The organism is Streptomyces sp. HPF1205 (genome assembly GCF_020400825.1).
Classification (GTDB): Bacteria; Actinomycetota; Actinomycetes; order Streptomycetales; family Streptomycetaceae; genus Actinacidiphila.
The window spans coordinates 1-57,671 of record NZ_JAINVH010000043.1 but is presented as its reverse complement, the minus strand read 5'-3'; the positions used below and the strand labels follow the sequence as shown (position 1 = coordinate 57,671).

38 protein-coding genes and 8 pseudogenes are annotated in these 57,671 nt (G+C 68.9%); 16 read left to right on the top strand and 30 right to left on the bottom strand.

Annotated features, from left to right (window positions below; genetic code table 11):
• Positions 1-144: 144 nt before the first annotated feature.
• The 5 genes from K7G61_RS32270 to K7G61_RS32250 all read right to left on the bottom strand — a co-directional run bounded on the left by K7G61_RS32270 (position 145) and on the right by K7G61_RS32250 (position 7,542).
• Entirely contained in the window at positions 145-1,890 is a 1,746-nt protein-coding gene (locus K7G61_RS32270; RefSeq protein WP_225850663.1) for a relaxase/mobilization nuclease domain-containing protein, read from the bottom strand.
• A complete protein-coding gene (locus K7G61_RS32265; RefSeq protein WP_225850662.1) occupies positions 1,890-2,249 on the bottom strand; it encodes a MobC family plasmid mobilization relaxosome protein in 360 nt (119 codons plus the stop codon). The genes K7G61_RS32270 and K7G61_RS32265 overlap by 1 nt, the downstream gene beginning before the upstream one ends.
• A 77-nt stretch (positions 2,250-2,326) precedes the next feature.
• Positions 2,327-6,349 (bottom strand): hypothetical protein, encoded by a 4,023-nt coding sequence (locus tag K7G61_RS37145; protein WP_225850661.1) that lies wholly within the window; start codon positions 6,347-6,349, stop codon positions 2,327-2,329.
• A complete protein-coding gene (locus tag K7G61_RS32255) occupies positions 6,346-6,765 on the bottom strand; it encodes a hypothetical protein (protein WP_225850659.1) in 420 nt (139 codons plus the stop codon). The genes K7G61_RS37145 and K7G61_RS32255 overlap by 4 nt, the downstream gene beginning before the upstream one ends.
• Positions 6,766-7,233: 468 nt before the next feature.
• Positions 7,234-7,542: a helix-turn-helix domain-containing protein gene (locus K7G61_RS32250; RefSeq protein ID WP_225850658.1), complete on the bottom strand. Its 309-nt coding sequence runs from the start codon at positions 7,540-7,542 to the stop codon at positions 7,234-7,236.
• A 199-nt stretch (positions 7,543-7,741) separates the two neighbouring features.
• Between K7G61_RS32250 and K7G61_RS32245 the strand changes: the two genes are divergently transcribed.
• Positions 7,742-8,512 carry a hypothetical protein gene (locus tag K7G61_RS32245; RefSeq protein ID WP_225850656.1) on the top strand — a complete coding sequence of 257 codons (771 nt, stop codon included), beginning with the start codon at positions 7,742-7,744 and terminating at the stop codon, positions 8,510-8,512.
• Positions 8,513-8,571: 59 nt separating this feature from the next.
• Here K7G61_RS32245 and K7G61_RS37420 read toward each other — a convergent pair.
• The 4 genes and pseudogenes from K7G61_RS37420 to K7G61_RS32225 form a co-directional block, all read right to left on the bottom strand.
• A pseudogene (locus K7G61_RS37420) lies at positions 8,572-9,796 on the bottom strand (cytochrome P450).
• Positions 9,762-10,664 carry an MAB_1171c family putative transporter gene (locus tag K7G61_RS32235; protein ID WP_225850655.1) on the bottom strand — a complete coding sequence of 301 codons (903 nt, stop codon included), beginning with the start codon at positions 10,662-10,664 and terminating at the stop codon, positions 9,762-9,764. The pseudogene K7G61_RS37420 and the gene K7G61_RS32235 overlap by 35 nt, the downstream one beginning before the upstream one ends.
• A gap of 1,562 nt (positions 10,665-12,226) precedes the next feature.
• The gene (locus K7G61_RS32230; RefSeq protein ID WP_225850653.1) at positions 12,227-12,736 is read right to left on the bottom strand and encodes an ISAs1 family transposase; all 510 of its coding nucleotides are present in this window, start codon (positions 12,734-12,736) and stop codon (positions 12,227-12,229) included.
• A gap of 22 nt (positions 12,737-12,758) precedes the next feature.
• Positions 12,759-12,935: pseudogene (locus K7G61_RS32225) on the bottom strand (ISAs1 family transposase); the annotation flags it as partial.
• 864 nt (positions 12,936-13,799) lie between these two features.
• On the opposite strand from K7G61_RS32225, the gene K7G61_RS32220 reads away from it, so the two are divergent.
• The gene (locus K7G61_RS32220; RefSeq protein ID WP_225850651.1) at positions 13,800-14,639 is read left to right on the top strand and encodes an MBL fold metallo-hydrolase; all 840 of its coding nucleotides are present in this window, start codon (positions 13,800-13,802) and stop codon (positions 14,637-14,639) included.
• On the opposite strand, the gene K7G61_RS32215 is transcribed toward K7G61_RS32220, so the two are convergent.
• From K7G61_RS32215 to K7G61_RS32200, 4 genes are all read right to left on the bottom strand, one after another.
• Positions 14,632-15,066 (bottom strand): hypothetical protein, encoded by a 435-nt coding sequence (locus K7G61_RS32215; protein WP_225850649.1) that lies wholly within the window; start codon positions 15,064-15,066, stop codon positions 14,632-14,634. The genes K7G61_RS32220 and K7G61_RS32215 overlap by 8 nt on opposite strands.
• A 455-nt stretch (positions 15,067-15,521) precedes the next feature.
• Complete coding sequence (locus K7G61_RS32210; protein WP_225850647.1) at positions 15,522-16,286, bottom strand: hypothetical protein; 765 nt, start codon at positions 16,284-16,286, stop codon at positions 15,522-15,524.
• A gap of 226 nt (positions 16,287-16,512) precedes the next feature.
• Positions 16,513-16,662 (bottom strand): hypothetical protein, encoded by a 150-nt coding sequence (locus K7G61_RS32205; protein ID WP_308190771.1) that lies wholly within the window; start codon positions 16,660-16,662, stop codon positions 16,513-16,515.
• Between the two features lie 132 nt (positions 16,663-16,794).
• Positions 16,795-17,646, bottom strand: a complete 852-nt coding sequence (locus tag K7G61_RS32200) for a LysR family transcriptional regulator (protein WP_225850646.1) — start codon at positions 17,644-17,646, stop codon at positions 16,795-16,797.
• Between the two features lie 199 nt (positions 17,647-17,845).
• Here K7G61_RS32200 and K7G61_RS32195 point away from each other — a divergent pair, with 199 nt between their 5' ends.
• Both K7G61_RS32195 and K7G61_RS32190 read left to right on the top strand, forming a co-directional pair.
• Positions 17,846-18,034: a hypothetical protein gene (locus K7G61_RS32195; RefSeq protein ID WP_225850645.1), complete on the top strand. Its 189-nt coding sequence runs from the start codon at positions 17,846-17,848 to the stop codon at positions 18,032-18,034.
• Between the two features lie 86 nt (positions 18,035-18,120).
• On the top strand, positions 18,121-18,267 hold the full coding sequence (locus K7G61_RS32190) for a hypothetical protein (RefSeq protein WP_225850644.1): 147 nt from the start codon (positions 18,121-18,123) through the stop codon (positions 18,265-18,267).
• A gap of 103 nt (positions 18,268-18,370) precedes the next feature.
• Here the strand turns inward: K7G61_RS32190 and K7G61_RS32185 are convergent, their stop codons facing one another.
• On the bottom strand, positions 18,371-18,991 hold the full coding sequence (locus tag K7G61_RS32185; RefSeq protein WP_225850643.1) for a 2'-5' RNA ligase family protein: 621 nt from the start codon (positions 18,989-18,991) through the stop codon (positions 18,371-18,373).
• A 13-nt stretch (positions 18,992-19,004) separates the two neighbouring features.
• Complete coding sequence (locus tag K7G61_RS32180; RefSeq protein WP_225850641.1) at positions 19,005-19,970, bottom strand: XRE family transcriptional regulator; 966 nt, start codon at positions 19,968-19,970, stop codon at positions 19,005-19,007.
• A 987-nt stretch (positions 19,971-20,957) separates the two neighbouring features.
• On the opposite strand from K7G61_RS32180, the gene K7G61_RS32175 reads away from it, so the two are divergent.
• Positions 20,958-21,377 (top strand): ATP-binding protein, encoded by a 420-nt coding sequence (locus K7G61_RS32175; RefSeq protein WP_225850640.1) that lies wholly within the window; start codon positions 20,958-20,960, stop codon positions 21,375-21,377.
• Positions 21,378-21,490: 113 nt separating this feature from the next.
• Positions 21,491-21,961, top strand: a complete 471-nt coding sequence (locus tag K7G61_RS32170) for a hypothetical protein (protein ID WP_225850639.1) — start codon at positions 21,491-21,493, stop codon at positions 21,959-21,961.
• A 502-nt stretch (positions 21,962-22,463) separates the two neighbouring features.
• On the opposite strand, the gene K7G61_RS32160 is transcribed toward K7G61_RS32170, so the two are convergent.
• Positions 22,464-22,679 (bottom strand): hypothetical protein, encoded by a 216-nt coding sequence (locus K7G61_RS32160; protein ID WP_225850637.1) that lies wholly within the window; start codon positions 22,677-22,679, stop codon positions 22,464-22,466.
• Complete coding sequence (locus K7G61_RS32155) at positions 22,676-23,860, bottom strand: ISAs1 family transposase (protein WP_225850635.1); 1,185 nt, start codon at positions 23,858-23,860, stop codon at positions 22,676-22,678. The genes K7G61_RS32160 and K7G61_RS32155 overlap by 4 nt, the downstream gene beginning before the upstream one ends.
• An 83-nt stretch (positions 23,861-23,943) precedes the next feature.
• Between K7G61_RS32155 and K7G61_RS32150 the strand changes: the two genes are divergently transcribed.
• On the top strand, positions 23,944-24,429 hold the full coding sequence (locus K7G61_RS32150; protein ID WP_225850634.1) for a VCBS repeat-containing protein: 486 nt from the start codon (positions 23,944-23,946) through the stop codon (positions 24,427-24,429).
• Between the two features lie 64 nt (positions 24,430-24,493).
• On the opposite strand, the pseudogene K7G61_RS32145 reads toward K7G61_RS32150, so the two are convergent.
• Positions 24,494-25,632 (bottom strand): annotated as a pseudogene (locus tag K7G61_RS32145) (IS30 family transposase).
• A 369-nt stretch (positions 25,633-26,001) separates the two neighbouring features.
• Here K7G61_RS32145 and K7G61_RS32140 point away from each other — a divergent pair.
• On the top strand, positions 26,002-27,627 hold the full coding sequence (locus K7G61_RS32140; protein WP_225850633.1) for an FG-GAP-like repeat-containing protein: 1,626 nt from the start codon (positions 26,002-26,004) through the stop codon (positions 27,625-27,627).
• Positions 27,628-28,027: 400 nt separating this feature from the next.
• On the opposite strand, the gene K7G61_RS32135 is transcribed toward K7G61_RS32140, so the two are convergent.
• From K7G61_RS32135 to K7G61_RS32120, 4 genes and pseudogenes are all read right to left on the bottom strand, one after another.
• Positions 28,028-28,954 carry a hypothetical protein gene (locus K7G61_RS32135; RefSeq protein WP_225850630.1) on the bottom strand — a complete coding sequence of 309 codons (927 nt, stop codon included), beginning with the start codon at positions 28,952-28,954 and terminating at the stop codon, positions 28,028-28,030.
• A gap of 244 nt (positions 28,955-29,198) precedes the next feature.
• A pseudogene (locus tag K7G61_RS32130) lies at positions 29,199-30,789 on the bottom strand (serine/threonine-protein kinase).
• Between the two features lie 301 nt (positions 30,790-31,090).
• Positions 31,091-32,350, bottom strand: coding sequence for a hypothetical protein (locus tag K7G61_RS32125; RefSeq protein ID WP_225850629.1), 1,260 nt, complete (start codon positions 32,348-32,350; stop codon positions 31,091-31,093).
• 145 nt (positions 32,351-32,495) lie between these two features.
• A pseudogene (locus K7G61_RS32120) lies at positions 32,496-33,182 on the bottom strand (type I restriction endonuclease subunit R); the annotation flags it as partial.
• Between the two features lie 89 nt (positions 33,183-33,271).
• On the opposite strand from K7G61_RS32120, the gene K7G61_RS32115 reads away from it, so the two are divergent.
• Positions 33,272-33,577, top strand: a complete 306-nt coding sequence (locus K7G61_RS32115; protein WP_225850628.1) for a hypothetical protein — start codon at positions 33,272-33,274, stop codon at positions 33,575-33,577.
• A 257-nt stretch (positions 33,578-33,834) separates the two neighbouring features.
• On the opposite strand, the pseudogene K7G61_RS36695 reads toward K7G61_RS32115, so the two are convergent.
• Positions 33,835-34,380, bottom strand: a pseudogene (locus tag K7G61_RS36695) (class I SAM-dependent DNA methyltransferase); the annotation flags it as partial.
• 879 nt (positions 34,381-35,259) lie between these two features.
• Between K7G61_RS36695 and K7G61_RS32105 the strand changes: the two are divergent.
• From K7G61_RS32105 to K7G61_RS32090, 4 genes are all read left to right on the top strand, one after another.
• On the top strand, positions 35,260-35,844 hold the full coding sequence (locus K7G61_RS32105) for a hypothetical protein (protein ID WP_225850626.1): 585 nt from the start codon (positions 35,260-35,262) through the stop codon (positions 35,842-35,844).
• A gap of 119 nt (positions 35,845-35,963) precedes the next feature.
• On the top strand, positions 35,964-37,514 hold the full coding sequence (locus tag K7G61_RS32100) for a DUF6119 family protein (protein ID WP_225850625.1): 1,551 nt from the start codon (positions 35,964-35,966) through the stop codon (positions 37,512-37,514).
• Positions 37,484-37,654: a DUF6119 family protein gene (locus K7G61_RS32095; RefSeq protein WP_225850624.1), complete on the top strand. Its 171-nt coding sequence runs from the start codon at positions 37,484-37,486 to the stop codon at positions 37,652-37,654. Before K7G61_RS32100 ends, K7G61_RS32095 begins: the two co-directional genes overlap by 31 nt.
• Positions 37,655-37,860: 206 nt before the next feature.
• Positions 37,861-40,512, top strand: coding sequence for a UvrD-helicase domain-containing protein (locus K7G61_RS32090; RefSeq protein ID WP_225850623.1), 2,652 nt, complete (start codon positions 37,861-37,863; stop codon positions 40,510-40,512).
• Positions 40,513-40,645: 133 nt separating this feature from the next.
• Here K7G61_RS32090 and K7G61_RS32085 read toward each other — a convergent pair whose 3' ends face one another.
• Complete coding sequence (locus K7G61_RS32085) at positions 40,646-40,873, bottom strand: hypothetical protein (protein ID WP_225850622.1); 228 nt, start codon at positions 40,871-40,873, stop codon at positions 40,646-40,648.
• A gap of 279 nt (positions 40,874-41,152) precedes the next feature.
• Between K7G61_RS32085 and K7G61_RS32080 the strand changes: the two genes are divergently transcribed.
• From K7G61_RS32080 to K7G61_RS32070, 3 genes are all read left to right on the top strand, one after another.
• Positions 41,153-42,445 (top strand): hypothetical protein, encoded by a 1,293-nt coding sequence (locus K7G61_RS32080; protein ID WP_225850620.1) that lies wholly within the window; start codon positions 41,153-41,155, stop codon positions 42,443-42,445.
• A gap of 141 nt (positions 42,446-42,586) precedes the next feature.
• On the top strand, positions 42,587-44,689 hold the full coding sequence (locus K7G61_RS32075) for an McrB family protein (protein ID WP_225850618.1): 2,103 nt from the start codon (positions 42,587-42,589) through the stop codon (positions 44,687-44,689).
• Positions 44,682-45,935 (top strand): McrC family protein, encoded by a 1,254-nt coding sequence (locus K7G61_RS32070; protein WP_225850617.1) that lies wholly within the window; start codon positions 44,682-44,684, stop codon positions 45,933-45,935. Before K7G61_RS32075 ends, K7G61_RS32070 begins: the two co-directional genes overlap by 8 nt.
• A gap of 276 nt (positions 45,936-46,211) precedes the next feature.
• On the opposite strand, the gene K7G61_RS32065 is transcribed toward K7G61_RS32070, so the two are convergent.
• The 6 genes and pseudogenes from K7G61_RS32065 to K7G61_RS32040 all read right to left on the bottom strand — a co-directional run bounded on the left by K7G61_RS32065 (position 46,212) and on the right by K7G61_RS32040 (position 57,548).
• The gene (locus tag K7G61_RS32065; RefSeq protein ID WP_225850615.1) at positions 46,212-52,949 is read right to left on the bottom strand and encodes a DUF3320 domain-containing protein; all 6,738 of its coding nucleotides are present in this window, start codon (positions 52,947-52,949) and stop codon (positions 46,212-46,214) included.
• 486 nt (positions 52,950-53,435) lie between these two features.
• A pseudogene (locus K7G61_RS32060) lies at positions 53,436-53,862 on the bottom strand (transposase family protein); the annotation flags it as partial.
• 127 nt (positions 53,863-53,989) lie between these two features.
• The gene (locus tag K7G61_RS32055) at positions 53,990-54,358 is read right to left on the bottom strand and encodes a DUF6086 family protein (RefSeq protein ID WP_225850614.1); all 369 of its coding nucleotides are present in this window, start codon (positions 54,356-54,358) and stop codon (positions 53,990-53,992) included.
• The gene (locus K7G61_RS32050) at positions 54,355-55,878 is read right to left on the bottom strand and encodes a hypothetical protein (protein ID WP_225850613.1); all 1,524 of its coding nucleotides are present in this window, start codon (positions 55,876-55,878) and stop codon (positions 54,355-54,357) included. Before K7G61_RS32050 ends, K7G61_RS32055 begins: the two co-directional genes overlap by 4 nt.
• Positions 55,875-56,171: a WXG100 family type VII secretion target gene (locus tag K7G61_RS32045; protein ID WP_225850671.1), complete on the bottom strand. Its 297-nt coding sequence runs from the start codon at positions 56,169-56,171 to the stop codon at positions 55,875-55,877. The genes K7G61_RS32050 and K7G61_RS32045 overlap by 4 nt, the downstream gene beginning before the upstream one ends.
• Before the next feature lie 131 nt (positions 56,172-56,302).
• Positions 56,303-57,548 (bottom strand): annotated as a pseudogene (locus K7G61_RS32040) (IS3 family transposase).
• Positions 57,549-57,671: the final 123 nt, after the last annotated feature.

Below are 57,671 nucleotides of genomic sequence, written 5' to 3'. Positions count from 1 at the left end.
GTGGGATCGAGGACGGCGCTCTGCGCGTGGTCGTCTCGGACACGAGTACGTCTCCCCTCTACCTGGCCTGCCCGCCTGCGAGACGGACTGTGACGGTTTGTCCAGCGTACGTGGGGTCGCCGACACACCGCGTCGGGCTACGGTTCAACGGCCTCGCGGGCGTGGGCGCGGGCGCGGTTGGCCGGATGCGGTGGGTGGAGGATTGCTTCGGGCGTCACTTCTGTGAGTCGGCGCCATGGGTGGGCTGGTCTTCATGTGGTGGTCGGCGCTGGGGTGCGCGGGCAGGTCGGCGAGTCGACGCAGGCGCCAGACCAGGACGCCGGTCACGTCGAGGGCGGTGTCGAGTTCGCGCATCCCAATGGCCTCGCGCAGGAGCGCTCCGGGGTTGTGGCCTGTCTGTTCGGCCTGGACGAGGGTCGGGACGAGAGCAGCCTCGTCGGTCTCCCAGCCGGAACGGATGCCGGCTTCGGAGAAGGCTGAGCGGATGGTGGCCTCATGGCGCGCGCGTACTGGGGTCGGCAGCGTGTGTGCCTGCTCCCGCATTCCCCGCATGGGTGTGGTGGCCGCCTGGTGGTAGGCGGCGCGTAGGTGGGCAGCGGCCTGGTCGGCGGCTTCGGCTTGCTGGGCGTGGCCTCGGGCGGAGTGCCAGCGCGCAGCGGCTGCGACGGCTAGGACGAGGGCCGACAGCAGCATCGCCGTGGCGGCGCCGTCCTCTCCCCTACCCAGGGCGCCACCGGCTCGGACGATGCCGCGGGCCGCTGCGCGCAGGGCCCGGCTGTCGGCGTGCTGAGCGCGGATGTGGCTGCGGCTGGCGCGTTCGAAGAGGCGGGCGGCCCTGCGCAGGTCGGCGCGTGTGGGAGCCGGGGAGGTCTGGACGGTCGCGTCGAGGAGTTCGCCGAGCCCGGGAAGGTGGGCGGCGGCATCGTCACTGCCGTGGGCCAGCTCGTCGCCTACCCGGTCGACGATGCCGGTGGCTCGGCGGCGCTGCGAGGCGGCTGCCGATTCGCGCGGACGGGACGTCGCGGTTCGGTCCGAGGCCGTGGCGGCGGACGGGTCGGCGGCAAGGCGGTGGCGGATCTTGGGCAGGGACAGGTCCGGCGCCAGGGTGGAGCCGGCGAACCATACGGGGGCGCCTTCGCGGTTACGGTCGCCGGGCAGGGCGACGGCGTACCCGAGGACATCGCCGGACGGACCCTGCCGCAACTTGATGCGCATGCCGGCTTCATGCAGTCGGGTGAAGAACTCCTGCTCGTCGGCGGCTCCGGCCAGGCCTTGGCGAACTGCTTCGCGAAGGGTCTCGCGAGGGGTTTCGGGGCGACCGGCGCGTTCGGCCTTGAAGCGTTCCGCGCTGGTGGGGTTCTTCGCGGCCGTGCCGTCGCCCGGCTTGAGCTGACGCAGGCCGAGTTCCTTCTCGATACTGCGGCACTCGGCCTGGGCCTTCTTGAAGTCGTAGTTCATCCGGGGCCGTCGCAGGTCGCCGCGCACCATCGTGGCCACGATGTGGATGTGGTCCTCGGCGTGGCGGACGGCGACCCACCGGCAGTCGTCGGGCTCGTTGTCCGAAGCGAGCCCTACGGCGGCCACCAGGCGGCAGGCGACCTCACCCCACTCCGCGTCGCTCAGGCGCCGGTCGCCGGGGTCGGTGCGTACCGAGCAGTGCCAGACGTGCTCGGCAGGCGCCCTGGCGCCGGCCTGCTTCACCCGCAGGTCCAAAGCGGCGGCCATGCGAGCCATGGTTGCCTTGGCGTCCGCTTCGCGGCCGGGATCCGGAGCGAAACCGTCCCATGAGCCCACCAGGTGCGGGTCGCAGTGTTCGTCGCGGCGGCCGGGGCCGTACAGGTACGCCAGCAGCCCGTACGTACGCGACCCGCGCCGGATCTTCGGCACCATCAGCGCCGCCGGTCCACAAGGGCGTCGGCTACGGCATCGATGCGCGCCAGCACGGCCACCAGCGCTCGCAGGGCATGGGCGAGCTCGCCCGGCACAGGCAGACCACCGGAGTTGTAGACGTGGGCGATCTGGTTGATGTTGTTTCCGACGCGCGAGACCGCGGTACGCAGCGCCGCCAGTTCGTCGCTCGATACCTGGGCTGGTTGTCGCCGCGGTTGCCCGGCGGCAGGTCCGGACCGGAGACGGGGCCGGCGCGGAAAGGAGCGCCGACGCGGCGGCACGCTGGTGATGCTGCTGCGACGAACAACGTGCGTGTCGCCGCGCTGCGGAGTTCGCAGGCCGGTACGCCGAAGCTGCACGATGTCGGCCCACTCCGAGTCGGACTGGACGGTCCGGGGCCTGTAAACAGGTCGGCGGACTGGGGCCGGCGGCGCGGTCATGTGCACGGCGGGTCGTAGGGCAGTTGCGGGACGAGTTTCTTCCACTGCTGAACGGTGAGGACGCCGCGGGTGGTGGAGCAGATCCACCGCGCGGCGTGCTCGGCGTCCATGTCCCACAGCCGGATCACGCCGTCGGTCCCGGCGGTGGCCAGTCGGCCGTCGCGGTCGAACGCGACCCAGTTGACCGAGCCGTACATCCCGGTCAGCGGCCCGCCCCGGGCGTGTGCGCGGGCCGGGTCGCTCACGTCCCACAGCCGGACCGTGCTCTCGGACTCGCCGCTGGCCAGGGTCCGTCCGTCCGGGCTGAACGCCACGGACCCCACCGGGGTGGTGGGGCCGGTCAGCGGGGCGCCGAGAGCGTGTGCGCGGGCCGGGTCGCTCACGTCCCACAGCCGGACCGTGCTGTCGTAGCCGCCACTGGCAAGTGTGCGCCCGTCCGGACTGAACGCCACCGACAGGGCGAGCCCGGTGTGACCGGTGAGCGGCTTGCCGAGCGGCACCGCCCGCGCCGGGTCCCGCACGTCCCACAGCCGGACCGTCTTGTCCGCGCTTGCGCTCGCGAGCGTGTGGCCGTCCGGGCTGAACACCACCTTCGTGACGCTGTTGCGGTGGCCGGTCAGCGGCTTGCCCAGGAACACCGGGTTCGCCTGGTCGGTCAGGTCCCACAGCTGGATCTGCCCTTTCCAGCCGGCGACGGCGAGCGTCCGGCCGCTCGGGCTGAACGCCACGGACGTGACGCGGCCCATGGCGGTGTTCAACTGCCGGCCCAGCAGGGTGGGACGGGACGGGTTCGAGGTGTCCCACAGTCTCACCGTGCCGTCGGTGAAACTGCCGACGGCCAGTACCTTCCCGTCGGAGCTGAACGCCAGCGTGCCCGGGCCGGCGAAGCTCAGGGCCTGCCCGCCGAGCGTGGTCGTACGGGCCGGGTCGCTCACGTCCCACAGCCGAATCTTGCCGTCGGTGCCGGAGGTGGCCATCGTGCGGCCGTCCGGGCTGAACACGACGCAGTCCAGGCTGCGACTGTAGGAGGTGATGAGCCGCTTGGGGAAGGACCACACCCGTACCGTGCTGTCGGCGCCGCCGCTCACCAGGGTGCCGCCGCCCTGGGTGAAGGCCACTGCGAGGACCGCTCCGGTGTGGCCGACGAGAGCCGCGCCGCGCGGGACGGGGCTGGCCGGGTAGGCGACGTTCCACAGGTCGATCGAGCCGTCGTAGCTGGCGCTGGCCAGGGTCTGCCCGCTCGGGCTGAACGCCACCGACGTGATGTCCCCGGTCTGGCCGAGGAGTTCGCCCAGCATGACCACATGGGCGGGGTCGGTGGTGTTCCACAGCCGCACCCGGTCGTCGTTGCCGCCGCTGGCCAGGGTGTGTCCGTCCGGACTGAACGACACCGACGCCACGTAGTCGCCGCCGTGCCCGTACAGGGGTTTGCCCAGCGCCGACGGCTGCGCCGGGTCGGCCACGTTCCACAGCCGGACCGAGTGGTCGAAACTGCCACTGGCCAGGGTGTGTCCGTCCGGGCGGAAAGCCACCGAGGCGACCGCGCCGGTGTGGCCGGTCAGGGGCTTGCCCAGCGGGACCGGGTGGACGGGGTCGGCCACGTTCCACAGCAGGATCCTCCCGTTGCCGCAGCCGCCGGCCAGCACGCGCCCGTCGGGACCGAACGCCACCGCCCCGACGGTGTCGGAGCAGCCGGTCAACGGCTCGCCGAGCGGCACCGGGTGCGCCGGGGAGGTGACGTCCCAGAGCCGGGCCGTCATGTCGTTGCCTCCCGCGGCGAGCGTGCGGCCGTCGGGGCTGAACGCCAGGGACTCGGTGATGTCGGCGTACACCCTGATCGCCGGGCCCAGCTTCGCCGGACGCGCCGGATCGGCGATGTCCCACAACTGGATCGCGTTACTGCTGCTGCCGGCCGCCATCGTGCGCCCGTCGGGCGTGACCGCCACCGAGACGACGCCCCCGATGCCCGTGGCGAGCGGCGTGGACAGCGGCTCCTCGGCACTGGTGAGAAGGTGCGTGTACAGATCCTGGTCGGGGTGCATCCGGTACGCGACCAGGTCGAGTTGCGCCGCGAGCGGGGTGTCGGTGGCCCGCAGCCGGTCGGCCTCCGCCGTGATCTGGCTGAAGATCGCGGTGTTCCGTTCGTGCAGGGCCTTGCCGCGCTGCTCGAAGGCGAGGGCGGCGGCGCCGCTGGCCAGCAAGGCCAGGGTGACCAGGACGGCGGTGACGGCGCGGCGGACACGCGCGGTGCGTTTGACGCGGGCGGCGGAGGCGGCGAGAAACGCCTCGGTCGTCCGGTCGGGGCCGGCGGCGGGGCCGCGGCCCGGGAGCGCGGCCCTCACCGCCTCCAGCCGGCTCGCCGGGTAGAGCAGGTCGCCCGCACGGCCCGCTCGCTCCCAGCCGAAGGCGGCTTCGCGCAGCTCCTGCAATACGACGGTGCCGATCCGGTCGTCGTCGAGCCAGCCCTTGAGCCGCGGCCAGGCCCGCAGCAGCACCTCGTGGGTGATGGCGACGGTGTCCCGGTCCTGCGTCAGCAGCCGGGCCGCGGTGAAAGTGTCCAGGACGGTACGGGCCGCCTGCGGGTCGGCCGCGAACCGCAGCAGGTCGTCGCGCGGGACGCGTCGCCGGGAGGGCTCGGCGCCCTCGGTGACGGTGACCAGGCGCAGGAAGACGTCTCGCACGGCATCCCGGTAGCCGCTGCCGCCCCGGGGGTCCCCGGAGTCCCCGAAGTCCCCGGGGCCGCTGCCCGTCGGTTCGAGCCGGGCGAAGGCACGCTCGGCGGTGTCGGCCAAGGCGTGCTCGATCCCGCGGGTCGCCTGGTACCCGCGGACGGTGAGCACACCACCGTCGCGCCGCATCCACGTGGTGCGCAGCGCGTGGGCCAGCTGGCCCAGCCGGCCCGCCTCGTAGTCACCGGGGTCCTCTGCGGTCCCGTCGCGCCCGCCGGGCCCGGTGCCGGAAGCACCCAGGTCCCGCAGCAGCACCTCGGGCAGGCCCGTTTCGACCATGAGGCCGGCCCGCTGGGCGGGCAGCACGATGGCGTCCCGCAGTTCGGCGCGGGACATCGGCCCCAGGAAGACCTGGCTGCGCTGCACCGCCCCACGCAGCCACGGGTACGCGGCGCACTGCGCGTAGAAGTCGGCCCGCAGGCCCAGGACGACCAGGCCGAGCGGCTCGTGCCCGTCCCGCGGGTCCGCCAGCCACGCCAGTTCGTCGACGAAAGCGCGCCGCTCCGCCTCGTCCCCGCACTGCGTGAAGATCTCCTCGAGCTGGTCGACGACGACGATGACGCGCCGCTGGGAGAGGGAGTCCGGGCGGGTCCCCGTGCGGGGGCCGACGCGGGGATCGGCGCGGGAGTCGACTCGGGGATCCACGCGGGAATCGGCGCGAAGATCGGCTTGCGGGTGGATGCGGCCGAGGGCCCGGCGCAGGGCCGACCGGCGGGCGTCGCGGTCCACCATCCGCCAGTGCGGCGGTGGTTCGGCCGGCGGCTCGCCGGTCAGCACGGCGAAGTGGTCGGCCAGGGCCAGCATCGGGCTGTGGGTGGGGGTGAACACCAGCCGCCGCCAGTGCCGAGAGCCCGCCGCGGGCAGGTCGCCGCGCGCGATCGCGGGCAGCAGGCCGGCCCGCAGCAGCGAGGACTTGCCCGCGCCCGAGGGGCCGACGACCACGAGCGGGGCGCGGTCCGCGACGCCGGCGTCGAGCCGCACGGTCAGGTCGGCGACCAGTTCCTCCCGCCCGAAGTACCAGTCGGCCTGGTCGAGGCCGAACGGCTCCAGGCCGGGATACGGGCACGCGTCGTCCGCGGCCGGTCGGCCGATCCGGTGGAGGCGGCCCTGGGCCATGACGAAGGTGGCCCGCAGGTCGCGTACCTCGACGATGTACTGGTCCCGGCCGGCCTGGTAGATGCGTGCGTCGTCCGAGGCGCGGGCGTAGGGGACGAATGCTGGTGGTCCGCCCGCCTCTCCGGAGCCGTGCGGTTGCGGGCCGGGCCGGGCCGGTCCCTCTCCGGTGGTCACCGCTCGGTGATGTGCTGGTCGCGGCCGGCCTGGTAGACACGGCCGCTGCCGGTCGCGTGTGCGTCCTGGTGGATGCCGCCGCTCAGCGCCTGCCCGCCGGCCGCGTCCTGCCATCCGGCGAGAGCCGCCCGGAGCGCCGCCTCGGCGTCCGCCCCGGCCGCGAGCAACTCGCCTATCCGCCGCGCCCATTCGTCGCGCAGCGCCACTTCGTCGACCGGCGCCCCCGCTGCCCTGCCTACCAGGACGGCGGCACGCACCGTGTCGAGTGCCTCCGCCACGTCCGCGGCCGCCTCGGGCCGGAACTGCCGCCACAACCGCACGACCCCGTCTCGCGCCTGCTGCCACCCGTCGGTGACCATGAGCGTGACCAGGGTGCTGCTGGCACCGGCCGACAGGGCGGCGAGCTGCGGATCCATGTCTGCTCCCTGCGTTCGACCGCCGGGCACCGGAATCTGACCACCTCTCAATGTAGGTCAAGCGCTTGAGCAAAAACGCGCTGTCGACCCCGCGTACACGACACCTCCACGGACGGCGACAAACCCTCAGGGCCCGTACGAGCGGCGTGAGGCGTTCAGGCGAGCCGGCGGCCGCACCTCATAAGCAGCCGTCCCTTGAGTTCCACGACGTCCGGCGGCGTCCCGAGGCACGGCCGTACAGTGCCAGTCGCGGCCAGGTTCGCCCTGGTGAGGTTCACCGACCAGACGCGTGGCAACGGACGGCAGCGGGCAGCAAGGGCCTGAGCGAAGTGGACAAGGCGATCCGCCCCCACAAACCGTGAGCCTTTCAGCCCAGAGTCCCGGACGCCGTCCCCGCCAACGGAAGACGTAGCGCCCCGCACGTAAGGCCATAGCTGAACGTGCGTCGGCGTCCAGGTTGGACCAGCTTCACTGAGCTCCGCCGGATCCCTTGCCCGGCCGCGCCGCCCAGCGGCCGGCTCCGCGCTCGATGTCCTGGACGGTCCCGAGTGATACGCCGAGTTCGGCCGCGATCTTCCGGTACGAGACCTTCTGCGCGCGCAGGGCAAGGACGACCTCACGGCGCTTCTCGTAAAACCGCTTGTTGCGCTCCGCCTGGTCCTTCAGCAACCGGCCGATGACGCGGGCTTGCGCGATCGGGTCGGCCATGGTCTCGACAGCGTCCAGGGCTTCGAACACGCGCCGCGCCGCCTCCTCGCCGTCCTCTTCCTCGGCCATCCCAGTCCTCGTCCTCGGGGGTGTCCGCTTGCCTCGGCGTATGGGTGCCCATACGGCGAGAAAACAAGTGATTCACGAATTGTCGACAATGACCCTGGTCCGGTGGTGACACGCCTGACCGGGGTCGCGACAAGCCGGGCCCGGTGGTGACACACCGGGCCCGGACACCCTACGCAGCGTCACCTGTACGGCCGTCGCCGTGACCGCAGTGTCCCTGGCCTGGACGACCGCCGGTATCGGCGCACTCCTCGTACCCGTCGCACCGACACTCATCGCCTACGGCGCAGCGGCCATCTTCGACACCGCGTGGCTCGCCTGCCAGGTCGTGGAGTGGCTGGAGCGCTACGACCCCGAGCGCGCGAAGGGCGCCCACATGTCTGGCTGGTTCGCCCTTCTGCTCGCCGTGGCAGCGATCGTCACCCACGGCCTGACGTCCGGCAACGCGGTCGCGGGTGCGGTGGGGGCCGCGGTGTCCCTGATCGCCAAGGGCTTGTGGGTGATCGTGCTGCGGCACTACGCGGTGCCCCTCGGCCCCCGCGTCACAGGCTGGCTTCTCCAGCGTCGTCGTGAACTCGCTGCACAGCGGGCGCTGGCCGCTGCGCTGCGCCGCCTGGACATCGAGAACGCCTGCACCGAGGCAGTGTTCGGCACATCGGCACGTGCGGCGCGGCAGGCGACGGTCGACTGCAGTGCCTCCCTGGCCCGCCAGCCGGACACCGCCGCGGACATGACCGTGACACCCGCCGCCTCGGCCGACGGCGCCGAGCACACACTCGCCCAGTTCATCCGGCCGCTGTCGCCCTCGAGCCCTCCCTCGATCGCCAACACTGTCCGGGCCTGCCTGTCCGAGGGCATCACCTCGGACATCGACATCATCGCCCGCGTACGCGAGGTCCATGGTGATCGGCAAAACCTGGTCGACACGGTCGCCCGTACCCGCCGACGAGTCGATCGTGCAAAGGCGTCGTGACGCTTGCCGCACCGCGCTCGGCGGCCCGGGACACAGACGGGCTCGGTCGCGCCCTCCGTTTACGGGCTTCCCGTGAGGACCGGAAGCGCTGCGAGTCCGCGGACCAGGCGGGTGCGGCGCCAGGTCAGTTGGTCCGCCGGGACGGCGAGCCGAAGGTGCGGGAATCGGGTCAGGACGGCGCGCAGGGCGAGTTCGGCTTCGGCTTTCGCCAGCGGTGCGCCCAGGCAGCGGTGGATGCCGTGCCCAAAGCTGAGGTGGCCGACGGCATCGCGCCCGGGATCGAGCCGGTCGGGCTCCGTATAACGGCCGGGATCGCGGTTGGCTGCGCCGATCGCCACCTGTACGGGAATGCCAGCCGGGATGTCCGTACCTCCGAGGCAAACAGGCTCTGTAGTGAACCGGAAGGTGGCCGTGCTCACCGGCGAGTCGTAGCGGAGCAGCTCGTCCAGCAGCCGCGGGATGTCCTCGGGGTGGGTGCGCAGGTGCTCCAGGTGGCCCGGGCGTTGGAGGAGGGTCAGGAGCGCGGTGCCGATGAAGTTGGCGATCGTTTCGTGCCCGGCGACGACCAGGAGGCACGCGAGCGACACCAGCTCGTTCTCGGTGAGGCGGTCGGCACCGTAGCGGGCCACGATGAGGCGGTCGAGGAGGGAGTCGCCCGAGTCCTGTCGTTTCCGGGCGATCAGTCCGGTCATGTATCCGGCGATGGCGTGGGAGGCGGCGTCGATACGATCCGGCTGGCCGTCGGTGAACAACTCGGCCGATCAGCCCCGCACGTCGGCCCGCTCGGCCTCCGGGACTCCGAGCAATTCACAGATGACGGCGACCGGCAGCGGTACGGCCGGCCCGGCGACGGCGTCGACCTCACCATCGACGGGCCACTCGTCCAGCAGCGCGTCGGCCGTGCGGGCGATGAACTCCCGCAGCCCAGCGACCGCGCCCGTGGTGAACGTCTTCGCGACGAGTGCGCGCAGGCGGGTGTGCTCGGGCGGGTCGGTGGCCAGCATGCTGTGGGGCACGGCGGGGTGAAGGCGGCGCTTGGATTCCTTGCCTGCGAAGAAGGCGGCTGTGTCCTTCGACAGCCGGGGATCGGCCAGGGCCTGCCGAGCTTCGGCATAGCGGTGACGAGGTAGCCGACGTGCCCCCGGATCCCAGCGGCACTTCACGTACGGGGCAGGCAGGCGGGCCCTCCGGGCCGTGAGCGCCGGGGGCGGTGGGCGCGCGGCGAGCCGAAGCGGATGCGGTCACGTGGTCACGCTCCAATGGGTTCGGGCCGACCGTCGGCATTGACGTCGACGCCAAGGGTGGCGCCGCGGACGTAGGCAGCGGCGACAGCCATCAGCCAGCCTGCCTCGGCGCGCAGGCCCCCGTCACGGGGGAAGGCGGCCAGGGCGGTGGCGTCAGCCGCCCCGTCCGGGCGTCGGCCGGAGCGCAGCCTTGCCAGCGCGTCCCTGGCAAGGGCCGCCTCCACCCGAGCGGCACCGTGGATCGTGTCGGCGGCTGCCTGCTGTTGTGCGCTCTCCAGTGCCTTCCGCGAACGGTACGGGCGCAGGGCGAGGAGACCGTCGCTGATCTCAACGACGCGTCGTTGGAGGAGGAAGCCTGGATCCCGCGTCATGTCACTTCCATCATCGGGCGCCGGCAGCACGATGTGGGGCATGACCGCCGTCAAGTCCCTCCACAGGGGTTCGAGGGCCACAAACGAGCGAGTCTCCCAGCGCCGAAGCCGGGCCTGGCCGATCGGATAGAGCACAGCCGGCAGCGTCAGCCCGATGCCGATGAGCGGAACAGCGAGTGCGGGCGCGGTCACGCTGAACACGCACGGCGTGGCGACCAGGGAGGAGCAGTGCGGCTCGTCCCTCCGTACCAGATGCAGGCCGAGACCGAGTGACGCCAGGACGGTCGCCTTGTATGCGGCGTAGACGAGCCCGAAGACGCAACCGGTTGCCGCCAGGCGCAGCCCGACCCGGATGCTGGCTCGGCGAGCCGACCTCGATTGCCGCAACGCCTGGAGCAGGAAATCGAAGATGGCCAGGCTCAGGTACGAGATGAAGAGTGCCAGGTACGTCGCGTACGCCCCGCCCGACGGGGCGGTCAGCCCTTCCCACAAGAAGGTCCCCGTCATTCCCGTGAGCAAGGCGGCGGCAAGGATCAATCGGGACCGGATACGACGGCGGGCTACCTCGGGATCCAGGTTGACCTGGAAGGAAGCAGCTACAAACCGAGGTGGCGGCGCCCATGGACGCGGAGTTGCTCAACAGGCGGGACAGGTGCGGGAAGACGTCGTCGGTCGCATGGACCACCAGGGGCGTATACGCAAGGAAGGCAAGCGCACAGGATGCCAGCAGCAGCCCAACGGCAAGGCTCCCGGCAGGTCGCAGGGCACGACGGACGAAGATCCAGTACCCCGCAAATAGCAGCCAGCAGGGTTCACGCCGACCGCACGGGCCGTGGACGCGTCCACCTCCAGGCTGCCCGAGTGATCCACGTACACGTGCATCAACTCATGGGTAAGGATGTGACGCTGGTGATGAACGGAAGCGTTCTTCTCGTAGAAGACGAGGTCGGCATGCGGCGTCTCCAAGCGCACTCCGCAGGGCGCCCCGGAGATTCCCATAGTGTCGAGGGACCTCAACACAATGACTTTCCCACGGTGCGCCGCGATGGCGTCACGCAACTCACCGGTCGTGAATCGGTACGGAAGGCGCAAGCGGTCGATTCGACCTTCATATGATTCACGCAGTCGATTCCCCTCAAGCATGAACCCCACGCGCCTCTCGCCGTCCGAGCGATAACTCACAACTGCCGCTGCGGGGGAAAGGTGATACTTTCCCCGTTCGACGGCATGAGTTGCCCGGAAAGGCTATCCATGTTTGCCGCCCGACAGCCCACCTACAGCCGGTTCACCACTCGGGCGGAGTATCCCGATCTCGTCGCCCCAGGCGGTCGCCCACCCAACGACTCGGGGCAGCGAGGGCGATCGCCAGCGGATTGGAGAAGAAGGTTTGGGCGTCCGGAAGACCCTTCGATCCAGAGTGCACGGTGACGAATCCGCCGCCGGGGTACGGCGTCGCGGTCGCCCGTGCGCGGCGCAGTGCTGCCTTCTCCAGTGGATCGCCGACGAGCAGGAGGACCGGGGAGGCCGCGACGACGGCCGCGTAGGTCAGCAGACTCTATCGCTTGGACGCCATGACCGGCCAACGTGCGGCACCCCCGCCCCGTTCCCCTTGGTGCGGGCTCCCCGGCAGACGCAGCACCAGTCGTCGGCCGGTGACGGCTTTACCCGTCACGGATTGAACGGCACCTCGCCATGTGATCGGCTACGGGCCGAGACGACGTACGCAAGCACCGCCGGAGGCCACCGTGCCGTACTACCTGCTCACCGTGACGGCCTCGCGGCGGACCGGCTTCGGGCTGCAGGTCGAACCCAGTGTGCGGATCAGGGAACTGGCCTCGCGGGTGAAGGACACCGACGTTCCCACGCCCGGCGACCGCCTCCTGCTGCTGCGCCCCGACGCAGGCCCTGGGCGGGGGAGGCGGCCGACGTGGATCTTGGAGCCGTCCTTGCGGAAGGTGCGGTCACGGACGTGGCGCAGAAGATTTTCGATCTTCCAGTGCCCCCTGATCCAGGCAGCGAGTTGGGCGCCGGTCTGCGCCGGGCGGCAGGCTGGTGATCAGGCAGACACGCTCGATGGTGAGCTTGCCGCTGGTGAAGTCCTACCTCCAGCACACGACTTGAAGAGCCTGTCGGGCGTCGGGGTAGTCGAGGTGGGCGAAGGAGACGGTCTTCAGCCTCCGGATCTCCAGGTGGTGATCGAGCTCGATCTCGCGCCAGGGCAGACGGCGGACACGGTCGAACAGGCCGGGGTGGTTGGCCTTGACCTGGGCGCTGTAGTGGACACCGCGCTCACGCAGGTAGGTGCCGTGAGCGTGCTGGGTGTGCAGGGCATCGGCGGTGATGACCGTGCCGTCCAGATCGATGGTGGACAGCAGGGGCCGGAAGGCCGGGATCTCGTTGCTCTCGTCAGCGATCTGACGCTGGGCCAGGACATGGCCGTTGTGGTCCATCGCGGCCAGCAGAGTGACGTACGTGGTGGAGGCGGTGCGCGAGCCACGCAGGGCCTTGCCGTCGACGGCGATCGCCCCCGTCCGGGGCCGGCCCGGGTCGGCGCGGGCAGTGAGGAACGCCGACGGCCCGGTCCAGGGCGTCACCGTCGAGCCGGACAAGAAGGCGTCGCAGGGTATGGGGGTGCGGGACGGACACGGCGCCGGTCAGCGGATCGACTGGGAACCCGAGAGCCCGGCAGGCCCATGCGGGAGCGTCGCCGATCCATTCCGTGATCGCGGTGAGCGAGCGAGCGCCGGCCAGGACATTCGCCGCAGCCGCGGTGACCGGGGCGGACAGCCCGTAGCGGCGGCCGCGCACACCTCGCGGGTCGGGCAGCAGGCCCAGGAAGCCGGGCAACCGCGTCCGTCAGCGGGACGGGCGCGGATATCCGGCCCAGCTGGGCCAGCGCGGTGGGCATGGGAGAAGATGCAGGAGCAGGCACGGACTCGCCAAGTGTTCATGGGACTTCGACACTCACACAATCACCGAGACTGTTCCTGCACTGCGTCCGCCCCCAACTCGAACCAGGACGGCCCCTCCAATTCCGGATCAGCACGGCACTCCGGACGGATCCCGATCATGCAACGGACCCAGCCTGCGGCGGCGCGCCGCTGACGATCGTCAAGCAGTACATCGAGCAGCAAAAACGCCCGTCATAACCTGCGGGTCAGAGCAGTTCCGAGATCGTATTCCCTCCCCGCCTGAAGGACTCCGCTGAGAATTCCGCGAATCGGGGTGTCAGGCCGCGATGGCCGCGGCGCGGAAGCAACAGCGGGCCCAACGCCTCCCGGATCGGCACCGCGAGCGTCCCCTTCGGGAACGCTGCCCGCACCACCCTAGCCGTCAGCCTCGGCACCCCGTGATCAGCCCGTGGCTCCAGCGACATCTCTCCCGGCCCCCCAGCCACAACCACAACCACCATGGGGGACCAACGACTCGGCCTGCTCGAATCACGCATTCCTCGGCAGAGTCCTTCAGGCGGGGATTCCCTCCGAAGAGCGGGATGGCCCAACAGGCCCAGCAGGAGCCGGCCGCCGACGAAGAGCCGGCGGGTGCTGCGTGCTCTTTGGAATGGCGTCGCCAATACCACTCTACGACCCGGAAGGGCCCGATACCTCAGGGGTATCGGGCCTTCGGATCAGGTATTGGACACTCGGGTACCGGCGCCAGAGAATAGCCAGCATGTCACCTCTTCCCATGCCATCTGCCTGGGCGGGTCCTCTCCCCGAGGCCGCGCCGCCATCTGACATGGCTGTCTACCAGTTGCCTACGGGGACCTACGAAACCAGGGCGGCCTTCGCATTCAAAGGCGGCTCATTCCACGAAAAGCGCAATTTCGCCGCAACGTCGGTCTTGGTGCAGCACCCCAAGGGTGATCTACTGATCGATGCGGGCTTCGGCTCCCAGGTTGCGGCGCACATGCAGACTCTCCCCCGGATGGAGCGCGCTCCTCACCGGTTGGCCCGGACCGTGAGCGAGCAACTGAAAGCCAGCGGCTACGACCACGGCAGGCTCCGTGGTGTGCTGGTAACGCATTCTCACTGGGACCACGTGAGCGGTCTCGACGATCTCCAGCTTCCCATCTGGATCAATGACGACGAACTGCAATATGCGAGTGAAGGTAAGGGAGGAAGAGTTTTCCGCGAGGTTTCCGCAAGTCACAAGTTGCACCGATATCAATTCAAGAAGGCGTCCTATCTCGGCTTTTCGTCGACATTTGACGTTTATGACGACGGCTCCGTAGTTGTCGCCGCCGCCGGTGGCCACACGAATGGCTCCGTAATCGTCTTCGCCACTTTGCCGACCGGTAAGCGGTACGCCTTCATCGGCGATTTGACCTGGCAACTCGATGCCATCCGCCGTCGCGCCGAGCGGCCCCTCCTGATGCGCATGCTCGCCGACACTGATCCCCAACTGGTGCGCGAGGGCATGCTTCGCATGATCGCACTCGCGGACGCCATGCACATCGTCCCGTCCCACGACGTCTCTGCCTACGACGGGATCCCGAAGCTGCTCAACTGACACGGCAGTTGTAGTTCCGTTCATGGCTGGTCCTGGAGGGAGTGTCGGCGCTGGTGGCAGGCTTGCGCGACGGCTTGATGGTGGCGGCGCCAGGCCATCCAGTGCAGGACGTGTTCCGCGTTCCGGACGGGTGGGGTGAGGACGAACGCTCGCAGGAGCCGGATGAAGCGGGGCAGGTCAGCGGGATGAGCCAGTCGGGTTCGGGCCGGACCCGGATGATGCCCAGCGGGTGCGGTGACTGTCCGCCGAGCTTGCAGACGGCGAGGAAGACCGCTGCTTCGAGCTGCGCCTGCTCGGGATGGAGCGCTGCGGGGATGGTGTGTACCGCTGCCGGATCCCGCCGGTTGCCGAGCAGCGCATGCAGGGCCTGGTGGGCTTCTCCGGTACCGCGCCGTCGGTCCGCGGTGGCTGCCAGAGCGCCGTGCATCGGGTGCCGTTCCACGCCGGACCGGCCCCCGGCGACCGGCGCTGTGCGTGGTGCGTACGTGTACTGGCCTGCGGTGTGAAGCTTCTGGCCGGTCTTGGGCGACGCGCTGTTCGGGGGCACATGTCGGTCGCCCGGCCGGGCGTTCACTGGCCCGCCGCAATCAAAACCAATCCACTGTTTCCGGTCAAGACGCCACAACCTACGGCAAACCGTTACCTGATGGGGTGCGCCGTCGCCTCGCCCCTCCACGGCTCCAGCCTCCGCGCGGGTACTGCCTCGTCCTCGAAGGGGAAGCCCAAGGGCCGAGTGCTGATCCGCGGAGCCCGCTCCCGGCTCGGCTTCCTTCGCGCCCGCATGCCGGCCGCGGCGTGCACCGACGCCCTGCGCCGGGACCGGCGCGTGGGTGAACTGCCGGTTTCGCGAACACACGCAGACCCGCCCAGGGAGCGGCCCCTTCAGCCCGGGAGTACCCCCGCGACTGACGCGGCGGGAACGGCGACTGCGGCTGTCGGTACGGTCACCGTCACCGGCTGCCCCGCATCGGACAGCGTCATCGTGGCGGTCACGCTCGTGTTCTGCAGGTAGTAGGACGTGCGGGTGCGGACGACGCGGCCGGCGGGGTCCACCCAGACCTCCGCGTCCGCGGCCATCGACCCGAGGGCATCCTTCATCGCGGTCAGCTCCTGTCGCTCGCTCGCCGCCATCCGCAGGGTCAGCGGGGCCAGGCCGAGCGCGCCCGTGTAGTGCGTGGTGTGGACGCCGTCGATCGTGGCCGGGGTTGCCTTCGACACCTGATCCATCGCGGCGATCTGCTGGAGCACGAACTCCGGGTCGTTGGCCGGCGCACGCAGCAAGGAGTGGGCCTCCACCTGGTCATACGCGGCTTTGGCCCATTTTTGGCCCAGGACCCCGTAGGCACGAAGGTAGACGGTTGCGCCGGCGAACACTTCGTCCATGCGGTCGACGGCCCCACCGGGGAAGCGCACGGTCAGCGCGCCTGTGTCCGAGGCCATGTCGAAGCTGCCGCTGACGGTGAGGGTGTAGGTGGCACCCTGGCCGGTGGTCACGATGGTGTAGGTGATCCGGGCACTGGTGTTCCTGCTCGCGGCGACCGCGGAGCGGACGGCGTCCTGATAGGCGGCCGAGACCGGCGGGGCTGTGGCCTCCTGTGGCGCGTCATGCGACCCGCCCGCGCACCCCGCGCAACTCGCCAGCAGCACAAATGCACTCAGGCAGCGCAAAACTCGCAACGAAACCATTCCCCCCAGGAACGAAAGCCGTGCCAGCGGCAGCAGTACACGATAGCCGCCCTCCAGCGCCGGTCGGCACGGCACGTGACCGCAGTCGCGGCAGATAGGGGCAACCGCCATCAGCTCACCGCGGCAAGGCGAGGCATTGCTGCGAAACCCCGCACCCCGTCAGGCGCAGACAGGTTCTGGGTGACGGTCAGGGGTTCGGCAGCGGCAGGACAGGCATATGCGGGTGCCGCAGGTGCTGTCCGCCGTCCTGGACGTGCACAGTGAACGTCTCCGGCTGCGGGCGGCCCGCCTCGTCGTACGGGCTCAGCACCGTCTCGATCCGCTCCCACAGCTTCACCGGGCCGCCCTCGGGTACCTCTGACGGCGGCCATGGCAAGCGGCTCTGAGGCAAACCAAGAGGTGGCGACCTCGTCCGCAGCCAGACCGCGATCACGCCGTGACGGAACAGATGTGGCCGAGAGCCCGTACGTCATTCCTGGTAGGCGGTCTGCGCGATCTCGACGAACGACCGGATCAGCGGGTTCGTGTCCCCCTTGTTCCACGCCGCCACCACGCGGTTCGGCGGCATGTCGATCAGCGGGACCACGGCCAACTCCTCGGACTGGCCGTGCCCGATCAAGGTCATCCCGACAGTGCCGTTCCAGAGCACCGCCTGCATGCACTCCTGGACGGCCCGCACCACCGGACCCTCGCGGGGCTCGCCGCCGTTCCAGTACGACTGCCAGGCCGGGTCGGTGCCCTCCGGGAACCGGAACCAGCGGCGGTCAGCCAGATCGGCCAGTTCCAGGCTGTCGCGGTGGGCCAGCGGGTCGTCGGCGCGCAGCAGTGCTCCCACCGGATCCGCGCGCAACTCGTGCACGGCCAGGCCCGTCTCGTCGAACGGCCCGCGAGTCAGGGCGACATCGACCAGCCCAGCGCGCAGCCCGCAGGTCGGATCGGTCAGACCGGTCTCGCGGATGCGGACCTCGACTCCGGGGTGCTCTCGGCGATACGCCACGGCCAGCCGCATCGCTCCCGGGTCGGCGCTGTCCGCCAGCATGCCGATGGTGATGGTCGCGGCGCCGGCCACCGCAGCCACGCGCACACGCATCTGGTCGGCCTGGCGGAGCAGGGTGCGCGCCTCGTCCAGCGCCGTCGCGCCGGCCGGGGTGAGCGCCACGCCGGTGGCGGAGCGGTGCAGGAGTACGACGCCGAGGTCCCTCTCCAGCCGCTTGATCGCCCGGCTCAGCGGCGGCTGGCTCATGTGCAGCCGCGCGGCGGCCCGGCCGAAGTGGCGTTCCTCGGCGACGGCCACGAAATAGCGCAGCGTGCGCAGCTCCATGACCGGCGATTATATCCGTACGGTATCGGCGTCGCTGCCGCTCGAGTCGTGCGCTGGAGGAAGGACTTCACCAGCGGCAAGCCCACCATCGAGCGCGTCTACCTGATCACCAGCCTGCCGACCGGCGCAGCGACCGGCGCCCAGCTCGCTGCCTGAATCAGGGGGCACTGGAAGATCGAAAATCTTCTGCGCCACGTCCGTGACCGCACCTTCCGCGAGGACGACTCCAAGATTCCACATTGGCCGCCTCCCCCGCATCATGGCCGCCCTGCGCAACCTCGCCATCGGTGTCCACCGCCAGGACGGCCACGCCAACATCGCAGCCGCCCTACGCCACGCAGCCCGCGACTGGCACCGACCTCTGACCACCCTCGGCGTCACCGGATGAACCAGGACAGAAAGCGATCACGCAACGGACCCTGGGCCTGGAGGCGTGGCGTAGGGACGGCGTCGTCTACACAGGAAACCCTCCCGGTGGGCACCGAGATCTGGCTCGACGACAACGCCCCCACCAGCGGTCACCGCACCAACGGCCGGCGCCGCATCATCGCCGACATCGCCTCGGGCGACTGGCACCAGGCGGACCCGGACGCGATCGACGCCACCATCACCGACCGTTGACCGATCACCGCCCGCGAACCCACCACGGCGGCAATCCGCTTCCACCGTTGAACCTCGTAGAAGCTCCGCCTGCGCGCCACAGGCAGAGCCGCTCACCCAGCGCTCAGCCCAGGGGGACCTGGGCCAGGGTGGTCCACTCGTACATCCGGTTGTCGCGGTGGATCACGATCAGGTCGGCGTGCGTGATCAGGGCCTTGGCCGGCGGGACATCGGCGCTCGCGATCGCCTCTGCGTAAGGGGCGGTTGGCCCGTCGGAGTTGCTGTAGCCGATGGATACGTGCGGTAGGAAGCCCTCTGCCTGCTCAGGGACGTCGGCGAGAACGTCGCCCATCGCGCCTCGGATCGTGCTCCGCAGTGCACGGACCGGCTCGGCCGGCTGCACGGGCACGAGGATCGCCTCCGGATCGATGACGGGAGCGTGGAAGGTGACCCCGAAGGCGGGGAGGGCGGCCAACCGCTGGGCGGCCGCTTTCGTGATCTCCTCGACGACGTCCTCCGGGACCTCGTCGATGAAGCCGATCCCCTGCATGGTCAGGTGCAGCCAGCGGTCCGGGATGAGGTCGAGGCCCCCGGCCGGGGCCAGCGCACGGCGGTAGGCGTCGGCGAATCGGTGGACGTCGCTCTGGCCGTCGAACGTCAGGTGCCAGGTGTAGAAGCGGCGGCCGACGCTCCAACCGGGACGCCACCACCAATGGTCGGACATACGTTCTTGATGAGCGGTCATGGCCGCGAGGGTGTCAGGCGACGCTGGTCCCTGGCGAGAGAGCCAGCCTTCGCGGAGCCGAGTCCTGGCACCAGTCCAGCAGTGCGGTACGGGTCCGGACGCTCGCCGCTCCACGGGCTCCCGGCACCTGAGCCAGAATCCCCGTCAGGTCACGCATACGCGCAACGACGGTGTCGAGTCGCTTCTCGGGGCGCAGTTCCAGGACAGGCAGCAGCGTTTCGAGAACGGCGTCGGGCTGGCCCAGTCCTACGAGACCCATGGCGCGGGAGATCGAAGCCTGGGCCTCGGTCCCGTAGGTGCGCACCGGCTGTGCTCGCAGACGTACGAGGGCGCCGTCCGCCTCGGCGAGTGCCTCCTCGTACGCACCGATCCGCAGATGCGAAGCGGCAGCGTACTGCTCCTGCCGGCGGAGGCTGCAGGAGAACAAACCGCCGACCTCGTCCCCACCGTGGAGGGAGTCGCGGGCTGCCTGGGCTCTTCGCAACGCGTTCTGCGTCTCGTCTACCGCGCCCAGCTTCGACCAGGCGTCCGCCTCCTGGCACGCCAGCAGAGCACCGACCGTACCGGCGGGCTCGACGGCCGCGCCGCGACGCGCCCATCCGACGGCATCCTTGTAGCGCCCGTCCCAGAAGGCGATCTTGCTTCGGGTGGACGCCGTCCAGGCACGCAAGGTGTTGTGGCCGATGGTCTCGGCGCAGAGCCAGGCCGTGCGACCGTGCGCGTCCGCCTCGGCCAGATGTCCAAGGTCGCTGGACATCCACGCGAGCAGAGCGCACAGATAGCCTGCGGCGGCGTAGAGGTCCGTGGATTGCCGCGGTGCCTGATGGCCCTCCAGGAGGAGGAACACGCGGTCGCGCAACGCCCGGGTCCGGGCGAAAACCTCGCACGCGTCACCCGAGAGGTAGTCGCTCGCAAGCTGTTGTACGTCCGCCTGGATCTGCTCGAGCGCGAGGTCGCCGACGTTGCTCGTCTCGGCCACGCGGCCCAGGCTGCCGACTCCTCCGCCGCTTGCCGGACGGCGGCCGCAGCCGTGGGCTGCGGGTCCGCCTCCGCGCTTGGTGTGTCCGCGTCGGCCGTACGGAACGGGGTCGGTGTGGGCGGCGCGGGAGGGGCAGCGACTGGAACGGCACCGCGGGGAAGCGCGCGGCGATCCTCCAGGTCGAGCAGTTGCTCGACCCGGCACCCGTACACCTCGCTCATGAGCCGCAGAACAGCCGGCGAAGGGCGCCTTCCTCCGGCGAGCGGCCACTTCTCCCACTTGCCCACCAGGGAAGCGTCGGCGGAAATGGCGTCAGCGCGGTTGCGGCCCGCCTCGTTGATGAGGTCGGCGGCCTCTTGCTGAGACCAGCCGTGGGCGTGTCGCCACGCCTCGCGGGCGCGGAATCCCCAGCGGACGCGCATCTCGACCACGATGTCGTTGAGGGTGCAGGCGGCGGCGAGCATCTCCCGGCGCAGGACATCGCGTTCGGGTTTGCTGCCGGGTCTCGGGGCCTGTGCCATGAGGACTCCCGGGTGTGTCGGTGCTGCGACTCCATGGTAGCGCTGCGTCACTCGGACGAGCAGCGTATGCCCTTGTCCGGCGACGCCAGGACGTCCGATTGGGCACCCGAGAAAGCGTGTTTGCACTGGTAGGAGCCATGTATGGTGGCGGGTTTTTCTGGGCGTCACCGCCCGTGACCCTGAGTGTCCCGCCACAGGAACATAGGCGGAGACATGAACAGCCCCATCCCCCAGGTGAGCCCCATGGTCCATCAGCAGTTGGCCGACTTGGCCCGCGACCGCCGCAAGCGTGCTTCGCGACCCGGCCTCGTACCGCAATCCCGTCAGACACGGAACTCCGCACCGAACTCCCCCGCCGCCGTCGAGACCAAAGGAACTGAGCGATGACACGGCAGGTCGTCACCCGGCTCGCGACTGGTCACCACCGGCCAGGACGCCGAAGCGAGGACGGTAAGGGAGGACGGGGATGAATGACGTCCTGCCTGTCCTCCAACTCCCCACCGGGGATTGGTACGCGGCCGAGAACCTGCCGCGTGTGCCGGAGTCCGCGGAGCGGGCACGGCGTATGGCGCGTACTGCCATCGCGTCCTGGGGCCTCCTCCGGTTGAGCGATCAGTCCGAGCTCCTCGTCACCGAGTTGGTGTCCAACGCCGTCAAGCACGCCCAGGGCGAGGGACTGCGCGTCACCGTCCTGCGGCTCTCCTACGAGCGGGTACGCATCGGCGTCCATGACCGGGACCGAACCCGCCCGCGGATCAAGCCGGTGACGCTGGACGGGGAGTCCGGCCGCGGACTGCTGCTCATCGACGCCCTGTCGGTGTCGTGGGGCGTCGACCTGCTACCGGGCGGCAAGCGGGTGTGGGTCGTCCTGGAGGCCGCGTCATGACGTCCCCGCTCGCGACTGTCCCGTATCTGCCACCCGGCGGCGCACCGATCGGGCTGGTGCGCGTCACTCCGGTGTGGGCCGCTGTCTCGGTGCCATCCCGATGGGGCCGGCATGTGCGGGACGTCCTCGGCGACCAGTCCGGGCCGGTGATGGAAGACCCCGGCCTGCGGATGATGGCCTGGCCCCTGCCGGCAGGCGGCGGCGCGGACTGGCCTGACGCCCGTGCTGCCGGTGTGGCCTGGCACGGCCCCGGGGACACCCTCCTCGTTCCCGGCCTGGACGGCTATCGCGACGGGACGCGGTGGCTGCGTCCACCGACCGACGACGCCGTGTTCACCGACCCGGCCACCCTTCGGACTGCGATCGAGCTCGTCACCGGCCCGCTGGAGGAGGCCGCCGAACTCGGCCCGCTGGCCATATGCAGGTACTGCGGGACGCCGACCCGGGACGCGGTGCTGGTCGAGACGCGCCACTCGGTCAGCGCAGCGGATCACCACTGGTTCGCCTGCCGCCCGTGCTTGACATCCAGGGTGCGAGACGGCAACGGGCGCCGCCCCCGAGTCGTACGGCCTGCCTCACGGTGAACGAGCGCACCCGCCAGGTCCTGTACGTAGTGGCCGTCGCCGGACTGATCGGCGTACTCGCCTACGGCATGGGCCACCGCTGAGACCCCCGCCCCGGCCGGCGGACGCGCGGACGCGCGGACCCGCACCTGTGCCTCTCCCCCGTGGCACGGGGCCGGGGCGGGCCCGGGCCCGGCCGCCCCTCGCGGCGGTGATGTCGGGGACGCTGCCGGGCCACACATCGGAGACCCATAGTGGGGTGCCGTCCGGTGCGGACAGGAACTGCACGCTGCCGCCGAACATCAACAGCTGGACTATGACCTGCGGCGATAGATCGCTCCGTCCAAGACCGACACCGAGCGACTCCTCCTGGTTAGCCTGAAACTCGCCGACGCATTCAGCACCATCATCACTCGACTGCGCGACCCCGGCGGGATGGTCCCGCTGGTGACCGCCTATGACGTCCGCAAGAAGGCCTGGCGAGCCGATTCCACGGCCTGCGGCACTCGACCGCGACACTGCTCTAAAACAGGGCGTCAAACTCGTCGTCGTCAAAAAGCTGCTGGGTCACGCCCATATCGGCGTCATCACGACGGTGTACGCCCACGTCCGCCTGCGCCTCCAGCGCGACGCCATCGACCTCCTCGGCCGCACCCTCGGCAAATCCCCCGAGGCCGTCACCAACCCCGACGGCAGCGATGGCCCGCTGCTTTGTGCAGTACCCCCAGGGCTTGATCAAGTTCCCTGTGTGTCGGGCTTGGGTGTGATGCCCAGAATGGGAAGTGCTCGTTCTGGTTGGTCGCGGATGGCGCGGGTGGTCTTGGCGATGTTGGTGGCTCCTCGGGTTTTCAGGGCGCCGATCGCAAGGTTGCGGAGGGTGGCCATGACGCGGGGTGCGTTGCCGGTGTGGACGGTGGAGGCGTCCTCGGCGAAGACACGGTCCCGGATGTGGTGCTGCGCCTCCACGGTCCAGTGTCCGCGCAGGTGAAAGGAGAGTTCGGCGGGTTTTGTCTGGTGGGCGTCGAGGCTGGTGACGGCGTAGACGCTCTCGCGGGTCTCCGTCGTGTCGGCCGGTTTGCGGCGGCGGTGGACGCGGATGGCGAGTTTCGCGTAGGGGAAGGCGATGCCGCCGAGGTTGTCGGCGATGGCCAGGGTCTTGATCGAGCGGGACTCGCGGCGGCCGTGGCCCTTGCTGGAGGCGGTGTGCTGGACCTTCACGGCGCTCCAGTCCAGGGCGTCCAACTGGGCCCATGCTGTGGGCTGGTTGGGCTTGATCACGGCGACATAGTGCGCCTTCTTCGTCTCCACCAGCCAGGTGACGTTGGCCTTCACCGAGTGCAGCGCGTCGAAGGTGACCACGCCGCCTTCCAGATCCAGGGGTGCGAGCAAGGACTGGAAGTGCCGGGTCTCGTTCGTCTTGGACCCGACCTCGGCCTGGGCCAGGGTGACCGCGAGGCCGCGGGTGACGGCGGACAGCAGGTGCCGGCGGGGCCGGTCCAGACGGGCGGAGCCGCGCAGTGCCTTGCCGTCCACGGCGATCACCGGCCGCCCGCCCTCGCCGGGTGCGGTCGCGGGGGTACGACGCTGGGCGAGCCAGGCGCCCACAGCAGCGTCGAGCGCATCGGCATCGAGACGCTCCAGGACCCGCCCGATCGCCGAGCGGGACGGCGCGTGCCGCCATCGCAGAAGGTGACGGCGCACGCCAAGGACGGCCAGGAGTCCGGCGTCTGCACGGGCGCCCCACTCGGCGAGCTCGTCGATGGTCCTCGCACCCGAGACCGCGGCAGCCGCGCAGACCAGAAGGATCGAGACCAGCGAGTACCAGCGCCCCCGCCGCGAGCGCGGATCGGGAACCGCTTCCAGGAAGACGCGCAGGTCAGCTACATCGTCCGGATCGAGGGGACCCAGCTTGGCCAACACGGCAGGGACAGGGGAAGATGACACAGCGGACACGGGAACCTTCTTGATCACTCAGCGTAGACACCTGAATGATCACGGATCCCGTGTCTGTTCTGTCATCCACCCCAACCTACGCCATCCTCAGGCCAGTTGGACGATCCCGGGAACTTGCGCAAGCCCTGACGCTGCACCGCTACGACGGCACCGGAACCGGCGGCCTGAATTCGAGCATCAGGCTCTTCCCGGACAGCGCCAACTGGGGCATAGTCCGCGAGATAACCGCCGGAGACTTCAACGGCGACGGTAACAGCGACCTGCTCGCCGTACAGGAGTCGACCGGAACTTTGCGCCTGTACCTCGGTGACGGCAAGGGTGACCTGGCCGACGGGGTGACATCGGGCATCCTGAACTGGTCGACGATCAAGGACATCATCCCCGGCGACTTCAGCGGTGACGGCAAGACGGACCTCGCCGCCATCTGGGGCGACGGCACCCTCCACCTGTACACGGGATCAGGAACCGGCTCCTTCACCTCAACGGGAACCATGTGGCCCGACGCCACCTGGGCGACCACCAAGCTCGCCACCTGAACAGCCGCAGGGGCGCGGGGAGGGGGCGGTTTATAGGGGTCGTTGCAACACGTGGTCGTGTTGATCAGGCCGCAAGCAGTTTATGCAGGCGCTCGGCTGGGGTTTCCCAGCCGAGCGTTTTGCGTGGGCGGCCGTTCAGCTCGGCAGCGACAGCGTCGAGGTGCTCGCGGGTGTGGACTGAGAGGTCGGTGCCCTTGGGAAAGTACTGGCGCAGCAGGCCGTTGGTGTTCTCGTTCGAGCCGCGTTGCCAGGGGCTGGCCGGGTCGCAGAAGTAGACCGGGATGTCGGTGGCGACGGTGAAGGAGCCGTGCGCGCCCATCTTTGATCCTTGGTCCCAGGTCAGGGACCGTCGAAGGTGGGCGGGCAGGGTCCGGACCGTGCTGACCAGAGCGTCGCGGACGCTTTGGGCGCCGTGGTCTGCGGGCAGGTGCAGCAGCATGACGTAGCGGGTGGCGCGCTCGACGAGGGTGCCGATGGCCGACTTGCCGTCCTTGCCGATGATCAGGTCGCCTTCCCAGTGGCCGGGGACTGCCCGGTCCTCGGCTTCGGCTGGACGCTCGCTGATCATGACCATGGGGGTGGCGAACCTGGGCTGGCGCTGCTGCGCCTGGCGGCGGGGCTTGCGCCGGGCACGGCCGGTGCGCAGGGCGCGGGCCAGCTCACGGCGGAGCTCTCCACGGCCCTGGACGTAGAGAGCTTGGTAGACCGTCTCGTGCACCACGTGCATCTCCGGCCGGTGGGGGAACTGTGTCCGCAGAGCTCGGCAGATCTGTTTCGGGCTCCACCGTTTGTCCAGGTGGTCCTGGATGAAGTCCCGCAGCTCAGGGTTCTGGCGGATCCTGCCTGTCTTGGGCCGGGGCCGACGGGCATCGGCACGGGCCTGGGCCGCGTGCGGGCGGTACTGGCCATTGACCGGGTGGCGGTTGCGGCGGATCTCCCGGCTGACGGTGGACGGACTGCGGCCGAGCTCCGCGGCGATCGCCCGCACGGTGGCCTTCTCCCGCAGCCGGTCGGCGATGTGGATGCGGTCGGCCTGGCGAAGGTACCGCGACGGGCCGGAAGGCTCTGCCACCGCGCCGAGCGGCAGCAGAACCTTCCTCTCTGCGTCCCGGTGGGCTTGCGCCCGTTACGCCATTTCTGGCCGGTCCGTCTGTCGATCCCGATGACCCGGCAGGCCTCCTTGTTGCTGTAGCCCTGCTGCATGAGACGGGAGTATTCCTCCCGCTCACGCGTCAGCATTCGAGGGCCCTGAGGCGTCCGGTCCCCGCGGATTTCGAAGTCCATCGCATCCCCTGAACTGGGATGTTGCAACGACCCCTAGAACCCAAGCCGATCCGAAGGCGCCCCTGCCGCACCGCTCCGCGCTTGCCCCACACACCGTCACCGTCCAGGCCCGGCATAGGATGTCGATCCCCCCGCAGGATGCGGGCTCAGGGAGGGGAAACACCGTTGCGTATATCCAGGAAGCGGCGTGTCGCGCTGGCCGTCGCCACGCTCGGAGCGGCGATCGGGTTCACACCGGTGCAGGGCGCTGTCGCGGAAGATCCGGCATCGCCTTCAATCGGGCTCACCGTGGTTCACGACCTGGATCTGTGGGGCCCCGCGCAGGAACTGGACATCACCCTCACCGCGCCACCGGTATCGGACGCCTACGTCAAGCTGGAAGTTCGCGGAAGCCAGCCCGGCCTGCACGTCACCGACGAGGCGGGCAACCCGCTCACGCTCGGCCCGGCCACCGGCCCCTACGCGGGCTCGTACCAGGAGATCACCCTCGGGGCCCAGGACAGCGACGGCAACGGCATTCCCGGCATCCCCATGACCGCAGGAGTCATCCGACTCCACCTCAGCGCCCAGTACCCCGTCAGCAGCGCGATCGCCCTATCTGCGCTTCTGGTCGACGGCGCCACGGGCACTACCCTCGCCTCCTCCCGCCCCGACCCCACCGGCCTGTACGTCTGGGGCCCGGACATCGACACCAGCTGGTACGGCCCCGACGGGAGCCCGGACTTCTCCGATCAGGTGCAGGTCGTCACAGGCGCCCCCCACGCCGTCATCGAACGGCTCGACACCCACATGAACTCCGCCGGGACCACCCCCGCACCCGTCACCCACACCCGGTTGGTCTTCACCGCCCAGCAACTGGCCGCCGCCGGCTACAGCCCCGCACAGTTCGCCACAGCGGTCGCAGTTGGCTACTCCCCCGACACCAGCGGCTTCACCCGACTGACCTGGAACCAGAACCCGGACGGCTCGGTCAGCGCCGACCTGCCCGCCATCGACTGGCACACCCGGAAGATCATTCAAGCGGATCAGTACGTCAGCTTCCGCGTGCCGTGGGGCTTCCCCGCAGGACTGCTTGCCGGTGCGCTACAGATCTACGACGCCGACGGCAGGCAGTACACAACCCAGCCCAACACGCTGCAGGTCACCGCCGACATCCGCCCCGCCTCGCTCCAAGCGGCCTTCTACGCCCGCGACAGGGCCGGCGAGCTGTGGCAGTACCGCGGCGAGACGTACGTCTCCTCCAGCGCCTACTACTACACCCGCCGCCCTGTAGGCACTGGCTGGAACACCTACAACGCCTTGACCCCCCTGTCGTCCTTCAAGAACAACGGCACCGGCGATCTCGTCGGCCGGGACCACGACGGCGTGCTCTGGTACTACGCCGGCACCGGCAACCCCTCCGCCCCCTTCGCCCCACGCGCACGCGTCGGCGGGGGCTGGAACACCTACAACCTGCTCACCGGCGACGGCCACCCCGACCTCCTCGCCCGCGACCACGACGGCGTCCTGTGGCTCTACCGCGGCACCGGCAGGGTCACCGCGCCCTTCGCCTCGCGTATCCGTATCGGCGCAGGCTGGAACACCTACAACCTGCTTACTGGAGCAGGCGACATCACCGGCGACGGCCACCCCGACCTCCTCGCCCGCGACCACGACGGCGTCCTGTGGCTCTACCAGGGCACCGGCAGCACGACGACCCCCTACAAGCCGCGCATCGAGATCGGCCCCGGCTGGCAGCACTACACCCACATCACCGGCATCGGAGACCTCCTCGTCAACGGCCACACCGACCTCCTGGCCACCGACACCAACGGCACCCTCTGGTACTACCAAGGCACCGGAAACCCAGCAGCGCCCTACAAGGCCCGCGTCAACATCGGCACCGGCTGGAGCGGCTACAGCACCCTCCTGTGACGGGAGACCTCCGCTCAGCGGGACAACGCCCCAAGTCCGCCACGCGGTATACATCTTCCTCAGCGGCAACGTTCCGCTGGGGTAGGTGCGCCATCCGGAAGGCCTGCCTAAGGTCGCCGGCACTCGGGACGCCACAACCCGGGACTGCCAACGCCAATGCGCAACCGCGGGCCCGGCATCGGCCTGCGAGCGAGCCGCCCGCGAACGGAATGGCTGCGCGAGGTGCCGTACGTCAGGGTGATTACGTTGGTCCTCGTGCCCCTCACCGCGTTTGAGATCAGGGAGGTCCGGGCGATAGGACCACTGGCCAGCCGGGGAGCCGGCTGCCCTCGACAGCGGTTGGGTTACCGGACGGCGATAAGCAGCGGGACGAAACGGGGCGATGCCAGCGGGGGGTTGGTCAGGCAGATCGCTCGGCACCGTAGTAGCCGTGGTGCATGCGGAACCTCATGGGGCCGGTGCCATGTGCTTCGATGTGGCCGATCAGGATCGACCGCAGCGGCTCGGGCAGTTGCGTGCCGTGCGCTTCGGTCCATTCGAGGGAAGCGAAGAGTTCAGCCGCGCCGTCGAGCTGCGCCGGGCTGGGCGGGCAGGTGGCGAGCGCGGCAAGGACGAGGTCGGAGTCCTCGGCAAGCAGTTGCTGCTGGATTGCCATGTCGTACCACTTCAGGCCGCCCGTGGACTCCCTTGCGGGGATCCCGGCCCATGCCAGCAGGACGCGGATCCGGTCGATCGCGTCGGGGTATTCGTGTTGGACGTGCGTGGTGAGCCGGGCCGTGGCGTCGCTCAGTCGATCCGACCAGGCTTGCAGGTCACGCCCCGGCGGTTGGGCCACGTCCATGGCCGCGTCGCGCAGCCCGGCGGGCGCGGCCTGGAGCCACCGCAACCGACGCAGGTTCGCCTCGGACTCTTGGGCGGCCAGCTCCGCCTGGACCTCGCGAGATCCGGTCAGACCCCGCTTGGCCAGCCACGCGGTGAGCGCCGGGCCGTCCCGCAGGTCGGCATCGCAGTCACCAACCCCGCGGAGACCGGATTGGTGGTGCAGCGTCCAGCAAGCGATCAGCTCACCGTTCGCGTCGTGAACCATGATCGTCGGCCAGCCGTCGCACCGGCACCGGTCGCCTGTACCGCCGTCCACAATGGTCAGCACCTGGGCCAAGCCGGCGATCTCGGCACCGGTCACTACGATCCGCGCGGCGTCGGCGGAGTCCGCCTCGTCAGGCGGTGCCTCGACGATCACGACATGCCCGGCGCGGTTCAGGACATCGCGCAGGCGGGCTGTCGTCGGAGCGCCCTCAGCCACGCCAATGTTTCCCTCATAGACCACGTCCGCGAGGATATCGGCGCCGTTCCTGTGACGCCCCTCATGTCTCGGCAAACCGCCCTTCGAGCAGGGATGAGCGGAGCCGTAGCTTCTTCCCCGCCCAGATACCCTGGGAGCCGCCCCGCTCCGGGTAGCCTAGCCGTACCCGGGAATCTCCCTACTGGCGGCCCGGCGCAGCATGCCGACCGTGTCTCCCGCAGATATGCCCTCCTGCAACTGCCGGAGCCCTGCGAGGTCTGCCGCTGGCTCACCCTGGGGCGTCACCGTCGAGCCCCAAGCGGATCACGGCGAGTGCCTCGGCGATCTCGACCGTCATCTCGTCATCGGGGCCGAATACCGTGCACAGGTCCTGGTGGAGCGGTTCGAGGATCTCTCGGGCTTCGGCGGTCCGGCCTTGGGCGAGCAGCAGCATCCCGATGTTGTGCCGCAGTTCCACAGCCTCCTCGCTGAGGTCGCTGTCGACGGTTCTTACGACATTGAGCACGCCCTGGAGAGCCGCGAGCGCTTCGGTGACCTGGCCGAGTTCGGCCCGGCAACGGGCTGCTTGGGCCCGGCAGGCACGGGCCTGTTCACCGGTTGGCCCCGCAATACGGGCGTACGCGTCGGCGAGCGCGTCGAACTCCGGCAGGGCGGCCCGGTAGTCGCCGCCCAGGAGCCGGATCGCTGCTCGCCGGCGGCGCAGCGCCAGGACCTGCTTGCTCTCGGAGCCGAAGGCCTGGGCGGCCGGCTCGATGACCTCACCGAGCACCTCGGCGGCCTGCGCGAAGCGCTCCTCCTCCAGCAGAGCGTCGGCGTGAGCGTAGGCCGCCTTGATGTCCTCGCGCAGCTGGGCAGGAACGGGAGCCGGCTGGGCCGCCGGGGTTTCGGCTGCCGACACAGACCCGTTGGCAGGGGTGGTCTTGGTGCGGGCACGGGGCGCGTACGGATGGCGGAAGACGACCGTCGGGTCGGGCGCGTCGGCCGGCCCCGCTTCTGTCGGGCCCGGTTCCTGGCCGGGCGGCGGGAGGAACGGCAGGAGGCGCGCGTACACTTCCTGCGTGTCGGCGGCCGGCGCCTCGGGGGCCTTGCGCAGCAGGTGCAGGACGAGTTCTTCCAATGCCTCCGGTACGTCGCGGCGCAACTGCCGCAGTGGGGTGGGGGCGGCATTGACGTGCTGGTACATCAGCAGGAACTCGCTGTCCGCCTCGAATACGAGGCGGCCGCTGAGGAGCTCGTGGAGTACGCAGCCCAACGCGTACAGGTCGGTCTGCGGGGTGATGCGTCCGCCGCGCACCTGCTCGGGTGACATGTACTGGTAGGTACCCGACGGGGCTGCCGGTCGCGGTCAGTTTGGTGACGTCGGTGCCGAGGATCGCGGCGATGCCGAAGTCGAGCACTTTCACGGTGCCGTCGCGCGCGACCAGGATGTTGCCGGGCTTCAGGTCCCGATGGATCACGGGTACGTCGTGCGCGTACGACAGGACCGTCGCGACCTGCGCCGCGACCGCGGCGGCCCAGGTGACTGACAGAGGCCTGGCGGGGTCGATATAGGAGGACAGCGGTAACCCATCGACCAGCTCCATCACGAGGTACAGCCGCTCGTACGATGCGTCGAGCACCGCGTCGTACACCTGCGGCACCCCGGGGTGCTGGATGCGCGCGGTGATGCGGGCCTCGCGGCGGAATCGTTTGGCGAACTCCTCGGCCAACTGCGGGGAGACCACCGCCGCCTGCCGGATGAGCTTCACGGCGACGGGCCGGTCGAGCACGGCGTCGTAACCGCGCCACACGTCACCCATGCCGCCGTGGCTGAGTTCCTCCAGCAACTCGTAACGGTCGGAGATCGCCTCTTGCGGCACCTTGCCCCCGGTGTGCGTGATGAACGGTTACGGTCAGAAATCGATAGTGGCCGCCGCCTCGATCCGCCGTCCAGGCCAGCAATACGGCAGGGTTCGTGAGCGGCGGTACGGCGGCCGGTCGGCTATGTCCCGGCAGGACGTCTCCGCCCTGGCCTTCTTGCCGGCGTTCCCCCGGCGCGGTTGCCGGCCCCAGCAAACGGCGAGGTGCTCGAGCAGGAGCATGCCGCGGCCGGTGCCGCGGAGGGCCCGTTGATGTCGCTACGGCCGGTGAGCCGCCGGTGCGGTTTCGGGCACCGCTCGCTCAGCGCTCCGCATCGCGCTCCTCCTGGTCCCCATCCCCGAGCCAACGGCGCGCTTGCCCGGTGATCCCGCTGGACAACTTGCCCACTGCGGAACTGGCCCGGTCGAGGGTGTCGTTGCCAAGGCTCCTGGCGGCATCGACACCCTTAGCTCCGACCTCAAGCGCCTTGTCCCTCGCTTCCATGGCCGCGTCCGCCCATCGTCTCTCCTCCGATGACTGGCGACCGGACTCGATCCCGAGCCGCTCGTAGAAGTCATGGACACCGGCAGCGACAAGGTTGCTCGACTGGACCACGGCCGGGGACTTGTTCGGGTTCAGCAGCACCTTCGCGTTCGCCGAATCGGCAGCCGCGTTCATCCGGGCCACCAGGCGCTCGGTGCTCCGCGCGATGTGCTCCAGCCGATCCTGCCGGGCGGCCTTCAGCCCGAGACGATGCCCGTCCAACTCCTCCGGGGACGCGTCCAGCACCCGGTCGAGTTCGAGCACAGCGATCGCGTCCTTCAACTGGAAGCAGCGAGCCAGCACTGCGAGCCACTCCCGGGCTGTCGACTCGGCTTCCTTGGCCGTCGCCGCGAGATCACCGATCTTGGCCTTGCCTTCCATCTTCTCCGCGAGTGCGTCGAGTTGGCGCAACGCGTAGGCCTGGGTATCGGCGATCGTCGTCGGCGCGGTCTGCACCTTCGACCACATGATCTCGTCGACCCTGCCTCGTTTCTCCCGGATGGTCATGGTCTCCTCGATGACGAAGCCCACTCCGATCATGCGGGCCAAAGCCGTGTCCTTCTGGGCGCGCAGCACGTCGTCGACCTTCTCGTCGATCGTGGCGAGATAGTCGGTGATCTCGGCCATGCTCTGCTGCATCGCGACCTGCGCCATGATCCCCGCGGCGCCGGCGAGCATCTCCGGGTTGGTCAGGAGCGATCGGGGCCCTTTCGCAAATTCGAGGAATCCCCTGATCTGGCCTTTCTGCCCCCTCACCACACCTGTGCTGAGACCCGTCTTCGAGCTCTTCCTCAGCCCGTACTTCTGGATCCGCTGTGCCGACTCCCGCGTCAGCTTCACCCAGCGACCGGAGTTGGCGGCGATCTCCGAACCTGCCTGCGCCGCTGCAGCCCCGATACCGGCGACGGACTTGAGCCGTTGCAGTCCGAGGTCCTTCGAGGCCAGTCCCTCGGAGGCGAGGAAGCGGTCGACATCCGTCGGATTTCCGATGACCGCCAGTCCGTCGCCGTCGCTGATCAGCTGAATCTCGTTGTCCATCGCCCGTTCCTGAGGGTGGATTCTCATGGTTGAGGGGTGCATAACGCTTCGGCGGCCCGCACCAGCGTGTCAGCCGTCTTCTCCGCACGGCTACGGCGAGCCCAGGGAGTACCCCGGTTGGCATGGGCGGGCCGGGGCGTACCCGTCATACGTCGTCCAGGCCTTCCTCGCGGCGGATCATCCGCCAGGCTGCCTTGCGGGCGCTGCGGTCCAGGCTGGACTTGAAGCCCTTGTCGGGGCCGAAGTACTGGCGGCCCATGTCGGCGACGGAGTCGAAGTGGTCGGCCATCTTGTCGGCGAAGACCGGGTCGAAGACGAGCCCGAAGTTCTCCTCGCCGTTGACGACGGCCGCCGCCCGTACCTTCGGGTCGGCCATGGCCTCCTCGAAGGGCCGGATGACGTCCTGCTCGGTGAAATCCGTGCCGAAGCATTCGTTGAACTTGTCGATCAGCTCCGACAGCAGCGACTTCTCCGGCTCCTGTGCGCCGCCCGCCCCGTCGGCGAAGCCCGGCATCGTCGTCGGTCCCTCGACGGTGAGGGCCATGTCGTACTCGCCGGTCTTCTCCACCCGCAGGTGGCTGAGCTCGATCTCGCCTATGTCCACGCCGCCGTCCCCGCCACGGGGCAGCCGGTTGAGGAGGTAGCGGCCGTAGAGGTGCAGCCGCTCCAGTTCCGCGTCCCGGTAGGGGACGATCTGCACGAGGAAGCCGTACTTCCTGACATAGTCGTTGAGGTCGGCGCGGAAGTCCTCCGCCGTCTGCTGATCGTCCTCGTCGTCGCTGTCCTGGAGCGCGGTGAAGCGGGCCACGGCTGGAGACAGCAGCCGGTACAGTCCCGGACGGGGGACTCCCGGCCGAGATGTCCCGGGCAGTGAGAACCGGCCGGTCCACGGTGGGGGCGGCGGCGCCCTTGGAGCCCCGTGTGCCGGGCGTCGCTGCCCGCAGCACGGTCAGGGCCCCCCTGCGCGCCAGGTCGGAGACGGTCGCCGTACGCCACTCGCGGGCCGAGGCCCCCGACGGCTGCAACTCGCTGGAGTCGGATGCGGCTGCCAGGGCGGCGACCTGCTCGACCAGTTGCCCGTACAGGTCGTGGACGCGCCGTGCCAGGGCCGCCGGGTCGATGTCGCCCGCGGTCGCCCGCACATGGCGGGCCGGGGTGACGTCGACGATGTCGTCGAGGAGCTCGACGAGCGGCACCGCGCGGGCGACGCCGGGCTCGCCCGCGTAAGTGTCGGGGGCAGCAGTGAACGCGGCCCACTGGGCGAGGACCCGGTCGGTCAGCCCCGCCCAGTCGAGGGAGACGGCGGAGAGGGACGAGGCGGGGGCAGCCGAGCCGGAGGAGGAGCCGGTTCGGCGGGGGTGTGTGCCGCCACGGCTGCCGGCCTTATCGGTGGCGGACGGCATGCCCGCGCCGCCGTCCCGCTGCTCGCCTTCCCCGTCGACGAACAGCACTGTCGTACGGTCCGCGGCGCCCGGCTCGGGGCGCTGGAGTACCCAGATCTGCACGCCGATGTGGAGCGGGTATGCGGCACGGGCCGGCAGGGAGACAACGGCCCGCAGCGCCCCGCTGCGGATGAGTTCCGCGCGGATACGGCGACCCGAGGAGCGGAAGGCCAGCGCGGGCGGCAGCAGCATGACCGCGTGGCCGCCGACCGCCAGGTGAGCGAGGGCGTGCTGCGCCCAGGCCAGCTCGGATTCGGAACGCGGCGGGACCCCGTACGCCCATCTGGGGTCGTATGCCAGCTCGTCGTGGCCCCAGTCGCGGTCGGCGAAGGGCGGGTTGGACAGGACGGCGTCGACGGTGACGTCGGGGAAGGCGTCGTCGCGCAGGCTGTCGCCGGAGCGGATCACCACGTCGGCCTCAGGGACGGCGATGAGGAGCCGGACCGCGCTCCGCTGCACCTGGACGGCCAGCGTGTCCTGACCGAACAGCTCCCGTGCGCCCTGCCAGGCCGCGGCGGCCAGCAGCGTGCCGCTTCCGCAGGCGGGATCGAGGATCCGGGTGGTGCCGGCCGGCAGCAGCCGAGCCATGAGCAGGGCCAGGCCCTCCGGGGTCTGGTAGACGCCGCTTGCGGCACCTTCATCCAACTCGCGCTCGGCGAGGACGTCGAGGGCGGCCTGCGGTCCGGCCGCACGAACGCAATCGAGCAGTGCACGGATCGCGCCCGCGTCGCCCGGGCTATAGCGGACCGGCTCGGGCTCCGGCACGGCAGCCGGGAGTTCACCCGCGGCCTTCTGCACTGCGGCGATGAGCTGGTCGTCGGGCGCGGTGGCGAGTTCGGCCAGTTCCTCGGGCTTGAGCCGGGATACGGCTGCCACCACCAGGAACAGCCGCCCGATCACACCCGAGCCGGGTCCGAGCAGGCGCAGCGCCGTGTGAAGCTCCTCGGCCGGCGAGGCACTGGAGGTGTGTCCGCGCCCCAGTAGCCATGCCTGAATTGCCGTCAGGTCGTAGAGCGGGCTGCTCTCCGTACCCCCGCTGGGGGCGGGGAAGTCGTCGTGGCGGCGACGCCAGTTGCTGACGGTGGCGCGCGTGACCCCTGCGATGCGGGAGATCTCGGCGGCGGTCACGTGCGCCGAGGTGGACGGAGGGGCTGGTGGCTGCTGGGGCATGGTGTGGGGTCCTGCACCTCTCGGGCCAACGGGTGACGGACGTAAACACTTTAGCACGCTCGTCAAACGCTGCAATTTGATTGACAACGCTTTCACTGACTTGCTTAGCTAGTGACGCTCCCACGGCGAGGGTAGTCGGCCGGCTCCGCAATACGCCGGTCGCCCTACGACGTCGTGCGCCCGTTCCGCCCCCACCCCGTACCTCCCCGCGGTGGCACGCCAGGCGTCGCACCACTTGGAGAGGTCTCCCGCACCGCGGGCGCCGCGCACCACACCACACACACCGGAGGAATCCGCATGCCCACCCCGCCCCCGCAGTCCCCGTTCGGTCGGCCCTCCGGAGAGGGCTGGAGACACCTGCCACCCGCGACGCCGCCTGCCAGGAAGCCGTGGCGCAGCAGGACCTGGTTCACCCACGGCGCGGTCGCGCTCGTCGCGCTGGGCCTCGGAGCCGGGTTGGCCGGCGGCGGCAAAGCGGGCGACGCACAGGCCGCGAGTCCCGAACCGACCGCCACGCGGCCGACCGTCTCGGCGGATGCCGGGTCCAGGACCGCCGCCCCCGCACCGGCGGTGACCACGGCCGAGCCCACGACGCAGACGCGGGAGCCGAAACCGACGACCACGCCGCCGCCCAAGCCCGTAGCCGCTCCCGAGGTCTCCGGCGACGGCGAGTACCTCGTCGGCCAGGACATGAAGCCCGGCACGTACAAGACCTCGGGACCGGCCGATGGGCTGTGCTACTGGGAGCGGGACAAGGACTCCAGCGGCGAGTTCGACTCGATCATCGCGAACGGCACCCCGACCGGAACCGGCCGGGTGACGGTCAAGAAAGGCGAGGTCTTCAAGACCCAGGGCTGCGAGGACTGGACCAAGGTCGGCTGAGCGGTAGGGGGACCACTGACCCACGCCGAGCCTCGGTTCGCAGGGGTCGAGCCGGCCCCGCATGCCTCCCGAACCACTCGCGAACAACGAAGTACCGATCAGTCTGGAGGAGCCGCTTCATGAGCAGCCAGAGCCGCAAGACAGCCGCGACGCGCAAATCCACTCTTCACCGTCTCGCCGTTCCGGCCGACCGCACCGTCGAGCTGCGTGGCTTCGTCCGCAGCAACTACCTCGAGCGCCCTGGTTACCAGGTGCGGGAGTGCTCCCGCGAGGGAATCGAGGGTCTGCTGGTCACTGGCGGAGTGCCCCGAGACAGGGCCGACTGGTGCTCGGCCGTCGAGGGCATCACCGGGCTCCAGGTGAACGAGCGCAGCCACTCCGCCGCCGGGCTCGTCCTCATGCGTACCGGGCAGGGCGTCTACGCACTCAGCTACGGCGTCGGCGCCCACATGCTCGACCCGTACTTCCGGGACGACGATTTCGGGCTCGAGTTCGCCACCCGCTGCCTGGACGAGGCGGGCGTCATCAAGGTCCGCAATCAGATCATGGACGGGCGCGGACGCGTCGATGAGTACTCGGTCGCCCGTGGCGAGCGCATCGACGGCTTCGGACTCGACCGGTTCGGCGCCATCGTCCGCCGCATCTGCGGAACGGTCAGCGGCATAGAACTGACGTCCCTGCGCTCGGGCAGGGCGCAGCGCGTCAAGGTCGAGTGCGCCGAGTCGACCATCAAGCTGCCCCTGGCCACCAGCCCGGAGGAATTCCTCAGCGACCTGCGTGCCGTCGAGGAGGTGTGCGCACGTGAGGAGCCACTTCCGGAACTCGGTTTCGTCGCCCGTGTGCGCGCACTCGATCCTCGGGGCCGGAAAGCCACCGATGCCCAGGCCGTCCTGGAACGGCTGCTCACTGATCCGGACAGTCCCCGTCTGGCGATCGGCGTTCCGGAGTCGTGCCAGGAGGGCTTCGGCTCCGCGCAGTCCTTCCGCCTCACCCGCGGAGCCCGCAGCGTGACCACGACCGACATGGATCTGCCTGCGCTGCTGGACTCGATACGGGACGCCGAGGAGGGCCACCGTATGAAGGCCCTCGGCCAGGTCCAGGTCATGATGTACAGCGACGACGACCAGCGGACGCCGGCGAGTGCCTCTACAAAGGGCCGGGATTGGCTCATTGCCGACATCCCGGTCGCGACCGACCGCTGCTTCTACGGCCAGGGAAAGTGGTACGAGGTCGGGGAAGGGTTCATCGAAACCCTGGAAGAGGAACTGCAGGAACTCTTCGGCAAGGAACCGACCGTCGTCCTGCCCCCGTGGCCCGAAGGCGAACGCGACAGCAAGGGGCGCGACAAGCACGATGAAGGCTGGTACAACGAGCGCGCAGCCGAGCGCACGGGCTACATCCTCTTCGACAAGAAGAGCATCGTCACCGGCAAGTTCAACGGGGGCGGCCTGGAGATCTGCGACCTTCTCGGTCCAGAGAATCAGCTGATCTGCGTCAAGAAAGCCACATCCAGCACGGGCACCGCGCCGCTCAACCACCTCTTCGCCCAGGCAGTGACCGCCGTCGAGACCCTCCGCGGCGACGGGCGGATCCGCAGCCAGTTCCTCGGCAGGTGGCCGCGCACACGCCCGGGCACCGCATGCTGGAGGACTTCGGCAGCCTGCGCGTAGCCTTCGGCATCCTCCTGAAGGGTGGCCAGGACGTCACCGTCGACTCTCTTTTCGCCTTCGCCCAGGTGTCCCTTCTCCAGTCGGTACGCAGGCTCCGCGCGATGAACGCCGACGTCGAGATCGTGCCGATCCGCCGCTGAGGACGGCGGTTGCCCTGGGAGGACCCTCGGACAGGACGCCAGACCGCGCTCGGCAGTGAGGCCAGAGGCCCTCTGTTCAGCACCCGGGATGCGTTGTGACGATTTTGCATCGATGGAGCGCAGAAAGCGTGAAGAACCTATTATCGCCCCGAGACGCAGACGATGGGGCTCAGGGCCACCACAGAGCACGGTCAGGAGCGGCGCCCATGGCGAAATTACACCGGAGCGCGGTCATAGCCCGGGAACAGCAGGGCGTGGATCTGGCGTACGCGTGCCTCGAACAGCGCGGCGCGACTGATGCGGCGGTCGACGCGGCCTACCGGGAGCAGAACGACATGCCTGCGCCCGGCGCTTCGGGCACCTCTTCGGACCGCGACGCTCCCTTGGTGTTCATGCGCGTCGGCACCCGCTTCGACGAGTCCTTCCTCGTTGGACGGCGGGCAGTGTGGGACGAGGAACGCGAGCTGATTGTCCTCTCCTCTGCTGCGCAGAAAGCCGTCGAATGGCGTCTGGCGACGCAGGACGACCCTGGTGAGGTCGTCCTGCGGCGGCAACTCCGTTTCAAGCAGCGCGCACCGCGTCGAGTAAGCGACTACTTCGACGAGCTCCTGTTGAGCGGCCGTGAGCCAGTTTTCAAGCCCCCTCTGGCAGAGGATGATCATGTCGTGGACTCTCCGCAGTCCACCGCGTCCGAGCTGCCAGAGAACACCCGGGAGAAGGCTGCTGCGGAGCCGGCGGAGGAAGCGTCTGCCCCATCGCTGCACGATCTCCTGGTCGACGACCTCGACCTGCCACGCGATGGAACCATGCGCGACATCGTCGAGACAGTGCAGCGTGAACAGCTCCTTCTGGTGGCCCACGAGCGCCCGGGGGCCCTTGTCATCCAGGGCGGCCCAGGGACCGGTAAGACGGCCGTCGGCCTCTATCGAGTGATGTGGCTGCTCGACAACAAACACTGCTCGGCAGACCAAGTCCTCGTGGTGGGCCCGCATCAGGGTTTTCTCGACTATGCCGGGCAGGTCCTGCCCGCTCTGGGCGGTGGAGCCGTGACTACCATGACCATCGACCGGCTTCTCACAGGCGACAGCCCCCGACGGGCGACGGCAGCGGACTCGTCCGAGGCGGGATTCCTCAAGGGTGACGATCGGATGGCCGACACCCTTCGCCGCGGCGTCGAGGCTTATTGCCGGCCACACCGCTCACGCGTGGACCCGCTCCTCGTCGAGGACGCTCACGGAGAGCGGACCCTGTTCTGGTTCATGTGCAAGGGCCGCCGCTACGAGACCGATGTCGCTCCGCTGCTCGCGTTGGCCCGTGAAGTACTGCGCGAAGCCGGTCCCTACAACGTGCGCCAAGATCGCTTCCGCCTGCGCCTCGCGGGAAAACTACTGCTCTCAGTACGCACCGCGGTACCGCAGGACATTCTGGCAAGCCAGGAAGTCGCGACCTTCATCCAACGGGTGTGGCCGCGGCTGAACGCCGTGGACGTGTACAGCAAACTCCTGAAGAGCCAGCGACTCCTGGCTGAGGCCGCACCGCTCCTAACTGCCGACGAAGTCCACGCCCTCCGCTACACGGGCGCCGGCAAGACCATGTGGACCGCTTCCGATCTGGTATGCCTGGACGAACTGGACTGGCTGCTGAACGGGGCCGACGGTCATCGTACATATGCTCACATCGTGGTCGATGAGGCACAGGACCTGACGCCTATGCAGGCGCGCGCTCTGGGTCGTCGCTGCCCATCCGGTTCGTTGACCGTGCTCGGTGACCTGGCCCAGGCCTCCGGGCCCCACACGTACCAGTCGTGGCGCGAGTTGATCACATTGCTCGCCGACGGCTCACCATGGACCGTCGAGGTTTTGAAGACCGGTTTCCGCCTTCCCCCCGAGGTCGCCGACTTCGTCGCGCCTCTCGCCCGGGCAGCCGCACCCCGTGTGCCCATGGCGTGGTCTGTCCGCCCCAGGCTCGACGGACGGTCCGTGACCATAGCCCAGGTGACGGACCCCGACCTGCTGGCAGAAGCAACCGCCCTGCGCGTCAGCGGGTTAACCGAACTACAGGACGGCAGATCCACCGCCGTCATTGCCCCGCAGGACGACATGCTCATCGCGGCCCTGCGTGAGGTCCTCGCGCAGGTGTCATCGGCCCACCCATTGCCGGTATTGCGTCCCGAAGAGGCCAAAGGCATCGAATTCGATCACATCGTGGTGGTGGAGCCCGCTGCTATCTCTGCCGGCACAGCTGCCGGTCTTCGGGCTCTGTACGTTGCGTTGACGCGCTGCACCCAGACGCTCAGCATCGTCCACCACGCCGTTCTCCCCGCTGCACTCGCCGGCGCTCCCGTGGACCGGAGCACAGCCGCGCCCTCGTCTGGACCCACGCCGCCTCTTACCCCCACCTCCGAGGAAACACTGCCGACCATGTCGTCCCGCATCGTCGAACCGAACAGCACACGTCCGCCGACCGGCTTTGCGGACTTCCTGCAGGCGGCGGTGGCTGCCGACCGCCGACAGGCCGTTCACGAGCGGCTCCGGCACCAGCTCCTCGCGCAACTCTGGGAAAGCGGGGTACCCGAGGACAGCGCCACCGCGGATATCATCCGTTCCGACGACACCGGCACCCACCTCTTCGAGGTACTCCACGCCGAGAGACCGAACTACCTCGATCTGCGCGAGGCGGCGACACGCGCAGCAGAGATCCGCTTCGGCCTGGCCCGTACCGTCGACTGTACGTTCCTCGTCTGCGCATCCGCTCCGGTCGAACCTTGGGCGATCGAGACCGTTGAAGGAGCCTTCGGCGTCTCCGTGATCTGGTGGGACAACGGGAGCTGGCACGGCGTGAGTGCCGGCCTCCTCTGACACCCGACGGCACCGCCGCGGAGCAGTCATCCCGCCGTAGCCCCGGCACCGCCGCCCACGCCTCGACAGGGCCGTAGCTGGCGGCGTCGGCGGGTGCGGTCTCGCAGCCGCTGCCCTGCCGGGCAAATTCCGACTACGCCAGCCGGTAAACGGCCCGGTCCGGATCCGGTCTTACGAGCAGGCCCTCCTTGGCGAGCGTACGCAGGTTGTGGCGGGCTGCTTTCCCGGCGGCTTCCTCGCTCGCCGGCTCGTACCCGGCGACGCGCAGGGCAAGTACGGCGCGCTCCGTGTCCCAGGTCCCTCCCAGCCCTTGGATCATCATGGCGAGCGCCTGCTTGTGAGTCAGCGGCTTCTCGGTCATCGTCCCTCCCCTTTCCAAGACGTCCACAGCATGACGCAGACGCAGTGACGCTCCCGCGAGGCCCGAGGCTCCAGGCAGGTTCGACCTGCAAGAGCACAATCCGAACCACCGCACCCGCGTACCGCGCGAGGGGACGCGATCCGTCCAATCGAACAGCCATTCCGCTGCATCGACCGAAACCTCTGAGAGAACGAAACGAGTCGTCCTAGGCTCGGATGACGTCTCAGGACGCCGCTGCCCGTGGAGCGCTGCGGCTCGCCACCGACAGGAGTGTGTCCTTTGCCTTTCCCGCCCAGCGACATGGTCGCCGCTTTCGCCGTGCACCTGCAATTCAAGAGTCTGGAACAGGCCCTGCGGAAACGCCACCCCGCGTTGGCCGAGCGGACCGGTTTCGACGACTCGCAGGGCGGGATGCTGCTGAAGGTCGCGCTGACCGGCGGTCGATCGGTCGCCCTGGCGCACGTTCGTATGGGACATGCCATCGTGTGGGCCGTGGTGGATCCGGTTCTGGACAGCGAACCGTCCGTGTGGCCGCTGAACACACCCGATGACGCACTCGTGGACGCCGTAGCCGCCCATGCGTCGGCCCACCTTGGTGGCGAGCCAGTCGCATCGCCATGGCGCTGGCACGAGAGCGAGCCCTCGGAGATGACCGAACTGGCCGACCTCCTGGACGCCGCGGGCATACGAGTGAGACGCGTTGCCGCCGGGAACGGGTACTTCGCCTACGGTCCCCGCTACGCGCTGAAGCTCGACATCGTGGGCGGATACGGAGGGAAGTTCGTGGAGATGGAGTTCCCCGAGGCTTTCGTTCGTGTCTGTCTCAAACCGGCCCTCGGCTGGCTCGTGGACGTGCACACGCCGCAGTGGGGTGGCTGGGGCCGGCTCCGGCTCGACCGGTGCTTGGGCCGCATGTCCTCCCCCAGGCCTGGCCTGCCCCGTGCGGACGTGTCCGTGGAGGAGATCGCGGAGCTGCTGCGCAAAGGGCCGGCAACATGGGACATGGAGTCGCCCTGGACAGCATCGCCATCTCGCGCCGAAAGCTCCGGCTTTCCCGAGCCCATGCTGCTGGAAGGCCTCTTCGAGGACTCACCCGTACAGGAAATGCTGCCCGAGTGGCGGGAGTCACTCGGGGGCAGCGCTGCTCTCGATGATGAGGGAACAGCGCGACACCGTGTGGGTCCGCTCGCACCGCAGGAGATCACGAAAGCGGTCCTCCGGCAGCTGACCGTCCTCGGCTTCTCGGACCTGCAGGCTGGTGGTGCCGGCGTTCCGATCGAGTCCGGTGCGTTCCACTTCGAATGGCGCAGTGCCGCCAAGGATCTGTCAGCACCCGAGATCCAGCGACTGAACGGCCTTGCGGCGGCGGCCGGCGACGATCTGCCCAAACGCCTGATCGTCATCACCTCCGGCGGTCTCACCCGCCCTGCAGCGGATTTCGCCGACAAGGCCAAGGCGTACGCCTTCCGTCTCAACACGGCGACGGGCCGACTGACAGCCCTCAACTCCCTTGCCGACGAGGCGGCCCTTCCTGTGCAAGCGCCTGGCGAACGGGCACTCGAACCCTGGTGACCGCGGGCCGTATTGGTACGGGCGCTCAGCTTGCCGTTCGACCTTGCGCTGTCTGGCACCGCTGGAGGTTGTTCGCTCCTTCCGAGCCCGAGCCTTTCCGTTATGGCACGTCTGAGCTGATGATCCGGCATCATGCCGTCCATGACGGAGGAGACGGACCTGCGGGTGGCAGCGGCAGCATTCGACCGAAGCACCGCGAGGAAAGCCGAGGCAGACGCTGAGGACGAGCGCAAGCAGGTGCTGGCGTGGTTTCCGCGGGAGGACTGGGCGGCGTTACCGCTGTCGCGCTACGCCCTGGGCCAGGCAGCGCCGTCCGGGAGCGGGCCGACGTACTGCCGGCTGATGGAGTTCGGCACGCCGAGCCTGGGAAGCATCAGGGGCGGCAGCGCCGCGAAGCACATCATGTTCCGCCACCATTCCGGTGAGTGGCGCATGGCCGCTCCGCTGCGCGGGATGGAGCCGCAGGAAGCATGGGAGGAGTTGCGGGGACAGTTCATGCGGGCCTTCGAGGCGGCGGCCGTTGGCGATTTCGAGGCCGTGGACGACCTGGAGTTGCTGCGGTTCGGGCCCGCGCTGGTCACCAAGTCCCTGGCGACGTACTTCCCCGAGCATTTCCTGCCGATCTACGCCGGTGAGCATCTGCGAAGGTTCGTGAGGCTCCTGGGTGGCTCGGGGCAGGCCGACGTACCTGCCTGGCACAGCAACCGACAGCTGCTGGACCTCGTCCGCTCCCGCACGGAGTTCGACGGCTGGAGCGGGCAGGAGGTCATGCACTTCCTGTACGAGAGGTTCGATCCGCGTCCGCGGCAGCGCGCCATCTGGAAGATCGCGCCGGGTGAGCGCGGACGGCTGTGGGAGGAGTGCCGCGAGGGCGCAGTGATCCGGGTCGGATGGGATGAACTCGGTGACCTCGGCCAGTACCAGAGCGACACGGAACTGAAACAGGCACTCGACGCATATTGGCCGCGCAGCAGCGGAGCAAGCCTGACTCTCGCCCGAAGGCTGCTGGCCTTCCGGGACCTGGAAACCGGTGACCGCATCGTCGCCAACCGTGGGACGGACGAGATCCTCGCCACCGGCACCGTCAGCGGCAGCTACCGCTTCGAACCCGACCACGCCGAATACCGTCACGTCGTCCCCGTGTCCTGGGACGACTCCCACGCCCGGAAGCTCCCGAAGCCCCAGCACGGCTGGCGCTCCACATTCGCCAAGATCGACCCGACGCTCTTCGCCCGGCTGACCGCGGACCCCGCCGATCCGGTCACGGAAGGGGCGCAGCCGCACGCCGGTTCTTCCGTCACGCTGCCCGAGGACGTCGAGGGCGTCCTGGAGGCGCTGGGACGCAAAGGCCAGGTCATCTTGCACGGACCGCCCGGCACGGGAAAGACCCGGCTCGCGCTCGGCGTCGCCCTCGCTCTTGCGGGCCGGACCGAAGCACTCGACTCCACGCCGGAGCGACGGGCCGCCGCCCAGGCGGAGATGCTGCAGGGCGGCCGCATCCGCATGGTGACCTTCCACCCGTCCTACGGCTACGAGGACTTCGTCGAAGGCTTCAAGCCGGACCTGACCGCCACCGACCCCGGACTGACCCTCGCGCTCACCGACGGCGTCTTCCATACCCTGTGCGCGCAGGCCGCCGCTCACCCGGACGAGACGTTCCTGCTGATCATCGACGAGATCAACCGCGGCGACCTCCCGCGCATTTTCGGTGAGCTGGTCACCCTGATCGAACTCGACAAGCGCGGCCTGCCCCTCACCCTGTCCGTCAGCAGGCGCTCCTTCGCCGTTCCGCCGAACGTACGGATCATCGGCACCATGAACACGGCGGACCGCAGCATCAGCCACCTGGACGCCGCCGTGCGCCGCCGCTTCGCCTTCCTGCCGGTCGGCCCCGACCCGGACGCCGTATCAGGCACGGTCGGCCCGCTGGACCTGGCACAGTTCTTCGAGTCCCTCAACACCCGCATAGCCCGGCATCTCGACTCCGACCACCAGATAGGGCACGCCTACCTGCTGCGCGACGGCGAGCCCATCGCCACCGAGGAGGACCTGGCCGCAGCCTTCCAGCACGAGGTGGTCCCGCTCCTGGAGGACTACTGCCTGGGCCGCGCCGACCTGCTGCACCGCATCCTCGGAAGCCTGGTCGACGAGGAGACCGGACGTCTCGCGCAGATGTCGCCCCAAGACCTCCCCGACGCTTTGGCTACCGAGTTCATCAGCGGCCCGACGGGGACCGATGCGTGAAGGCAACGAGGTCAGGCTCGCGGAGTACGGATCGACTCTCCTGGCGGCCGACCAGCTCACGCATCGGGATCTCGATCGGATGCGCGCGCTTCAGGCACGCCGCTGTCTGACACTGGACCAGGTTGCGAACGGATGGCGCCTCAAGGCCGACGCCACCGTCGGCGTCCTGGCGCTCGACCGCATCCGCCTGGTCATCGAACCCAAGTTCGCGATCCCGGGCGAGCAGCTCATGACCTGGCTCGCCTACGCCCTCGGCGCCCCGCCGCCGCTCCCCGCCACGGCACGGCGCTGGACCACCGGCCCGGAAGGCTATGCCGATCTCGTTGCAGCGGCATTGCTCGAGCAGTGCGAGCAACTGGCACGGGAAGGACTGCGCCGGGATTACGTACGCCGGCAGAGCCTGGAACCCGTCCTTCGGGGACGTCTGGACATCACCGCCCAGGTATCACGGCGCTACGGGCAGCTCGACCAGCTGCACGTCCGCACCTTCGACCGCGCGGCGGACATCTGGGACAACCGCGTCCTGGGCACGGCCCTACGGATGGCCCACGCCCTGACCGATCATGCCGACCTGGCCCATGACCTCCGCACCGTCGCAGACAGCTTCCCGCAAGCCCCCACCCCCAAAGCCGCGCTCCACGCCCTGGACCGCACCCGGTACACCCGCCTGAACGCCCGCTACGGTCCCGCGCACACCTGGGCCCGCCTGCTCCTGCGCGGCGGAGGGGTGGCAGACCTCCTCACCGACCAGGGATACACCGCGAACGGCCTCCTGCTGGCCATGCCCGCGCTCTGGGAAGCCGTCGTCCGGCGCCTGGCCACCGACGCCACCGCCCCGCACGGAAGGCACATCGTCTCCAGCAGCGGCGCCACCGGCATCACCGTACGCGGCGACCTGGGCAACCCATCCACCTTCCGCCCCGACGTGCTCCTCAGCATCCCCGGGCCCGAACCATCCGTACGCACCCACCTGCCCCTGGACGCCAAGTACAAGCGCTACGACCACCACGGCGTCAGCGCCGCCGACATCCACCAACTGCTCACCTACAGCGCCGGCTACGCACCGGGCACCCGTCCACAGGCCGTGATCATCCACCCGGCCCCAGGCGGCCACTCCCACCGAACCCTCCAGGTCAACGCCCCACAAGGCACGCTCGGAAGCATCCACGTCCTCGGCATCGACACCCACGCACTCCCGCAAATGGCAGCCCAATGGATCAGATCGACACTGCCCTGGCCCCGCTGACGGCCGTAGGCGCCGATGGCCGGCAGCAGCCTTCAACCGCTGGCTCGCCCTTCTGCTGGCCTCATCGGACCAACAGACTGCTGAGGCGGGGCGCTCCCGCATCGACTTCCGTTCGTCGCGGGGCAGTGTTCCGGCCCGCGGTTGGAATGCCACGGGCACTACGCGACAGACCGTTCACCGCACCTCACTCGGTCGCATAGGTCAGAGGTGGGTGGGCGTTCCGCGGCGGGAGCAGGCCAGCGATTCACGCGATCACCCGTCGAAAAGTTCCTAGCGTCATACGCCTGCGAGCCCGGTGAGGCAGACCAAGCCATTATCCCTTTCGGCCATGGCGTTGCGCGCGATCAGGGCATCCATGTCTGCTTCGAGGGCGGCCCTGATGTCGGAGCCGAGACGCTGCCAGCCGAAGAAGCGTGCCGTCTCCCGGGCAAGCTCTTCACGATGGAGTCCCGGTGACTCGGAGAGGACACCAAAGAGCGCCACCTGCCTCTCTTCGGGAGGTACCTGCGCCACTTTCTTGCGATTGCACGTCTCACTTGGGGTGCGTGCCACGTCCACTGTCCGTCCCGCGACGTTCCATGATGTTCCGTTCCGGACCACGGTGCCCTTGCCTTGCAGGACGTTCAGAGCTCTGCGCACACTGTTCTGGACGAGTGTCCCGGACTTGTCCACATTCCAGGCTTCACGCACTCGGGCGATGAGCAACTCCTCCTCAATGGGCCCCTCCACAGCGATGACCTGCTCGGCGACAGCTGCGACGACCGGTTGGGCGCCCGGCTCACGCAGGTCAAGCCAATGCAATCCGTACCGGTCAGCCATCACCTCACGCAGTTCGAGGAGTTCGCGTTTTTGAAAGGCACGATAGGGCTTGCTCCACGGACGGTCCTCGATCTCCATGACGGGGACCAGTCGCACGCTTGAGGTAGCCTGCTCATGGCGGATGAGTGTCTCTGCATGTACTGATGTTTCTTCGGCTGCCTGCGGTGATTGCGCTGCAGGTGCTTCCGTGGCCGTGCCGGGCGGCGGCGCGGTGCATGCTGCTTCAACAGCTTCGCGCAGTCGCCGCTCCGCGTCCTTCCGGTTGCGGTACCAGTCGGTACCCCAGATGCGGTGCAGCCGCCACCCCAGTCCGCGCAGGATCTCCTCCCGGAGGCGGTCACGGTCACGGGCGGTACGTGACGAGTGGTACATGGCTCCGTCGCACTCAATGCCGATGGCATATGAGCCGGGTGCGTCAGGGTGGCGCACGCCCAGGTCGATGCGGAAGCCGGCGACACCTACCTGCGGCTGCACGTCGTAATTCCAGCGGCGCAGCGTGTCCAGAACGTCTTCCTCGAAGGGGCTTTCCGGCGCCGCGTCCGCATCGACGGCTGCGGTTTGGAGGACATCGGGGCCGAGGAGCGCGTATTGGAGGTACCGCTTGAGGTGCTGCACGCTCTTGTTGGCACTGTCCGGTAGCTCGCCCCCGTTGAAGGAGGCAACAACCTCCATACGGTACCGGGCACGCGTCACCGCCACGTTGAGGCGTCGCCAGCCGCTCTCCCTGTTGATGGGGCCGAACGAGGCAGCCAACTTGCCTTGTGCATCGCGACCGTAGCCGACCGACAGGATGATGACATCACGTTCATCGCCCTGCACGTTCTCGAGGTTCTTCACGAAGAAGCCATTCAACCGGTCCTCGGTGACGTGGCGGGCGATGTCAGGGCGGCGTGCCAGCGCTGAGCTGACGGCTTCCTCGATCGCGTCTGCTTGCGCCCTTGACAGTGCGACGACGCCGAGGGTAAGTCGTGGGCGGGTAGCGAAATGATGGATGACGCGCTGCGCAACGAGTTCGGCCTCGCGCACGTTGTTGCTCTTGTTGCCGCGGTCGTAGACGCCGTCGGCTTTGAAGAATTCGACGCCGACCGTGTCCCCATGGCCGGCAGGGCCGGGGAACACCGTCATGCTGTTGTCGTAGAACTCGTGATTGCTGAACGCGATGAGGTTCTCGTGGCGGCTCCGGTAGTGCCAGCGCAGCTGGATCTCACGCAGTATTCCGCTGGCGGTGCAGGCGTCCAGGACGGACTCGAACCTGTCGATGCCTTCCTCGTCCCACTCGTCGTCCTCCGCGTCGGTGCCGGCGGCGAAGAAGGAGGTAGGCGGCAACTGACGCGGGTCACCCGCGACGATGAGCGCATCGCCGCGGTAGACGGAGTTCACCGCGTCCTGCGGAAGCACCTGGGACGCCTCATCGAAGATCACGACGTCGAAGCGGAAGTCCGGCGGCAAAAACTGGCTTACTGTCAGAGGACTCATCATGAAGCAGGGCTTGATGCGCTGGGCCACTTCGCGTGTCATCGCCAGCAGCCTGCGCACGGGCATGTGCCGCTTCTGCTTCTTCCCTTCCCGGATGATGGTTGCGGCGGGCCCGACGGTGATGCGGCGCGGACGCCGCAGGTTGCAGGCGGCGATCACCGTCGCATGCGCAGCGTGCACCAGTTCCCTGTCCGCAGCGCGGTAGCGCGCCACCACTTGGTCGTGCTCGGCCGAGCTCAGCGGACGCAGCCGCTCGTCAGTTGCCATCTGGTGCTCCAGCCAGACCTGCAGGACGGCGCGTTCCAGAGCATCGGGGAATCTCGCTGCGTCCACGTTGCGGCCCGCAAGCTGGTCCGGTACCCGCGCGAGTCCGTAGCGTTCGAGCACCTTCCTGGCCTCGGCGGCGGAGAGCCACGTCTCAGGGCCATACGGGTCCTGCGCCATACGGTCGAGCAGAGCGCGAACGGCTTGGAGATCGGATGCGAACAAGTTACGCAGTTCTGCTGTGCGCTGCGGTTCGAAGTGGTCGGCCAGCAGGTCTGCGCGGGTTCGCCACTCCTCGACCCGCAGAGCAACGGAGGGATCCGGTGCGGCCGAGAGCAGCAGGTGCGCCGCGGAATCCGTCAGGGCGGACGACACTCCCGCTCCAGCTGTCCGCCGTACCTGCTGAGCCCAGTCGAATGCATCCAGTACCGCCTGCTCTCCGGTTCGTACTCCTTGATACAGCGCGCCGAGCAGTTCCACGTCCGCGGCTTCGTCCTTCAGGAAACGCTCCTCGGCGGCGCGGGTGACCCGTACGGCGGCGACCACGGCGCGCGCATCGGCAAGAGTGAGCGGTGTCTCGTGCGATTTCTCCTTCGACGACACGCGTGCGACGGAGTGGATCAAGTGGGCCGCGTCCCGAAGTGGGTCGATGTGCATGCGCAGCCATTCCGCGCATTCGCGGAACGTCCGGGAGAACAATGCTCCGCGCGTGCCGAGCAGGTAGGGCCGGCTGAGGAGCTGCTGCCAGTTGTCGCATGCCTCACGGACATGCAGAACCGTCGCGGACAGACCCGGGATCTGCGAACGGCCGTCCGCCAGTGCTTCCACGAGCCGGACCCGGCGATCGGGTGCAGCGAGCACCGACGGCGCCAGCCTTTGCACGTCGGCGAGGACTGAGAGGGAATGGGCGAGCGCCACAGTGTCCGGGTGACCGTCTGTCGCGTACCGCCCCAGCAGACGGACGTCTGGCTCAGGGTCCTGCCGGTGAGTCGTGCTCGCCTCGAACGACACGGCTCGGCGTAGAAGCGAGGCCGTACGCGGATCGGTTTCAGCGCCGTCACCCTGTCCGAGGCGAGTGGTCTCGGTGTCCAGACCGCGGTACCACGTGCTGAGAAGAGCCTGGTCAGTTCGCTGCCGTGCCTCGAAGGCATCCGTCTCCCGCCGCGCGTCGCGGGTCGCGAGTACGGCCATCCGAGCGGACGCCAGTGTGTCGGGCGTGTCACGTCGGGCGGCCGCCTCCACCGTGCCCACCAAGTCTGCGGCCTGCTCCAGTGGCGCGCAGTGGGCGCGCAGCCACGTGACGGCGGCGGTCACCTCCAGACCTGCCATGTCATCGCGGCGTGCGGCGAATCGAGGTCCGGACAGAGCCTGGTACCACTCGTCCACGGCGTGCCGCAGTTCCGCCCCGGCGCGGATCACATCGGCAGGCGGAACGGCACCGTCGCAGAACGCCCGCTCGACGAGGCGGCGGCTCTCTGGCTCCGCGAGGGCGCCGGCCGCCAGTCGGTGAAGGTCTTCAGCGTGGTGCACGGCCGCCTCGAGTGCGTCCATGTCGGGCAGGTCGTCATCCAGGTATTCGCCCAGAAACTCATGGTGGGTTCGTACCGCCTGCTGCCATACGGTGTGCGCCTCGTGCCATGCGACAGCCAGGTGAAGCCGATCTTCCAGGTGGCTCCCCCATTGCCCCTCTGTGGTCAGCCCGCCTATGAATTTGCGGTCGGCGCGTACCTGCGAGGACAGTCCTGCGGCGAAGCGACGACTGGTCTGCTGAAGGCGAGTGACGGCTTCCACGACGCCCTGGGTGAGCGGTGTCACCGGGGCGAACGTCTCGGCGGCGGCCCGTTGCGCCGAGTCAAGCGCCGCTCGCGCCTGCCGGACCTCGTTGGCTGCCGTCCGCAGCGATTCCAAGGTGCCCGGTGTCAGCCAGCGCGGCAGCGCGCGGTGCGGTCGCGTCGCCAGGGAGATCAGCTCGGCAAGGTCGGCCACTTCGTCCATGATGCGCGGTGGCGGACACCCGATACGTGGTGCTGTTTCCCGGGAAGTGTGGGCAGCGCTTTCGAGGAGGGCCGCGAGAACGTGGAATTGCTTGGCTGCCGCATCGAGTTCGTCACGGCGCAGGGCACTCATGTCCAGTCCGGGCGGACACAGGTCGGCCAGTCCCGTCTCCGCCCTTCCAGGACCGTGAGGCAGCTCAGGGGAAATCTCCCCCCAGTAAGGTCCGGCCTGCCGCAGTGCCAGTTGCCGTGCGGCGATCACGCGGTCCTTGCGCACGGCGAACTCGTCGAGCGCGGCGGCCACCGCCGCGACGGCGGACTGTTCCAGGTCGTCCAGTACATGGGGGGCGAACCATTCGGCGAGCGGCCGATAAGCGGCGTCGGCCAGATCCGCCAGCGCGCAAAGGGCTCGGACCGAATCGATGGTTTGGGGCTTCTCGGCGCCCAGTTGCTCGGTGAGTCTCCGAACTTGTAGGTCCGCGTCGTCCAAGCGGGCGGCCGCTGCGTCGAATGCCGCGGCAGCACTCTCCGCCGCATCCTCCGTGAACTCGTCCAGCCGCAGACCTGCGGGCTGCACGTCAGCCAGCCGTCGTTCGTCGTCGCCGGGATCGGCTTGAAGCCGCGGAGACAGCTCCTCCCAACGGGGACCGGTGAGACGGGTGGTGGAAGTCTGAATGCGCCGCAGGTCTCGTACTTTGCGCACGAACGCTTCCAACGGCCCCTCCACCTGCTCAGCCGCGTCGTGAGCGGTCAGCCACCACTCCGGCACCCCTGCTCTCGTGTCAAGGAGAGAAAGGAGGCGGACCAGCCGGTCGACTTCTGCCAGGGAGCGGTAAGGAGCGCTTGTAGCGTTGAGGTCTTCGTACGGGCGGGCTGCTTGCATCAGGCTGTCCAGCGCGGCGCTTGCCTGCTCCAGGGACGTCGCCGGGTGTCGCTGTCCGCTGCGCAGATCACGCCAGGGGAAGGCCGGATCGGCCACGGCCTGCCAAGAGGCGCTGATGGCGCCGGCAGCGGAAAGTATCGCGTCGAAATCTTGGGAGCTGAGGCGATCCGCGTGAAAGCCGCCATCGGGCCCATCACCGGGAGGCGGCAGCGTCGAGTAGACGACGGGCGCCTCCGCCAACTGGCCGAAACGACCGATCACGTCGTGCAAACTCCTACCCAGAGGCTGACGCGTCTCGTTCATGGCCTCGGCATACGAGGAGAGCTTAAGACGATCCGCCTGTACCTGGACACGGGCATGTTGCGGCAGCGGCGAAGCGTGAGGTTCCTCGGCCAGAGCCCGGGCGAGCTCGTGGGCGACGGCCTTTCGGCTCGTGTGGTGGCTGTGCAGCGGCAGCACGTACGAGTCGAGGCCGACAGAGACGAGGCGGTCGTACACGACGTCCAGAGCGGCGGCCTTCTCGCTGACGAAGAGCACGCTGCGGCCGGCGTGCATCAACGCGGCGATGATGTTCGTGATGGTCTGGCTCTTGCCGGTACCGGGCGGGCCGTCCAGCACGAACGAGTGCCCTTGCACCGCGGCCGCGACCGCCTGCCGCTGCGAGGCGTCTGCGTCGAGCACCAGGGGCGTGTCCTCGGGAGGACACACGTCGTCGATGCGAGTGAGGGGCACCTCGTCGAAGTCGAACCGGTCCGGGGGAAGCGCTGCTTCCGCCCCCAGCGCGACGGCGCGTACCAGGTCGCTGCGCAGGAGATGCTGCTCGTTTTCGAGGAGATCTTGGTACATGACCTCCTTGTGCGAGGCGAAAAGCGCCAGCACAACGAGGTCACTGACTTCCCAATCAGGTTTGCCGGATACCGCCCGCTCAACAGCTTCGAGCACCTCACCGACGTTGCGGCTGTCGCACTCCGCAACCGGACTCCAGTCGACGCCCAATGGCTCCAGTCTGATGCCCAAGGCGGGGTTGATCCGTGGCTCCTCGTCGTGATTCGCCCGAAGTAGGAAGCGGCCATCCGTACGGAAGAGTTCCACCGGATACAACATGAGGGGCGCATTGCTGAAGGTGCTCGATCCGTCGTCGCGCCAACGAAGCAAGCCGACGCCAAGGTGGAGGGTCCACAGACCATAGTCGTTGAACAACTGGACGGACTTGGAGCGCAAGCCGCGTAAGGACCGGAGCAGAGCCGTGGCGGTAACCTTCTGGGTGACGATGCCGTCTGCGTCGTCAAGTCCCTGCAGCGCGTAACCTTCGTCGTCCGGCTGGACTTCGGCATCTTCGCCCGGCTCCTCGGGGAGCGGGGCAAACGGTAGGACCTCACCACCGGTGAGTGCCGCCACGAGCTCGTCGGCACCTGGCTGCTTGATCTCCAAGGTGGCCGACTTGGTGTGCCGGAAATTCAGCAGACGGTTCCGTCCGCTCATGTCGATCAGATCCTTGCGCCATCCGGCCAGAATGGCCTTGAGACGCACAAGGTCGTCGCTCCCGAAGGCACCGTGCTCCGTCACGTCAGCTTTCATCCGTTCTCATGTCTGCGTGAGGTTCCGAACAGCCGCCGGCCCCGAACGAGCGGCTGATGTGCGCGCCTCCGGGCCGCCAGGCGCGAAGCCGAGCGCGCTCGCCCGACACGGCACCGCGCACAGCGCTCTGCCCAGCGCAATAACCCCACCCCCCAACGATCAGGCGATTCTACGCTCATGTGTGCATCTTGGGATGAGAAGCGAGCGAACCTGCCCTACCGTCACGTTGCGTAGGGCGTACTTGTCGAAACAGCAGGGCACAGCCTCAGCGGGCGATGCAACACACCACGGGCGCGTCGCTCTCCGACCTCCGAGTCGCTCCTACGTCCCCCCATGGTCTTCGCACCAGCACGCGCGGGCTCTAACGAGGCTCTCACGAGCGAGGTGCCACCCGACGGGACCTGCTACCGAGACGAGGTGCCGACGTATGGACCGACCTGCACCGTCGGGACTCGCCCGCCCCCGACGGACGACGTGTCATGGCTTGCCGAACGCTGCCCAGCAGGTGGTGCCGGCCTCGGCGAGTGCCTCGATGATGCCGTGCTCGCTTGCGGCCCGGACGTCGTGGGCGATCGACAGTGATTCGGTCGATGGGCAGGAGCATCCGTCCAGGATCACGTACGCCTTCATCGACGCCGCTCGTACGGCTTCGGCAAGGGTGGAGGCGAGAGTGGCCAGGAGGTTGCGGCCTCGGTGATGTATCGTCAGCCGGTGAGGGTGCCGATCCCGAAACCGGCCGCGAGCTGGACGTCGGCCGGCGGTTGCGCAGGTGGACGAGGGTGAGCAGGGCCTGTCGGCCTGTGTTCAGGCGCCGCCATCGGGGTCCGAGAGCGCGGCGGTGTGCCCTCAAGCGGGCGGCGAGGAAGCGGAGGGCTGAGCTGGACGCGTCGACGCCGGACGGGTAGACAAGCATGCGAAGCCCCTGGTGGAGACAGTTCTCTTGGTCGAAAACCCATTTTCCAGGGACTTCATCGCGCCGTCAGCCCAACCCCCGCACAGCAAAGGCGGGTTGGACAAGGCTCACTGCCTCAGATGCCTCCTCACGAGCGAGACATGTATGCGGCATGCTCCTTCCGCATCGCTGCCCACACCGATTCCTGCTTCTGGGACTCGGCCTTGGGGTAGCTGCCGCCTGCTCGTTCCACCAGCACTTGAGCGGTGGGGATGAACGACGAGAGCAGGGCCCGCACAATGGGGTGCGTGGTCTCGTCATAGCGGCGCATGGCTGCGGTCACGAGCGCCTCGAATGCGGGCAGGTCAACCTCGCACTCGTCCTCGATGATGTCTCCGAGACCGGAGGGCATCTTCAATGCTTCAGCGATGGACTCCGCGTGCCCTTTGAAGAGGTGTGCCGGGAAATTGGATGGCCACCACAGTACGTCGTCCCCGAGATCGAAAGAAATACTCATGGCGCCCAGCGAACCTCCACATCGACTCCGTTCTGGGTCTCCCAGTCTCTCACGGCCTGCTCCACCGCGGCTCTGAAGGCGGGAGTCGCACCGGGCTCGGTGAAATCTATACCGAACGACGCGTTCTCGTACCCTTGCGCATACGGACGGCCTCGTAAATAACTGTCCAGTTTCTTTGTCACGTTCTTGGCCACCCATTTTTGGATGTTGATACGGGGGTCCTGCCCCGTGGCAGTCTTCTCTTCCCATAGTCTGCCGTCATCACCGACGACATCGTAATCCGTGATGGTGTCGGATGGGTCGTTGGGGTTGTGGACCACGTATTCCTTGTCTCCGGGGCGTGGTGGGCGAACCCGGTTCGAGAGTTCGCCCCCGTCCTCCGGTGGCGGCTCCTCGCCGTTGCCTCCGGTCGGTGGCTTCCCGTCACCTCCGCCGCCCCCGCCCCGGCCACCCGTTCTTGCCGGCGTACGGGCTTCCGTCTCGGCCAGTTCGCGCTCCAGGGCCTGGCTGACCTCGGTGGTTTCGGCGTCGACGACCTCGAGTTCGGGTGCGCTGTCGGCAGCCGCCTGAAGGTACACCTCCAGATCGGCGATCATCTCCGTACCGATCGTGGTGACGGCCTCGTCGAGGGCGACCTCGACCTCGCCGAGGATGGCCGCGGCCTCGCCGGCGTCCAAGGCGCCGGCGGCGGCATCGGACCCGCCGAAGGTGAACAGGGACAGCGCGGCGCCGACCGCGGTGGTGAAGCCGATCGCGATGCCGGCTTCACCGAGTTTGTGCTCGACCTTGCTGTGCGCGGTGTCGATGGCCTGGGCGAAGGCATCACAGGCCTTGGCCAGCTGGTCGCAGGCATACTTGGCCGTCGACAAAGGGGCTTTGCCGCCGTCCGCGTCATCCTTCCAGATCTGGGCCCAGAAGTCGGCCATCGCGGTGATCGAGTCACCGGAGTTGTTGTCGGTGATGGACAGCACCTGTCCGTGCAGACCGCCGCCGAGCGTGTCGATCGCGGACGAGGCGGTACGGAAGGCGGTCGCAGCGGTGCGCAGACTGTCCTGGTGACCGTTGGGCCAGTACTTGGCGATGGCATGGGGTACGGAGGAGTGTCCCGGTCCGACCGCCGAGGGCGGGTCGGGGTAGAAGATGTCGGCGTAGACCACCGGTGGCTCGAACTGCTCGGGCGGAGTCGCCCCTGCCTTGGGATTGGAGTGGTGGTCGGCCTTGAGGTAGTTGTTCGCGGTCGTCACGAGTCCGGTGGCGGCCTGGCCGATGGCGCGGTCGGCGGCCGACAGGGCGCCGAACAGGGCCTTGGCCGCCGGGTCGTACGTGGCGGCGAACCCGTGGCCGTAACTGTCGTCACCGGCCATACCGGAGATGTTCTGCAACGCCGTGTTCAGGGTGGTGGCAATCGTGTCGAGCGTGCTCTGGCCGGCGGCGAACCTCAGAGCTACGAGATACAAGTCTTCCGGGTACAGATTCAGGGGCGCGGCGACGCTGCCGCCGTCGTCGACGTGGCGGCTCACCGGCCGCCCCACATGCGCAGGTTGGCCATGTTCGCCGCCGCGTAATTGCCGTGGGCGGTCTTCAGGATCGTGTGCAGGTCGCGCAGGGCACTGTGCAGGTCGCCGGAGGCGGTACGCCACTGGTGGTAGTACGCGCTGAACGCGTCCTGCGCCTCACCCTCCCACCCCTCGGTCACCCGCCGCACCGCACCGTCCAGCTGCGTCAGGTGCTTCTGCAGCCGCACCACCAGAGCGTCGAGGTCCTCAGCGTGCTGGGCCAACTTCTCTAATCGAACCGATATCCGTCCCGACATCCAACCCTCCGCGGTGATCACCCCGAAGAGTGTCTCAGGTTCGAACAATCGGGAGGAAGGCCTCTCCCGGCGTGCCGGGATGGTGTCCTCTCTCGTGGTGTAGCTGAACCGTTCCGGATCTGGTGGAGACTCTAGATCTTGACTGTGACCTGGGGCTTCTTGTCGGTCAGGTGGTAGTTGGCTTCGTACTCTGCGGGCGGGATGTGGCCTATTGCACCGTGCAGGCGGTGGTGGTTGTACCAGTCGACCCATTCGGCGGTGGCGAGTTCGACATCGGACAGGTTTCGCCAGGGCCGGCGGGGCTTGATCAGCTCGGTCTTGAACAGGCCGATCGTGGATTCCATCAGGGCGTTGTCGTATGCGTCGCCGACGGATCCGATGGAGGCCGCGATGCCTTCCCGCTGAAGGTGTTCAGCGAGCGCGAAAGAGGTGTATTGCGACCCGGCGTCGCTGTGATGTACCAGCTGGCCGGGCTGGTGGCGGTTGCCCTCTCGGTCGCGCTGCCACAGGCCCATCTCCACTGCGGCCAGGACGAGTTCGGTGTGTTTCGTGGTGGCCGCGGACCAGCCGACGATGCGGCGGGAGAAGGTGTCGACGACGAAGGCGACGTAGACCGTGCCGGCCCAGGCCGCGACGTGGGTGAAGTCCGCGACCCAGGTCCGGTTCGGTGCCTTGGCGACGAAGTCGCGGTCGACCAGGTCCGGGGCCCGCTCGGCGGCCCGGTCCTGGACAGTCGTGACGATCTTCCTGCCGCGGACCGCGCCGGTGATGCCGACTTCGCGCATCAGCCGCTCGATGGTGCAGCGGGCGACCTGGTGGCCCTGCCGGCGAAGGTGGTGCCAGATCTTGCGGGCCCCGTAGACGCGGTAGTTGGCCTCGAACACCTCTTGGACCAGGACTTTCAGTTCCGCGTCGCGCACTGCGCGCGCCGAGGGCGGGCGGGCCTTGGAGGCGTAGTAGGTGGAGGGCGCGATGCTGAGGCCGTGCTCGGTGAGCACGGTGCAGATCGGCTCGACGCCGCCGAAGCGGTCGCGGTGCTCGTCGATGAACGTCACGAGTGTAGGTGTGGCCGGTCGAGCTCGGCCGCGAAGAAAGCCGAGGCCGCCTTGAGGATCTCGTTCCCCGCTTGAGCTCGGCGACCTCCTTCCTCAGCGCTTTGACCTGGGCAGACTCCTCCGTCGTCGTCCCGGGCCGGGTCCCGGAGTCGATCTGGTCCCGGCGGACCCACTGGCGCACCGTCTCGGCCGTGCCGATGCCGAGCTTGCTCGCAACGGCCTTCATCGCGGCCCACTCGGTCTCGTAGTCCGGGCGCACCTCGGCAACCATGCGCACCGCACGACGCCGCAGCTCAGCGGGATAAGGGGAGGGACGTGCCATGACTCGATCCTCTCAAAGAATCGAGCCTCCACCGAACCCGGAACGGTTCATTGTCGGCCAAGGGGCTGACGCACGGGGAGATCTCCGCGCACCTGGCCGAGGTCTACGGGGCGACGGTGTCCG

Excerpts from the sequence above, each read along its gene's own strand:
- K7G61_RS32270 (WP_225850663.1), bottom strand. The coding sequence starts at position 1,890 with ATGGTGCCGAAGATCCGGCGCGGGTCGCGTACGTACGGGCTGCTGGCG.
- K7G61_RS32255 (WP_225850659.1), bottom strand. The coding sequence starts at position 6,765 with ATGGATCCGCAGCTCGCCGCCCTGTCGGCCGGTGCCAGCAGCACCCTG.
- K7G61_RS32250 (WP_225850658.1), bottom strand. The coding sequence starts at position 7,542 with ATGGCCGAGGAAGAGGACGGCGAGGAGGCGGCGCGGCGCGTGTTCGAA.
- K7G61_RS32220 (WP_225850651.1), top strand. The coding sequence starts at position 13,800 with ATGTCACCTCTTCCCATGCCATCTGCCTGGGCGGGTCCTCTCCCCGAG.
- K7G61_RS32215 (WP_225850649.1), bottom strand. The coding sequence starts at position 15,066 with ATGCACGGCGCTCTGGCAGCCACCGCGGACCGACGGCGCGGTACCGGA.
- K7G61_RS32200 (WP_225850646.1), bottom strand. The coding sequence starts at position 17,646 with ATGGAGCTGCGCACGCTGCGCTATTTCGTGGCCGTCGCCGAGGAACGC.
- K7G61_RS32185 (WP_225850643.1), bottom strand. The coding sequence starts at position 18,991 with ATGACCGCTCATCAAGAACGTATGTCCGACCATTGGTGGTGGCGTCCC.
- K7G61_RS32175 (WP_225850640.1), top strand. The coding sequence starts at position 20,958 with ATGAATGACGTCCTGCCTGTCCTCCAACTCCCCACCGGGGATTGGTAC.
- K7G61_RS32125 (WP_225850629.1), bottom strand. The coding sequence starts at position 32,350 with ATGGACAACGAGATTCAGCTGATCAGCGACGGCGACGGACTGGCGGTC.
- K7G61_RS32105 (WP_225850626.1), top strand. The coding sequence starts at position 35,260 with ATGCCCACCCCGCCCCCGCAGTCCCCGTTCGGTCGGCCCTCCGGAGAG.
- K7G61_RS32100 (WP_225850625.1), top strand. The coding sequence starts at position 35,964 with ATGAGCAGCCAGAGCCGCAAGACAGCCGCGACGCGCAAATCCACTCTT.
- K7G61_RS32095 (WP_225850624.1), top strand. The coding sequence starts at position 37,484 with ATGCTGGAGGACTTCGGCAGCCTGCGCGTAGCCTTCGGCATCCTCCTG.
- K7G61_RS32090 (WP_225850623.1), top strand. The coding sequence starts at position 37,861 with ATGGCGAAATTACACCGGAGCGCGGTCATAGCCCGGGAACAGCAGGGC.
- K7G61_RS32085 (WP_225850622.1), bottom strand. The coding sequence starts at position 40,873 with ATGACCGAGAAGCCGCTGACTCACAAGCAGGCGCTCGCCATGATGATC.
- K7G61_RS32075 (WP_225850618.1), top strand. The coding sequence starts at position 42,587 with ATGACGGAGGAGACGGACCTGCGGGTGGCAGCGGCAGCATTCGACCGA.
- K7G61_RS32070 (WP_225850617.1), top strand. The coding sequence starts at position 44,682 with ATGCGTGAAGGCAACGAGGTCAGGCTCGCGGAGTACGGATCGACTCTC.
- K7G61_RS32065 (WP_225850615.1), bottom strand. The coding sequence starts at position 52,949 with ATGAAAGCTGACGTGACGGAGCACGGTGCCTTCGGGAGCGACGACCTT.
- K7G61_RS32055 (WP_225850614.1), bottom strand. The coding sequence starts at position 54,358 with ATGAGTATTTCTTTCGATCTCGGGGACGACGTACTGTGGTGGCCATCC.
- K7G61_RS32045 (WP_225850671.1), bottom strand. The coding sequence starts at position 56,171 with ATGTCGGGACGGATATCGGTTCGATTAGAGAAGTTGGCCCAGCACGCT.